A 54,499-nucleotide genomic window follows, 5' to 3' on the forward strand; every position below is an offset into this window, starting at 1 on the left:
CCCGGTGCCCGGGCGCGTGGCGGGTGCCGTCGGGCTCGGCGAGGGGTCGGCGGACGTGCCCGTCCCGGGGCTGGCGCCGGGCGCGGTGGCGCCGGTGCTCGGGACCGGGGCCGTGCCGGTGCCGGCCGTCGGGGTGGGTTCCGGCAGGCCGCCGGGCGTACCGGAGGGCGGCGCCGACTCGGCGGGCAGCGGCGAGGTGTCGACCTTGCCGGCCGGCTGGCCGTCCTGCTGGCCCGGTACGGGCAGCCAGGGCGCGTGGGAGTTGCCGGAGAGCAGCGTGGCGACGATGACGACGGCGTAGACCGCGCAGGCCAGGCCGACGGCGATGCCGATCCGGCGGTACCGGCGGCTGCGGCGGCCCGACTCGTCGACGAACACCGGGCCGTCGGAGCCTTCCGGGCCGGCGGCCGGACCGCCGACGGATCCGCCGCCCTTGGCCTGGCGTACGAGGAGGTCCTCCAACTGCTGGCCTATGCCGTCGAGTTGGACCGTCACCTCGTGCGGGTCGTGCGTGGGGTCGTGCGTGGGGTCGTGGTCGTCCGGCTCGTGGCCGGAACCGGACGTGCCGGTCTCGTCCCACGGGTCACGGACGGCGGCGGTCCGGGCGGCGGCCTCCGGGCGGCCCGGCAGCTCGGCGGCGGGCGGGAGGGCGTCGGTCTCGGCGGTCCGGCCGGTGTCCGGGAACGCCCGGCCGGCTCTGCGGGATATCGCGGTGCCGTCGGCGTCGGCAGGGGCCCGGTCGCCCTCGCCCGAGGTTCCGCTTTGTCTCGGGATTCCGGTTCCGTTGGTCTCCGGGAACGCCTGAGTGCCGCCCCCCATAGCCGAATGAACCCCGGTCGCTGCGACCTCGGGCCATTCCGGTTGGGCGTCTTCCGGCCACTTCTTCACGTGCACGCACATCCCCCCAGGGACAGTTCCGGGTGCGCGCACGACCCAAGCACCCGTCGGCCGAACCGAGCCCCCACCCGGTCCGAGCGCCCCCCTTATCACACTGTGCTCAGACCACGAATGTAGCGCACAAGGAGGTTGTGTGTGTGCAGGGTGCTCAATTGTGGACACTCATCAGGTTCACGTCACTGGCTGGAACCCATCCCTCGGCAGGCCGCCGCAACCACTCCTCCTCGACCGAGAGTTCGAGCGCGGCCCGGCGCAGTGCATCAAATCCCGGGTGCACCAGCCCCTTTCGCCACACCAGCGACACGGGTGACAGCGGCACGGGGTCGACCAAGGGACGCCTGACCGTCGCGGGCATGGCCGGAAAATCCACTACGACGAGGATCGGGTTCCGCGTCTTCGCCATGATCCGCTGGAACTCCTCGTCCCCGACGGCCAGCGGAGCCGGCGACGCGACCTCGATACCGCGCCCCTCGAACAGCCGGCGCGCGAGGTCCGTCCACTCCGGCGTACGCGGGTTGCCCGCGCCCGCGTACACGCACTCCCCGGCGAGCGCGGCGAGCGGCACCGCCTCCAGTGCCGCCAGCGGGTGGTCCTCGGGCAGGACGACCGCCATGGGCTCGTAGCGCACGGGCTGGTGGTCGAGGCCGGACCGCAGCGCCGGGTCGAGGCCGGCGAACCGCCCGAAGGAGGCGTCGAGGCGGCCCGCGAGCAACTCCCCCGCGGCATAGGTCAGCCCGCTCTCGTAGCGGGCCATCAGCTCCAGCTCGGGGGCGAGTTCCCGGGCCCGGTGCAGGACGCGCCGGCCGGTGACCAGGCCGGGCGTGTTCAGGTCCACCAGCAGCGGCCTGGCCTGCCCGAAAGCGGCGAGCAGCTCGTCCTGCGCCTGGAGCGCACGGCGCGCGTACGGCACCAGCCGCTCGCCGTCGGCCGTCAGCGTCACCTGCCGGGTGGACCGTACGAACAGCTCGGCCCCGAGGTCCCGCTCCAGCCGCCGCACGTCCCGGCTGAGCGCCTGCTGGGCGACGTAGAGCCGGGCCGCGGCCCGCGTGAAGTGCAGCTCCTCGGCGACGGCGAGGAAGGCGCGCAGGAGACGGGGGTCGAGGTGGTGGCCGGGGGCGGGCATCCGGGGAACCTACAACGCGGGTGCGCGAATGGGTACGGAGTATTCACAACAGGAGTGCGTGGATCGGTACGGAGAAGGTGTTGGACCCCTTGATCCGATACGGGCCACGGTGGCCGCATGCCGCAACCGACCCCGAGAAGGCCCCCGTTGTACACGGTCACCGCCGACACCCTCGTCGCCGTCGACTTCAACCCCCGTACGGCCGGGGAACCCGGCCCCTACCGCCGTCTCTTCACCGTCCCCGGCACCCGCGCCTTCACCGCCGGCAACCTGCTGGCCCGCCTGCCCATGGGCATGTTCAGCGTGAGCGCGGTCGTCATGATCGCCGGTACCCGGGACTCGTACGCCCTGGCCGGCGCGGTCACCGCGACGGGCCTCGCGGCGACCGCGGTGGTCGCCCCGTGGACCGCGCGGCTCGTCGACCGGTACGGGCAGGCGCGGATCGCCGTACCCGCGACGCTGCTCGCGGCCCTCGGCTCGCTCACGCTGCTGCTGTGCGTACGGTACGACGCCCCCGCCTGGACCCTCTTCGCCTCCTACGCCGCCACCGCCACGACCCCCAACCTCGGCGGCATGTCCCGCGCCCGCTGGGCCCACCTGCTGAAGACCGAACCGGACGCCCTGCACACCGCGAACTCCTTCGAGCAGTCCATGGACGAACTCTGTTTCATGCTGGGCCCGGTGCTCGCGGCCTTCCTGTGCGGGACCTTCTTCCCGGAGGCGGGCACGCTGGTGGGCGTGGTGCTGCTGGTGACGGGCATGCTGCTGTTCGCCGCGCAGCGCTCCACCGAGCCGCCGGTCGCGGAGCGGTCCCCGGCTAGGCCCTGTCGTCACATTCCCGTCGTCCGCCCGAAGGGCGGGCCCCGCGGCGTCAGGTGCGTACGTGGGTCTGCGCCCGGTGCGGCGAGTGGGGGCCCCTCCCACGCCCTTGAGGCAGTGGGGGAGCGTGCATTGCGTCGCGGGGCAGGCGGGAATTTGACGACAGGGCCTAGGACCACGACCCTGTTCCGCGCCGCCGGCATGCCGCCGCTGCTCGCCGTGTGCCTGGCCATGGGCGTGGTGTTCGGGGCGATGGAGGTCGTCACGATCGCCTATGCGGACGCGCGGGGGCATCCCTCGGCGGCGGGCGCGGTGCTCGGTCTCCAGGCGGCCGGTTCGTGCGCGGCGGGCCTGCTGTACGGGGCGGTGCGGCCGGCCGGGTCCGCGGCGAGCCGCTACCCGTGGTGCATCGCCGCCATGACCACCCTGCTGACGCTGCCGCTGCTCGCCGTCACCCTGACCGGCTCGCTCCTCGTCCTGGCGGGCGCGCTGCTGGTCGCCGGGATGGCGACGGCCCCGACGATGGTCACCGGCATGACCCTGGTCCAGGAACGCACCCCTGAGGGCCGTGTCAACGAGGGCATGACCCTCGCGGTGACCGGTCTGCTCGGCGGGATAGCCGCCGGCAGCGCCCTCGGCGGCTGGCTGGCGGAACACGCCTCGGCCACGGCGGGGTTCGGGGTCCCGGTCACGGCGGCCGCGGTGGCACTGCTGATCATGCTCGCCCGCCCCGCCGAAGACGTCTGACGCGGACGGCTGGTCGAATCGCTTCAACGGTTCCCGTGCAACCCATTGACGCCTTCACAGCCGCCACATACGTTCCTCCGTCGAAGCGCTTCGACGTCACGCATCGAACCGTTCGACGGAACTTGCGTGACGCCCGGGACCCATCCGACTCCGACCTCCCTGGAGGCACTGGATGTTGACGGCACGAAGGCGAGTGACGGCCCTGGCCGCGGCGGCCATGGGCGGAGCCCTGCTCCTGACCGCCTGCGGCGGCTCGGACGGCGGCTCCGCCGACGGCAAGACCTTGAAGCTGTGGCACTACGAGGCCCCGAACAGCGCGATGGGCCAGGCCTGGACCGAGGCCATCAAGGAGTTCGAGGCCAAGCACCCGGGCGTGAAGGTGGAGTTCGAGGCCAAGGGCTTCGACCAGATGCAGAAGACCGCCCCGATGATCCTCAACTCCTCCGAGGCGCCCGACCTCATGGAGTACAACAAGGGCAACGCGACGGCCGGCCACCTCTCCCAGCAGGGCCTGCTCACCGATCTCAGCGCCGAGGCCACCGAGCGCGGCTGGGACAAGAAGCTCAGTGCGGGCGTGCGCACCACCAGCCTCTACGACGCCGAGGGCGTCATGGGCGCCGGCAAGTGGTACGGCGTGCCCAACTACGCCGAGTACACGATGGTCTTCTACAACAAGGACCTGTTCGCCAAGTACAGGATCCCCGAGCCGAAGACGTTCGACGAACTGACCGCCGCCATGGACACCTTCGTCGAGAACGCCGATAACAAGGTCACCCCGCTCGCCAACGCGGGCGCCGAATACCCCGCCCACCAGTACCTCTACCAGCTGGCCCTGTCGAAGGCCGACCGCGCCTGGGTCGACGCCTACGAGCTGTACAAGGGCAAGGTCGACTTCCACGACGCCGCTTGGACCTACGGGGCCGAGACCTTCGCCGACTGGGTGAAGAAGGGCTACATCAGCAAGGACTCCACCAGCGCGAAGGCGGAGGACGCCGGGGTCTCCTTCCTCCAGGGCAAGTCGCCGATCCTCTTCTCCGGCAGCTGGTGGTACGGCCGCTTCCAGGACGAGGCGACGTTCGACTGGGGCACCTTCCTGTGGCCCGACTCGAACCTCACCCTCGGCTCCGGCGGCAACCTGTGGGTGGTCCCCAAGGGCGCGAAGAACAAGGAGCTCGCCTACGACTTCATCGACATCACCATGTCGAAGAAGATCCAGAACCTGCTCGGCAACAAGGGCGGCGTCCCGGTCGCGGCGGACGCGAGCGCCATCACCGACCCGAAGTCCAAGACCCTCATCGACAACTTCAACACCCTCTCCGAGCGCGACGGCCTGGCCTTCTACCCCGACTGGCCGGTCTCCGGGTTCTACGACGTCCTCGTCTCCGAGACGCAGAAGCTGATGACGGGCAGCGCGAAACCGGACGACTACCTGGACGCACTGCAGGAGGCGTACGACAAGGACGCGCCGAAGCGATGACGGTCACCGTCGAACGCGGCGGGCGGGTGACCGGCAAGCACGACCCCACCGGGAACCCGCACCGCCGCCCCCGCGACTCGTACGCCCTGTTCCTGCTCCCCGGCGTCCTCGCCTTCCTCACGGTCATCGTCGTCCCGTTCCTGATGAACACGGGCGTGAGCTTCACCGACTGGGAGGGCGTGGGCTCCCCCGACTGGACCGGGCTCGCCAACTACCGCGAACTGCTGGACGACTCCGAGTTCTGGGCGTCCTTCCGGCACAGCCTGTTCATGGTCGTCGCGATGGCCGCCGTACCGACGGCGATCGGGCTGGTCCTGGCCGCCGCGCTGTTCGACTACGTCGGCAAGCACTTCGGCAGCAGGGTCGCGGCCGTCCTCCGCGCCTGCTTCTACCTCCCCCAGGTGCTGCCGATCGCGGTCGCGGGCATCGTCTGGAGCTGGATCCTCGCGCCCGAGAACGGCACCCTCAACGAGCTCCTCGCGGCCGTCGGCCTGTCGTCCTGGCAGCAGGACTGGCTCGGCGATCCCGACCTCGCGCTCTACAGCGTCATGGGCGTGATGGTCTGGGTCCAGATCGGCTTCCCGCTGGTCGTCTTCATGGCGGGCCTGCAACGCGTCGACCCCCAGCTGTACGAGGCGGCCGAACTGGACGGCGCCGGCTGGTGGCGCCGCTTCTGGCACATCACGCTGCCGCAGATCCGCCCGGAGACCTACGTCGTCCTCACCTGGTGCTCGATCGCCGCGCTCAAGGTGTTCGGCGCGGTGTACGTCCTCACGAAGGGCGGCCCGGGCGGCGCGACCAACGTGCCCTCCTACTTCTCCTTCACCACGTTCTTCGAGAAGACGCAGGTCGGCTACGGCGCCGCGATCTCCACCGTGCTCACGGTGATCATCCTCGCCCTCTCCCTGATCGGCCTGAAGCTCCAGACCCGCGCCGAGGACGAAGAGGAAGGGACCCGCGTATGACGACCGCGCTCCGCCGCTATCCGGTCCTCGTGGCCCTGTGCATCGCGGCCCTCTTCATGATCGTCCCGTTCGCGATCGTCGCCGTCAACGCGGTCAAGTCCCCCACCGAGTACGCCCAGAACGGCCCCCTCAGCCTCCCCGAGGGCCTCTACCTCGACGGCATCAAGGACTTCTGGGAGCGCGTGGACTTCGGCCAGAAGCTGGTCAACTCGGTGCTGATCAGCGGGGCGGTGGCCGTGCTGGCCGTGGTCCTCTCGGTGCTGAACGCCTACGCGATCGGCATCGGCCGCATCAAGGGCCGCACCTGGGTCCTCGCCTTCTTCGTCCTCGCGAACATGCTGCCGCAGGAGGCGCTGGTCTACCCGATCTACTACCTGAGCAAGGAGGCCGGCCTCTACGACACCAGGCTGAGCGTGATCATCGTGTTCACGGTGATCCAGGCGGCCTTCGGCACGTACCTGCTGTCCTCGGTGCTGAGCCGGTTCCCCCGCGAGATCATCGAGGCCGCCCGGATCGACGGGGCGAACAAGTGGCAGGTGCTGTGGCGGATCGTCGTCCCCGTCAGCCGGCCGACCATCGGCGTGCTGCTGGTCTTCTTCTTCATCTGGACCTGGAACGAGTTCCTGCTCCCCCTGGTCATGCTGATCTCCAACGACAACCAGACGGTGTCGGTGGCCCTCGGCGTCCTCCAGGGCCAGCGACTGATGGACGCCACGATGACCAACGCGGCCGCCCTCCTCGGCGTGCTGCCCGCCCTTGTCTTCTTCCTCGTCTTCCAGCGAACCCTCACCCGTGGCATCGCCGCGGGTGCCGTGAAGTAAGGAACCCCCCACATGAAGTTCACCGACGGCTACTGGCTGCTGCGCGAGGGCGTCACCGCGGCCTATCCGGTCGAGGTGCTCGACGTCACCGCGCAGGACGGCACGCTGGAGATCCACGCGCCGACCCAGCCCATCCGCCACCGCGGCGACCTGCTGAAGGGACCGGTCGTGACGATCAGCGCCCACGCGCCGATGCCGGACGTCATCGGCGTCACCTTCACCCACTTCAACGGCGAGCAGCCGCGCGGACCGGAGTTCGAGGTGGGGCGCCAGGAGGTCCCGCCGCAGGTGTCGTACGACGACGAGCACGCGACCCTGACCTCCGGCGCGCTGTCGGTCCGGGTGGCCCGCACCGGCCCCTGGCAGGTCGACTTCCTCGCCCACGGCCGCACCCTCACCTCCAGCTCCACCAAGGGCATGGGCATCATGCGGGACGCCTCGGGCGGGCACTACCTGCGCGAGCAGCTCAACCTCGGTGTGGGTACCTCGGTCTACGGCCTCGGCGAACGCTTCGGCCCCCTGGTGAAGAACGGCCAGGTCGTCGACATCTGGAACGCCGACGGCGGCACGGCGACCGAGCAGGCCTACAAGAACGTGCCCTTCTATCTGACGGACGCGGGCTACGGCGTCTTCGTCGACCACCCGGGCAAGGTGGCCTTCGAGGTCGGCTCGGAGATCGTCTCCCGGGTGCAGTTCAGCGCCGAGACCCAGCAGTTGACGTACTACGTCATCCACGGCCCGACCCCGAAGGACATCCTGCGCAAGTACACCGCCCTCACCGGCCGCCCGGCCCTCCCGCCCGCCTGGTCGTTCGGTCTGTGGCTGTCGACGTCCTTCACGACGTCCTACGACGAGGAGACCGTCACCTCCTTCATCGAGGGCATGCGAGAACGCGAACTCCCCCTGTCCGTCTTCCACTTCGACTGCTTCTGGATGCGCGAGTTCAACTGGTGCGACTTCCAGTGGGACCCGCGGGTGTTCCCGGACCCGGAGGGCATGCTGGCGCGGCTGCACGCGCGGGGCCTGCGGGTGTCCGCGTGGATCAACCCGTACATCGCCCAGCGCTCCCCGCTGTTCGCGGAGGGCAAGGCACTGGGGCACCTGTTGAAGCGGCCCGACGGCAGCGTCTGGCAGTGGGACCTGTGGCAGCCCGGCATGGCGCTGGTCGACTTCACCAGCCCGGCGGCCCGCGAGTGGTACGCCTCCAAGTTGGAGGGGCTGCTCGCCCAGGGCGTCGACTGCTTCAAGACCGACTTCGGCGAGCGGGTGCCCCTCGACGTGGCCTGGTCCGACGGCTCCGACCCGGAGCGGATGCACAACTACTACACGTACCTCTACAACCGCACGGTCTTCGACGTCCTGCGCAAGCACCGCGGCGAGGAGGAGGCGGTGGTCTTCGCACGGTCGGCGACAGCGGGCAGCCAGAAGTTCCCGGTCCACTGGGGCGGCGACTGCGAGGCGACGTACGAGTCGATGGCGGAATCGCTGCGCGGAGGCCTGTCCCTGGGGCTGTCCGGCTTCGGCTTCTGGAGCCACGACATCGGCGGCTTCGAGGGCACCCCCACCCCCGCGCTCTTCAAGCGCTGGCTGGCCTTCGGCCTCCTGTCCTCCCACAGCCGCCTGCACGGCAGCTCCTCCTACCGGGTCCCGTGGCTGTTCGACGAGGAATCGGTCGACGTGCTGCGGCACTTCACCCGGCTGAAGCTGCGGCTCATGCCGTACCTGTACGAGGCCGCGCGCACCGCCCACACCGAGGGCCTGCCGGTGATGCGGGCGATGGTCCTGGAGTTCCCGGACGACCCCGGGTGTGCGCATCTGGAACGGCAGTACATGCTCGGCCCGGACCTGCTGGTCGCGCCGGTGTTCAGCGACGAGGGGGAGGTGACGTACTACGTCCCCGAGGGCACCTGGACCCACTTCGTGACCGGCGAGACGGTGACCGGGCCGCGCTGGGTGCGCGAGACCCACGGGTTCTCGAGCGTGCCGCTCCTCGTGCGGCCCGGCGCGGTGATCCCGGTGGGCGCGGTGGCCGACCGGCCCGACTACGACCACGCCGACGGGGTCACGCTGCGGGCGTACGGCCTGGAGCGGGGCGACCAGATGACGGTACGGGTCGGGGACGTGACCTTCACCGTCGTACGCGAAGGGGATCTGCTGCGGGCGTCCTGCGGTGACCCGGTGGCGCCCTGGGGGCTGGCCGTCGGTGAGCGCGAGGTGCGGGCGCAGGCAGGGACCGGCTTCCTGACCGTGGAGTGGGCCTGATGGTGAAGATCACGGACGTGGCGCGGCACGCCGGGGTCTCCCCGAGCACGGTCTCGTACGCGCTCAGCGGCAAGCGCCCCATCTCCGACGACACGAAGCGCAGGGTGGAGGAGGCCATCCGCGAGCTGGGCTACCGGCCGCACGCGGGCGCGCGGGCGCTGGCCAGCAGCAAGTCGAACGTGCTGGCGCTGGTGGTGCCGTTACGGGCCGGCATCCACATACCAGTGGTCATGCAGTTCGCGGTGTCGGTCGTCACCACGGCCCGGCGGTACGACCATGACGTCCTGCTGCTCACCCAGGAGGAGGGCGAGGAGGGCCTGCGCCGGGTCGCCGACACGGCGTTGGTGGACGCGCTGATCCTGATGGACGTCCAGCTCCAGGACCCACGTCTGCCGGTGCTGCGGGTGCTGGAGCGGCCCTCGGTGATGATCGGCTTCCCGGCCTCCTCCGAGGGCCTGACCTGCATCGACCTCGACTTCAAGGCGGCCGGCGAGGTGTGCGTGGAGCATCTGGCCGGGCTCGGGCACCGGGCGGTGGCCCTGGTCGGGTCGCCGCCGGAGGTGTACGTCCGGCAGACCGCGTTCGCCCAGCGCGTGGTCCAGGGTTTCACGGCCGCCGCCGACCGGCACGGGCTCGCCTCCTCCGTCCACCCCTGCGAGGCCGCGTCCGGCGCCGCCCGCAAGGTCGCCGAGCAACTGCTGCGCGAACAGCCCGCGCTGACGGGGGTCGTCGTCCACAACGAGCCCTTGCTGGAGCCCCTGATCGACGCCTTCGAGCAGCTCGGGCTGCGCGTGCCCGGCGACCTGTCCGTCACCGCCATCTGCCCGGACGAACTCGCCGAGTCCGTCCGGGTCCCGGTGACCTCCGTCGCCCTGCCGTCCGCCGACATCGGCACCCGGGCGGTGGAGCTGCTGATGCGCAAGCTGGACGGCACGGACGTACCGGAGGCGACGCTGCTGGCGCCGCGGCTGACGGAACGGGCGAGCACGGCGCCGCGCAACGCCTGACGCGCGGCGCCCGCGCCTGGTTCAGCCGAGCCCCCAGGCCCGTCCGAGCCGGTGGGCGGCACACAGGTTCACGTCGAGGACGTACGCCCCGGCGGTCCCGCACTGCTCGCTCCCGCTGCCGGGATCGACGGGCTGCCCGTGCCCCATGCCGGTGACGCTGTAGGTCTCCACGACGGCCTTCCCGCCCGCGTCCCGGAAGACCTGGTGGGGATATCCGGCCACGGCGTCACTGACATCGGCGGTCTGGTCCGCCCCGTGGACGTTGGTCCACTGCTTCATCAGGTCCGTCATGTTGACGGGCTTCACGGTGTAGTCGGCCGCGCCCTGGAAGGCGATCAGCGTGGGCCAGGGCCCGGTGTACCCGGGCCGCGCGGCCCGCACCCGGTCGCCCCACTGCTGCGGGGTCTGGGTGGCTCCGACGTACATGCAGACGTACGGCGACCCGGCGGCCTGCGCGCACCCGTACGGCAGCCCGGCGACGATCCCGCCGCCGGCGAACTTCTCCGGGTACGCCGCCATCATCACGGCGGTCATGCCGCCCCCGGCGGACAGCCCGGTGACGTAGACGCGCGAGGCGTCGCCGGTGACGTCGGCGAGCTGCCGGTCGACCATCTGGGCGATCGACGCGGCCTCGCCCTGCCCGCGCTGCATGTCCCCGCTCTGGAACCAGTCGAAGCAGCTCGACGCGTTGTTGGCGGCCTGCTGCTGCGGCAGTACGACGGAGAAGCCCCAGCGGTCGGCGAGCTGGAGCCATCCGCTGCCGGTGCCGTAGCCGGAGGCGTTCTGCGTGCATCCGTGCAGCGCGACGACGACGGGCCGGCCGGCCGGCAGCCCGTCGGGAACGTACCGGAACATGCGCAGGGCACCGGGGTTGGTCCCGAACCCGGTGACCTCCTGGAGGGAGGCGGCCTCGGCCCGGCCCGGGGTGAGGAAGGCGGCGAGGAGGGCGACCAGGAGGGTGGCGAGGAGTAGGGGGCGGCGTGCGGCTCTGGTGTGTGGCCTGGTGGGTTTCATGCAGACGGACCGTAGAAGGGTGAACGACCCCTCGATATGGGGCGGCACACCACAACGGGCGGGGCACGCATGGGGGCCGTACTCGGTGAGTGCGGGCCCCTTCTGTGCGTTGCTTCGTGCGTTCCGTGGCCGGAGCCGCTAGGGAGCAGTGTCGTCGATCCCGTCCGGCTGCCCGGCGACGGTGGTCAGCACGGCGAGCGCGAGTACCGACGGAACAAGTCGCGAGAGGTGTCGTGTTTTTCGCTTGGTGTCCGAAGACGTGGAGGCGCCGCGAGGCGGTCAGGAATCCGTACGGCAGGAGCAGTCCGTACGTTGCGAAGGCGTCAGGCGGGCCACAGAGCGTACGAGCTCGGTCGGGCGTGCCCGGGCGGCCGAACTTGCGGCATGACGATGAACCCTCCCCGTAGCGACGGTGTCCCCCCGGTCGCTGTTGACGTGCGCGGCCAGTGGAGTGGTCAGCTCCGCCTACGCGCGACCGAACGGTAACCAATCTGTGCGTCTCATGTGAAGGGAGTTTCAAGCGTTTCGGAAACGTACTGAAGTTGACCGCCTGCCCGGACCACTGGCCAGGCCAGGCCGGCCTCGTGGTCACCCCTCCGAGACCGCCTCTTGAGGCGCGGCCTGCCGCTCCAACCGCCAGCGTCGCCACGCGAGCACAAAGCCAACTCCCGCCATCAGCGCGGGAACGGCCAACTCCACCGCCAGTGAGGCCACCCAGTCAGGGTTCATCCGCCGCGTCAGGCCGCTGGCGTACTGACAGGTCGCCTGAGGTGGAAAGAAGCTGCGATCCAGCGTCTTCGGCGCATAGGCTCCCCAGTCCGCTCCCGCGGAGCAGACCGACGACGGTCCCCTGAACAGCCTCCACCCGGCCAGCGCGTAGAACATGAGGAACACCGACCCGGTCACGAAGAACGCCGCCCCCGTGCGGCACAGCTTCGCGGTCCTGGACATCGGCACCACCAGATCGCTGCCGAGTCGCGGTTCGAACCATTCCGCGATCAGCGCCACGAACAGGCAGATGATCAGGACCAGAAGACTGAGCCAGAGCAGCGCGCCGAGCACTCCCCGCCCCCCGATCGAGGCGACCTCTCCATTCTGGAACTCGCAGACGGTGGCCGGCGGAAAGGCCTGGTCGCGCACCTTCACCAGTCGGCCCGGCCCCCGAATCAGCCCATGCATGCACCGCTCGTCAAACTCCATCATCCCGAACGAAGCCAGCGCCGAGCCCACCATCACAGCACCGAACGAGATCCCCACCGCGGCCCATAAGCCGCCCGTCCGGTAGCCGCCATACATACTCGCGTTCGACATTCGCGCACAGTAACCGACCGAAAGGCAGTGCCTTACGGCCGTGCCTTACACGATCGGCAAACAGGCGAGTACGGCACCATGAGCTCCGCACGGCGGTCAGTGCTGTGCAGGGACCACCGGAAGCAAGGGAACTCCAAGTCCTCGGTAGGCGGCAGCCTCCGTCGTGGCCACCTCCCAGCCGGTCGTCATACTGACGGCTGCGGCATGCAGGACCGGCCACCCCTGCTCGGGAAAGAACGAGGCGGCGATCCGCCCCATGGCATCGGCGACGATACGGTCGGCCGACGCGACCTCGACCGCGGGGAGCTGTGCCAGGTGGGTCGCGATGCCAGGTCGCCTTCTCGTCGCCTCGGCCAGACAGAGGGCGGGGACGATCACCGCGTAGAGGGGGTCCTCGTGTGCCGCCACGACGTACCCGGACAGGATGCGGTGCCCCTTCCCCAGGGCGAGCAGCGCGTGATGGTCCAGGATGACGCCATCGCTCACGCCGCCGCGCCCTTGCGGCGGGCGTCGGTACGGGCCTTGTTCGCGGCCAGCATGCCGCGCGCCTCGACCATCTCTTCGTCCGTCAGGGCCTGCCCGTGCAGCAGGTTCTCCTCGATGTACTGGCGTGCCTGCTCAGCACGACGCTGCCGCTCGACACGGCTGCGCATGGTCTCGTTGATCAGCGCGGAGAGGGAGGTGGCCTCGCCCGCCTCGACGAGCCGCTGGAGTTCTTCGAGTACGTCGGGGTCGATGGTGACCGAAATCGGCTTCTTGGCTGCCACGATATGAGGGTATCGCATGACCATGTGAGGTAGTCCTATGCTGCTGCGGACGATAGATGGGTATCCGAATCAGACGCGCTGGGGCGACCGCATCGAGGCGCGTACCTCGGCGACCCGGGCGTGCACCGTGGCGAGCCGCATCCGACCGGGCTCCGGGGGTAGGCATCCGCCCCCTTCGCGGCAGCCACGGCAGAGACCATCGGGCAGGGCTTCCGGGCGGCCGGGTACGCCGCAGTCCGTGCACTCCATGAGGGTGCGGGGTTCGCGCGGCTCTGCCGTGGACCGCTGCTCGGGAGGCAACTTGTCGACGAGTCTGCGCCGGACGAAGGCGCCGGGTGAGTACACGTGATCGGGCAGGGCGGCGACGAGGACCCGCGTCAGGTGATCGGGGGTCGTCCCGCGGGTCAGCCACTCCGCGGCCAACTGCTCCAAGGCTGCGCAGTCGGCGGAGGACAGGGCCAGACGCGGTTCGTGAAGGCCGAGTCGGGCGAGGGTGGTGTAGGCGGCAGAAGGGCGGGGGCAGTCATGTGACTGCGGAGGCTCACCCTGGGCGGATACGTCTTCACCGTCGGCGGTCCCGGGCAACTCAGCGGCCGGCCGGGCCATCACCGCACTCGCGTCACCTTCGACGAACCGGGCCCACCATTCGCTGTCCCGTGCGGTACGCGACCAGTACGTGTGGAAGACCCACCGCGTGCCGGTGCCGGTGCCGGGCTGCTCGGTCGGCTCGACGCGACGGCGTACGCGACGCAGATGCCCGAACCTGCCGAGCTCGCTGAACGCGGTGCGGCACTCGCAGCCGCCATCTCGGACGGCAAGATCGGCCATCTCCAGCACTGGCTCACGTACTGGCACGCGCAGGTCGAGATCGAACGCCGCCCCGATCTGTCTGCCCCTACCGCACCGCGCTCGCTGCCGTACACGGCACGGACAGCAAGGATGCCCCCGCCTTCCGCTCCGGCATGCACGAACTGACCGCGGTCGAAGCGGAGGCCCGGCGGGCGGTGACCGCGTGACCTTCCTGTGACCCGCACACCTCGGCCTCGCAGCCCGCATGACAAAGGCCCCGCCGCTCGGAAGCGACGGGGCCTGTGCCCACATGGGGTACCCGCTCAGGCGCGGGCGAGTGGAGATGGCGGGAATCGAACCCGCGTCCAACGGTGCAGAATCAGGGCTTCTCCGTGTGCAGTTCGCTGCGATTTTCTCGGCCCCGGCGATCACGCGAACAAGTCGCCGACGGGCCCAGTCACTGTTTGATTTCCCATCGAACCCCGTGACCGGGCTCGATGGTTTAGTTCCCTAGATTATGCCAGGGTCCGGGTCGGGAACATCCCCGGTCTGACACCCGTAAGGGCCTTCACTCACTGCTTATTAGGCAGCGAGGGCGAAGGCGCGGGAATCGCTCTTGGAATTGGCGATTATTGGTTGCGACATATGGTTAACGAGATCATTGCCGCTTCCTCGACACGCTTCCCCTGCTTCGACAGCCGCTGTCGAAACCGATCATCCCCATGTTGTTTTTTCAATCCCCTCCGGAGAACCGGAGAGGGACGCGCACCCGCTGTGGGGTGCAGTTGCCATCGTACGTGACCAACGCACGCCGATGCCACCGTATTCCCGGCGGCCGAGCTCCTACTCGCCCCGCTGCTTCCGCTTCGCCGCCGCGATCGCGCGGTCCGACTCCCGCCGGTCCTGCTTCTCCCGCAGCGTCTGGCGCTTGTCGTACTCCTTCTTGCCTCGCGCGAGGGCGATCTCGGCCTTCGCCCGGCCGTCCTTGAAGTACAGGGCGAGGGGCACGATCGTGTGACCCGTCTCCTGGGCCTTGGACTCCAGCTTGTCGATCTCCTCGCGGTGCAGGAGCAGCTTGCGCTTGCGGCGCACGGAGTGGTTGGTCCAGGTGCCCTGGCTGTACTCCGGGATGTGGGCGTTGTGCAGCCACGCCTCGTTCCCGTCGATCTGGACGAAGCCGTCGGTCAGCGAGGCCCGGCCCTGGCGCAGCGACTTCACCTCGGTGCCGCTGAGCACCAGCCCGGCCTCGTAGACGTCGACGATCGCGTAGTCGTGCCGTGCCTTCTTGTTCTGGGCGACGATCTTGCGCTTGCCGTCCTTGGCCTTCGCGGGCCCTGAGCCCTGCTTGGGCTGGGACTCCTTCGGTACGTACATTCCCTTGCTCATAGTGCTGCCCATTTTCGCACTACGGAGGGGGTCTGCGGGAAGCCGATTAACGGCTACCGCCCCAGGCCGCTCAGGACGGTCTCCGCGCGCTCCAGCACCTGCCGGTCCGCTTCCAGGTCCGGCGTGATGCCGGCGCCGTCCACGCCGCGGCCGGACGGGGTGCGGTAGTGCCCGACGGTCAGCTCGGCGACGGACCCGTCGGGCAGCCGGCTCGGCATCTGGACCGAGCCCTTGCCGAAGGTGCGGGAGCCCACGACGACCGCGCGGCCGCGGTCCTGCAGGGCCCCGGTGAGCAGTTCGGCCGCGCTCATCGTGCCGCCGTCGACCAGCGCGACCAGGGGTCTGGTGGTGTCGCCGCCGGCCTCGGCGTGCAGGGCGCGCTGCTCGCCGTCGACGTCGTAGGTGGCGACGAGGCCGCCGTCGAGGAAGGCGGAGGCGGCGGTGACGGCCTCGGCGACCAGGCCGCCGGAGTTGCCGCGCAGGTCGAGGACGATGCCGGCGCCCGCCGGGGCCTGCCGTACGGCGCTGCGGACCCGCTCGCCGACGCCCTTGGTGAAGGCGGCGATCCTGATGACGGTGATGCCGCCGGCCAGTGTGCGTTCGGTCACGTCGTCCGTCGAGAGGCGGGCCCGGCGCAGAGTGACGTTCCACGCGCGCGTGCCGCGTTCCAGGCCGAGGCGGACGGTCGTACCGGCGGCCGCGTCCGTGGCGTCGCCGCGCAGTAAGGAGACGACCTCGGTGACGGGCCGCCCGTCGACCTTCGCGCCGTCGACGCTGCGCAGCCGGTCGCCCTTGTGGATCCCTGCGGCGGCCGCGGGCGACCCGGAGGCCACCCGGGTCACCTCGACACGGCCGTCCCGGTCGCTCCGCGCCCACAGGCCGACGCCGGTGTACCGGCCGTCGAGGGCCTCCTCGAACTCCTCGTACTCGCCCTCGGAGTAGACGGCGCCCCAGCGGTCCCCGCTGCGGCTGACCGCACGTTCCGCGGCCTCCACGGGGGACTGGCCGTCGGCCATGGCCTCCTCGGCGGCCTTGGCCACGTCCTCGTGGCGGCTCGCCGAGGCGGCCGAGATCGTCGGGTCGGAGGGGGATTTCCGGTCGCGGCCGTCGGCCTCCGGGAAGGATCCGGTCGCGGCGCCGGCGACGAGGACGCTCGTGAAGACCAATGTCAGGGCGGCCCCGCGGCGGATGCGGCGGGGCTGGCAGAACAGGTCTCGGCCTGACATGCGGGTGAGTCTAGGACAACGCGAAGGGCCGCACGGCCGGTTGACCGTACGGCCCTCTTGGCATGCGTCACACCTTCAGGTACTTGCGCAACGCGAAGAACGCGGCAAGCGCGGGCATCAGCAGACTCGTCGCCAGGATGAGCGGCAGCTTCGTCAGGACGGCGTCCCAGCCGATGAAGTTGATCAGGTTCAGCTTCTCGGAGAGGGCGAGGCCGTGGTCGATGAGGAAGTACCTCGCGATCACCAGGAACCCGCACGCGACCGTGCCGCCGATGAGTCCGGCGACCGCGGCCTCCATGATGAACGGCGCCTGGATGTAGAAGCCCGAGGCGCCGACCAGGCGCATGATCCCGGTCTCGCGCCGCCGGCTGAAGGCCGAGACGCGCACCGTGTTGACGATCAGCATCAGCGCGACGACCAGCATCAGGGCCATCACCGCGCGCGCGGCCCAGTTCATGCCGTTCAGCAGCCCGAAGAGGTTGTCGAGGATCCCCTTCTGGTCCTGCACCGACTGCACGCCGTCCCGGCCGTCGAAGGCGGTGGCGATGACCTGGTACTTCTCCGGGTCCTTCAGCTTGATCCGGTACGACTCCTGCATCTGGTCCGGCGTGAGGGAGCTGGCCAGCGGGGAGTCGCCGAACTGCTCCTTGTAGTGCTTGTAGGCCGCGTCCTGCGACTCGTAGGTCACCTTCTGCACGACGGACGTCATCTTGTCCAGGTCGGCGAGGATGGCCTTCTTCTGGTCCTCGGTGACCGCGCCCTTGGCGCAGTTCGGGTCGGACTCGGCGTCGCTCTTGTTGCAGAGGAAGACCGAGACGTTGACCTTGTCGTACCAGTAGCCCTTCATGGTGTTGACCTGGTCGCTCATCAGGAGCGACCCGCCGAACAGGGCGAGTGACAGGGCGACGGAGACGATCACCGCGAAGGTCATCGTCAGGTTGCGGCGGAGACCGACACCGATCTCGGACAGTACGAACTGGGCGCGCATGGCGTCTGGTTATGCCTTTCCGTGGACGTGGCGGTCAGTGCTGGTAGCCGTAGACGCCGCGTGCCTGGTCACGGACGAGGCGGCCCTTCTCCAGCTCGATGACGCGCTTGCGCATCTGGTCCACGATGTTCTGGTCGTGCGTCGCCATCACCACGGTCGTCCCCGTCCGGTTGATCCGGTCGAGCAGCTTCATGATGCCGACGGAGGTCTGCGGGTCGAGGTTGCCGGTGGGCTCGTCGGCGATGAGCAGCTTGGGGCGGTTGACGAAGGCTCTCGCGATGGCCACGCGCTGCTGCTCACCACCGGACAGCTCGCCGGGCATCCGGTCCTCCTTGCCGCCGAGCCCGACGAGGTCGAGCACCTGCGGCACGGACTTGCGGATCTCGCCCTTCGACTTGCCGATGACCTCCTGTGCGAAGGCCACGTTCTCGGCGACCGTCTTGTTGGGCAGCAGCCGGAAGTCCTGGAACACGGTCCCCAACTGGCGCCGCATCTGCGGCACCTTCCAGTTGGAGAGGCGCGCGAGGTCCTTGCCCAGAACGTGCACCTGACCGTGGCTGCACCGCTCCTCGCGGAGGACCAGCCGCAGGAAGGTGGACTTTCCGGAGCCGGAGGACCCCACGAGGAACACGAACTCGCCCTTCTCCACTTCCAGGGAGACATCCCTGAGTGCGGGGCGGGTCTGCTTGGGGTAGACCTTGGATACGTTGTCGAATCGGATCACGGATGCACCACGGGTCGCCGGGGGTAGATGAGCGTGACCATACGCGAACCGGGTAGGCGAGCGCAGGCACCGGTTGCGGTTGCGTGACAGATGTGTGTTTTGTGCCTGCCCCGGCCTCATGGGACCCCGCGCTGAATTCCGGGGAACCTGGCACAGTGGAGGGGGGAACGTTCGCGTCCCCTCAGGCGTTGTGTACATGGAACCGGTGCAAGGAGGGCGAGCGCATGACGTACGACCGGCTGGTGTGCGCGAACTGCGCGGCGCCCGTGAGCGAGGGCCGGTGCCATGTGTGCCGCGCGAGCCGCGAGCGGCTGCAGCAGGAGAACCTGTTCGCGGGTCTCAACCCCATGGCACTGATCACATTGCTCGCTGTACTGATCGCGGCGGTCGCGCTCCTGGCGCACCAGACCGCGTAGGACGCGATCCGAGAGCGTACGTCCCGTACGGGAGTCCGGGACGGACGTACGGACATACGAAGGGCCCGGAGCGGTTACCCGCTCCGGGCCCTTCACCGTACGGCCTGCGTACGGTCCGTAAGTAGACGGCTACCGTCAGGCGGCCGCGCCACCCCGGCCGCCCATGAGGCGCGGCAGGATGCGGAAGCCGACGCCGCCGGCGATCATCGTGGCGGCACCGATCACCAGGAAGGTGGTCTGCGCGGCACCGGTGTCGGCGAGCTCCTCACCGCTGCCCTGGGCCGACGTGTCGGCCGGGGTGTCCGTGCCGGTGTCGGTGAGGGACGAGGAGCCCTCCTCCTGGGCGGAGTCGCCGGAACCGCCGTCGGGGTCGGTGTTGCTGTTGCCCCCGCCGTTTCCGTTGCCGTTGCCGTTCCCATTGCCGTTGCCGTTCCCGTTGCCGTTGCCGTTTCCGTTGCCGTTTCCGTTCCCGTTGCCCGGGTCGGTCGGGTCCTCGGTGGGCTCGGTGGGCTCGTCCGTGGGCTCGGTCGGCTCGTCGGTGGGGTCGGCCGTCGGGACGTCCGTGGGAGGAACGTCCGTCGGCAGGTCCGTCGGGATGTCGGTCGGGACCGGCGGCGTCGGAGTCGGCGACTCGTCGGCGCACAGGACACCCAGGATGCAGTCGTCCGTCTCCGCGGCGGATGCGGCACCGGCTGCGGTCAGCGAGGCGCCGGCGGCGATCACGGCACCGGCGGCGACCCGCGCGATCCGGATGCGCGTCTTCTTGGTCATCTGGTTGCTACCCCCAGTAGCTCATCGTCAGTGAGGCGGCGCCCGGGGCCGTGATCAACGGAGGAGGTAGCTGCACGTAGGCCCCCCGGTTCACATGCGCCCCAGAGATACGCATGCCGCGCGTTACCCTTCCCATTTTTCAAAGCAACGTCAAGGCCGTTGCGCGCGCAATGTCCAACTAAGCGATCTTTGCCGGACAATGAAGCGTGTGAGTGTGATGTAAAACCTAGACATCAGGCACACATTCGGTCACGCAAAAGGCAACTGCCGCCAGCGAGGCGACAGTTGCCTTGTCGACAAACTTACTTCTCCTGCTGCTTGCGCCAGCGAATTCCGGCCTCCAGGAACCCGTCGATCTCGCCGTTGAACACGGCCTCCGGGTTGCCGACCTCGTAATCGGTGCGCAGGTCCTTGACCATCTGGTACGGGTGCAGCACGTACGAACGCATCTGGTTGCCCCAGGAGTTGCCGCCGTCGCCCTTGAGGGCGTTCATCTTGGCCTGCTCCTCCTGGCGGCGCCGCTCGAGGAGCTTGGCCTGGAGCACGTTCATCGCGGTCGCCTTGTTCTGGATCTGCGACCGCTCGTTCTGACAGGAGACGACGATGCCGGTGGGGAGGTGGGTGAGCCGCACCGCGGAGTCGGTGGTGTTGACGCCCTGGCCGCCCGGCCCGGACGACCGGTACACGTCCACCCGCAGTTCGGACTCGTCGATCTCGATGTGGTCGGTCTGCTCGACCACGGGCAGGATCTCGACGCCCGCGAAGGAGGTCTGGCGGCGCCCCTGGTTGTCGAAGGGCGAGATCCGCACGAGCCGGTGGGTGCCCTGCTCGACGGAGAGGGTGCCGTAGGCGTACGGAATCTGCACGGCGAAGGTGGTCGACTTGATGCCGGCCTCTTCGGCGTACGACGTCTCGTAGACCTCGGTCTTGTAGCCGTGCTGCTCAGCCCAGCGCAGGTACATCCGCTGGAGCTTCTCGGCGAAGTCGGCGGCGTCGACGCCACCGGCCTCGGCGCGGATGTTGACGAGCGCCTCGCGCACGTCGTACTCACCGCTGAGGAGCGTGCGGACCTCCATCTCGTCCAGCGCCTTCTTGACGGCGACGAGCTCGGCCTCGGCCTCGGCCTTGGTGTCCGGGTCGTCCTCCTCCTCGGCCATCTCGAACAGCACGGAGAGATCGTCGATCCGCCCGCGCAGCGTCTCCGCCTTCCTGACCTCGGCCTGGAGGTGGGAGAGCTTGCTGGTGACCTTCTGCGCCTCGTCCGGGTTGTCCCACAGGGACGGCGCGGCCGCCTGCTCCTCGAGCACGGCGATTTCTGCCCTCAGCCTGTCGAGGTCCAGAACGGCCTCGATCGACTCCATGGTCGAGGAGAGGGACTTGAGCTCTTCGGATACATCGACGACTGCCACGCCTCCAGCCTAACGGCTCCGCCAAGCGGGGAGAGCCGGTGCGTGCGCGGGCACAGGCCGGGGGTTCAGGGGGCGGAGCCCCCTGGTGGGGTTGAAGGGGCGAAGCCCCTGGCGGTCACGGTGTCGCCGGTGACGAGTTCTTCGTGTCCTGGGGGGTGCCGGGGTCGTCGCCCGAGGTGGCCGCCCAGGTGCCGACGCCGGCCGCGGCGACCAGGAGCACCGCGGCCGCGCCCAGTACGACACGCCGGCGGCGCGTGGCCGCACGGTGCCGGGCGGAACCGGGGCGGGGAGCGCCGGCGGCCCGGGGCGCACGGGCGGTGCCCCTCGCACCCCCGGCCAGCTCGTCCGGCGCCGGCACCCTCATCGACGTATGTGTGTCCCGGTTGGAGTCGGCCGGCTTCGCGCCCGGTACCAGCGGCACCGCACCCCGCCGCCGTACCGGCGCCGAGGACACCGGCTCGTCCTGAGGCGGGCCCTCGTCCGCGTCCTCCTCGGACTCGGTGTCCGGCTCGTCCACGTCCAGCGGCGGCATGCCCGCCAGCATCGGCAGCAGCTCCCGCAGCCGCGCGCCCAGCTCGGAGGCGCGCAGCCGGGAGGCCGGTGCCTTGGCCAGGCACTGCACCATCAGCTGCCAGAGCTCGTCCGGGATGCCGGGGAGGGGGACGACCGTCTCCGTGACGTGGCGGCGCAGCACCGCACCGGGATGTCCCCCGCCGAACGGCGTGAAGCCCGCCAGGAGCTCGTACAGGACCGTCGCCAGCGCGTAGATGTCCACCGAAGCCCGGGGCGGCAGGCCCTCCACGATCTCCGGTGCCAGGTAGTCCGGGGTGCCGATGATCTTCGTGGCCCGGGTCCGCCGCGGTGAGTCGATCAGCTTGGCCACGCCGAAGTCGGTCAGCAGCGCCGGATGCGACCCACCGGGGCCCAGCGGGCCCTGCATGTCCAGGAGCACGTTCTCCGGCTTGACGTCACGGTGGACGACCCCGGCCGCGTGCGCCGCCGCCAGCCCGTCGGCGATGTCCGCGACGATCGCGACGGCCGCCTCGGGCGCGAGCCGCTTCTCCCGGTCGAGCCGGGTGCGCAGGTCGGTCCCCCGGACGAGGTCCATGACCAGCGCGAGGTCGTTGCCGTCGACGACCAGGTCGCGCACGGAGACCACGTTCGGGTGATCCAGGCCGAGCAGGGCCGTGCGCTCCTGCACGAAGCGTCCGACGAGCTCCTGGTCGGACGCGAGGTCCTCGCGCAGCAGCTTGACGGCGACGGGTCCCTCGGGCCCCTCGCCCAGCCACACCGTGCCGGCGCTGCCCCGCCCCAGGATCTGGTGGGCGGTGTACCGGCTGCCGATCTTCCGTGCCAAGGCTGCTCCTACTGACGCGTGTTGCCGACAAAGCTACGCGCCGCAAGAGCCAACCTTCACCGCGGAGACGGAAATCACCCGCTGGGTGTCGACAAATCCCCAGAGTCGCCCGGATCTCGGGGATCTCAGGGGAGCTCAGGGAATCTCAGGGCTTTCGGGGCCGCTACTGGCCGGAGGAGTTCCCGCTCAGGTCGCCGATCCACCCGGACACCGTGTCGAACATGTCGCCGAGCTGCTGCCAGTAGCTCTTGCCCGTGCCGATCCACTCCTGCAACGGGCTCAGCTCCCAGACCAGCCAGCCCGCGACGAACAGGATGACGATCGTGAACAGGCAGCCCTTGAGGCAGCCGAGCCCGGGGATCTTCATCGGGTTGGCGCTGCGCTGCCGCGGCTCGCGGGGCTCGCGGGCGGGCCGCCGGGGCTCCGGCTGCGGGGGCGGCGCGTACCGCTGCGGCTGCGGCTGCTGACGGGGCTGGGGCTGCTGCTGCGGGGCGTACTGCTGCGGCTGTTGCTGCTGCGGATGGCCGTAACCACCGGGCTGCGGCCGCTGTGCGGGCCGCTGCTGCTGGGGTCGCGGCTGCTGGTCCGGCCGGGCGACCTGCCGCTGGGGGCGGCGGCGCAGCGGGTCCTGGCTGGGGTCGAGGTACTGGACCTGCGTCTGTTCGTTCCGGTCGCGGGCGGCCCGCAACTGGTTCTGCCAGGGGTGCGGGTCCTCGGGCTGACCGGGCTGACCGGGCTGACCCGGCTGCTGCCCCTGCTGCCCGCCCGGCTGGTGCTGCGGCACCGGCGGCATGACGGCGGTCGGGTCGGCGGCACCGAAAGAGCCCCCGCCGGGGCTGCCGGGGCCGCCGGTGTGGGGCATGACGCTGGTCGCGGCGTTCGGGTCGTACGCGCCCGCGCCGTGCGGCAGCACCTGGGTCGGGTCGGCGGCGCCGGGCATGCCCGGGACGGCCGCCGGGGCCGGGTCGGGTGCCAGCAGCGCGCCGACCGATTCCGCGGCGGCGATCTGCGCGGAGTTCGCGTGCACGCCGACGCCCTCGGCGACGGTGCGCAGGGCGCGCGCGAGGTTCTCGGCGCTGGGGCGCTCGTCGGGGTTCTTGCGCAGGCAGCGCTCTATGACCGTCCAGAGCGGGTCGGGGACCGTGGACGGGCGGCGCGGTTCGGCGCTGAGATGCTGGTGGAGGACTTCGAGGGCCGAGCCGCCGCCGAACGGGGGGCGGCCGGTGACCAGCTCGTACATCAGGATGCCGGCGCCGTAGATGTCGACGGCGGAGGTCTGCGGGCGGCCCTCGGCGGACTCGGGCGCGACGTACGCGGGCGTGCCGACGAACTCGTGCGTGCGGGTCAGGCCGGGCGAGTCGGCGAGGCGCGCGATGCCGAAGTCGGTCAGCATCGGGTGCATCTGGCCGCCGTACTGCTTGAGCAGGACGTTCGCCGGCTTCAGGTCGCGGTGGACGACGCCGTCGGCATGGCTGGCGGCGAGCGCGTCGGCGATCTGCGCGGTGAGCAGGGCGGCGCCGACGGGCGAGAAGGGGCCGTTCTCGCGCAGGTAGCGGTGCAGGTCGGGGCCCTCGACGAGGTCCATGACCAGGGCGAGCAGATCGCCCTCGACCACCAGGTCGCGCACCCGCACGATGTTCGGGTGGGTCAGACGGAGCAGGACGGAGCGCTCCCGCAGGAACCGCATCACGATGTCGGGGTCGCTCGCGAGCTCCTCCTTGAGGACCTTGATCGCGACGGTCTCGCCGGGCTGGCCCTGCACGGCCGCCTCGGCGCCCGCGGTCTCGCGCTGGCGGGCTCGCCAGACGGTCCCCGTGGCGCCGCGTCCGAGCGGCTCCTCGAGGAAGTACTTGCTGCCTACCGGCCGCACGTCATGCGCTCCCTGTTGCTGGCTTGCCTGCTTGCTTACCTGACCCGTCCACCGGGGTCCGGCGTGCTATGGGTGTTCCGACCCACTGTAGTGCCGCTGTCCGCGGCGCCGGGGTGTCGTTGTCCCGTCGTCGTTCTGTGCGTCTTACGTACCGGTTCCCGTGCACGTTCGAAGGAAAGACGCTCGACTCGATCCCGTTGGTTGCCACAGCCGCGCGTGAGCGATCTCAAGTGGTCACGAGTCGGGCACTGGTCAGGCACTTTTGCGGGCAGAGCCGACCAATCAAGATCATTTGATGATGGGCGGCGGGCGCGTTGTCAGTGGCAGGTGCGAGGATGCCTCCTGTACTGGCCGACGTGCTCGTGGTGGGGGAAGTCCGTGGCGTGGGACCGCCGTTCCGGCTTCGTCCTCGTCCCCGGGTGCCCGCGCAGAAGGGACGGCTGACGGCGATGCAGATCCGGCTGACCGTCGTAGACCCGCTGGGGCCGCCCGAGCGGACCCAGGGCCGCGCCGCGAGCTGTGACGTGCTGGTCACCGCGCCCGCGGGCACCGCCCTGGCCGCGGTGGCGTCGGCGCTCGCCTCGGCGGTCCCCGCGGACGCGGGCGTCCCACCGGAGCGGAGCCGGGAGGCCGGCGGCGGCCCGGTCGTGCTGTACGCCGGTGCGGAGCGGCTCGACGCCCAGCGCTGCACCCTGGGCGAGCCCCCGCTGTTCGACGGCGCCGTGCTGTCCCTGGGCACCCCCGGCGAGCCGGAGCCCCACCCCGAGCTGGACGACGCGCCGACCCAGCTCCACGTGATCGCCGGCCCGGACGCGGGCGGGGTCCATCTGCTGCACGGCGGCCAGATCCACATCGGCCGCTCCGCCGACGCCGACGTCCCGCTGGACGACCCCGACGTCTCCCGCCTGCACTGCGCGGTGACGGTCGGCCCCGACGGCCGCGTCTCGGTCGCCGACCTCGACTCCACGAACGGCACCTCGCTGGACGGCGCGCGCGTGGGCACCCACCCGGTCCGCTTCACGCCGGGCGCGCTGCTCAGGATCGGCGAGTCGGCCCTGCGGCTGGCCCCGGCGGGCGGCCCGGGTGCGCGCGTGCGGACGACTCCCGACGGGGAGGGGCAGGTGCGGGTGCCCACCGGGGACGCGGCGCCGACCCAGGCTCCCGCGCCCGGCGGTGGGCCCGGCCCGTCCGGCCCCTCCGGTCCCTCCGACAGGACGCATCATGCGTACGGCTCGGCGGGCTGGGGCGCCTCGACCGGCACCCCGGACGCGCAGGGCCACGCCCCCGTCGAACCACCCCTCGTCGTACCGGGCCAGGGCGGGGCGCCGCACATCGAGACCAACGGGGCTCGGCCGTACGGCCGGACGAGCGCCGCACCCCGGGACGGCTCGGGTTCCGGCTCGGGATCAGGTTCCGGCTCCCGCTCCCGCTCCCGCTCCGGCGACAGCGGGGCGACCCACGCCGGGCGGTTCGGCGTCGCCGCGGCGGGCGGCGCCTCGGTCCCCGGGCCCGGAGACCTAGGGCAGACACGCGAAGGCCCGTCCGACGCAAACAGGCCCGGCGCCGCGGACGACGACACCGATCCCGCCACCGCCCCCGACACCGACACCGGCCGCCGCAAAGGAACCCCCCTCCGCGGCACCGACGTACCCCCCGGCCTGCGCAAACGCGGCGGACTCTCGGCGTGGGCGCGTCGCCTGACCGGCGGGCGCGGCGAGCAGGAGACGGCCGGGGACCCCACCTACGACGAGACCGGCGGCACCGCCTCCCCCGCATCGCAGCCGGCACCTCTGCCCCCGCCGTCCCAGGCCCCCGAGGCCTGGCCGGACCCGGCGGCGCTGCTGCTGACGGCGCTGGGCCCCGGACCCCGGCTGTGGGAGCGCGGCCCGGGCCACCCGGAGGCGCTCACGGTGCGGCTCGGCACGGCGGACCGTGCGGCGCCCGACGGCTCGGGGCTCCTGCCCGTCGTTCCGGTGACCGCCGATCTGCGCGAGGCCGGGGCACTGGGGCTGGCCGGACCGCGCGAGCGGCTCGCCGGGCTGGCCCGCGCGGTCGTCGCCCAGCTCGCCGCGCTGCACTCCCCCGATGCCCTGGAAATCGTCCTGATCAGCGCGGACCGCTCCCGGCCCGTGGCGGAGCGCACCGCCGAGTGGTCCTGGCTGGGCTGGCTCCCGCATCTGCGACCCGGACACGGCCAGGACTGCCGCCTCCTGCTCGCCTACGACCGCGAACAGGCCACGGCCCGCACCGACGAACTCCTCCGCCGCCTGGAGGACCACCTCACCGATGCCTCGGTCCCCGCCTCTGCCCGGCGGACGGCCCCTTCGTACGGCACGGACGCGAGTGCCCCCGGCGACCGCCCGCCCCGTGGTGCGAACCACCGCCCCGCCTGGGCCCGGGACGACGTCGCGGTGGACGACGAGGGCAGGAGCGGTTTCCCCGGCCCGTACACGGTGGTCGTCGTGGACGGCGATCCCGGGGGCGCCGCCGTGCGCGAGGCGGTGGCGCGGCTGGCGCTGGACGGCCCGCGGGCCGGCATCCATGTGGTGTGCCTCGCCGAGACGGCCCCCGCGTCGCCCGCGTCGCCGGTGACAGAGACGTACGAGGCGGCCTGCGCGGCGGCACCGGCGTTCCGTGAGTGCGGTGCCGTGGCGCTGCTCAGCGGCGACGTGGCGACGGCACTGCGGCTGATGCGGGTGGCACGGGCGGGTGCGGGTACGGACGGTTCCGCGACGCCCGCCACGCGCGCCACGCCCACCTCCCCGAGCACCCCCACCACCCCCGTCGGCCCGGTGGGCCACGGCACCGTCGCCGCCGTGGACGCCGTCTCGCTCGCCTGGGCCGAGCGGTTCGCGCGGGCGCTGGCGCCGTTGCGGGCGGAGGGCATCGCCGGTGAGCGGCACTCGCGCGTGTCCGCGCCGTTGCCCCAGGCGGCCAGGCTGCTGGACGAGGTGGGGCTGGCCCGGGCCACCCCGGCGTCGCTGATGGCCCGCTGGGCGGACGCGGCCGACGACACGGAGTCGCTCGGCGGGCGGGCCTGGGCCGTGCTCGGCGCCGGACCGCGCGGCCCGGTCTGCGCGGACCTCGCGCTGGACGGCCCGCACCTGCTGATCGAGGGACCGGCGGGCAGCGGCCGTACGGAACTGCTGCGGGCGATCGTCGCCTCGCTGGCCGCCGCCGAGCGGCCCGACCGGCTGAGCGTGGTGCTGATCGACGGCCGGGACAGCGTGGGCACGGACGGCGGCGGACACGGCGAGGGCCTGCGCGTCTGTACGGACGTACCGCATGTCACCACCCACCTCACCGCCAACGACCCCGTGCGGATGCGGGAGTTCGCCCAGTCCCTGAGCGCCGAGCTGAAGCGGCGCGCGGAGCTGCTCGGGCGGTCCGACTTCGCCGAGTGGCACACCGGGCGCGAGGTGTCGGGCCGCATAGTCGCCCAGCGCACGCCCCCGGCCCGCGGCGTGTCCGCCACCGCGGAACACACCGGAGACCTGGACACCCCGTCCAGCTCCACCATCCGGCTGCGCCCGGCTGCCGCCCGACGGCAGGCGGAGGCGGCGCCGCCGCTGCCCCGCCTCGTCGTGATCGTGGACGACCTGGACGCTCTGGTCCGCCCCGCGCTGGGCTCGCCGGGCAGACCCGCGGCGGGCTCGGTGATACGCGCCCTGGAGGCCGTGGCCCGCGAGGGCGAGCGCCTCGGCGTTCACCTGGTGGCCGCGTCCGGCGTCGGCGGCCGTACGGCCCAGTCGGACCTGGCACGGCTGGCCACCCTCCGCGTCACGCTGGACACCCCGGCCGCCGGCCCCGACGAACCGGCCCCCGGCCGCGGCCGCCTGGCCTGGGCGGACGGGCGGGTCACGCCGTTCCAGGGGGGCCGGGTGACGGGACGGATCCCGCGTACGGCGACCTTGCGGCCGACGGTCCTGCCCCTGGAGTGGGAGCGGATGGGGGACCCGCCGACCCGACGCCCGGTGCGCGAGCTGGGCAACGGCCCGACGGACCTGGCTCTGCTGGCCAGCGCGCTGGAGCGGGCGGCGCGCGAGGTCGCGGCGACCGAGGTGCCGTCACTCCTGTAGCGCCGGTTCGGACCGTCGGCCGGCACCGGTCCGGCACAGAATGAGCCCGTCCGGCGCTTGAGGACGAGGCCATTCACGCCGATAGCGGTGGTCTGGGGGCGCCGGCCCCCAGCGGACGCGAGCCACCAACCGCCCGTACCTGGTCACGAGGGGGTCACGATCCCCGGCTTGACACGCGACGCGCTCTTGCCGCCCCCAACCCCCCGGGCGTAGACCAGACCGCACGGGACAGCGCTCGAACGTTCGACGAGGCACGAAGAACGGGGCAGTGATGCGCAGCACGAGCAGTACGAACCGCAACAACAGGGCCGCGAAATCCGCAGCCGCACTCCTGGCGGGAGCCCTCGCGCTCGCGCTGACGGCGTGCGGCGGCGACGACGACAAGAGCAGCAACAGCGACACGACCGCCAAGGAGACAGGCACCACCGTCACCCTCCCCAAGCTGGACGGCAAGAGCCTGGAGGTCGCCGCGGTCTGGACCGGCGCCGAGCAGGCCAACTTCAAGAAGGTTCTCGCGGAGTTCGAGAAGCGGACGGGCGCGAAGGTGACCTTCGTGCCCGCGCAGGACCCGATCGTCAACTTCCTCGGCTCGAAGATCGCGGGCGGCCAGCCGCCGGACATCGCGATGCTCCCGCAGCCGGGCGCCATCAAGCAGGCCGTGGACAAGAAGTGGGCCAAGCCCCTCGGCGCCGAGGCCCTCAAGGAACTGCAGGAGAACTACTCCCAGGGCTGGCAGGACATCGGCAAGGTCGACGGCAAGCAGTACGGCGTCTACTACAAGGCCGCCAACAAGTCGCTGATCTGGTACAACGCCCAGGTCTTCGAGAACGCGGGGGCCACCGAGCCCAAGACCTGGGACGAACTCCTCACCACCGCGCAGACGGTCTACGACTCCGGCGTCACCCCGTTCTCCGTCGGCGGCGCCGAGGGCTGGACCCTGACCGACTGGTTCGAGAACGTCTATCTCTCCCAGGCGGGTCCGGAGAAGTACGACCAGCTGGCGAAGCACGAGATCAAGTGGACGGACCCGTCCGTGAAGGACGCCCTGACCACGCTGGCCCAGGTCTGGGGCAAGAAGGACTACGTGGCGGGCGGCGCGGCCGGCGCGCTGCAGACGGACTTCCCGGCCTCGGTGACGCAGACCTTCACCGGCGGCGACCAGCCCAAGGCGGGCATGGTCTACGAGGGCGACTTCGCGCAGGTCAACATCGTCCAGGCCGGTGCCAAGGTCGGCACGGACGCGAAGGTGTTCCCGTTCCCGGCCGTGGGCGACACCGCGCCGGTGGTCTCCGGCGGCGACGCGGCGGTGATCCTGAAGGACTCCGAGGCGGCGCAGGCGCTGGCCACCTTCCTCGCCTCCCCGGACGCGGCGACCGTCCAGGCGAAGCTCGGCGGCTACCTCTCGCCGAACAAGAACGTGGCGGACTCGGCGTACCCGAACGCGGTGCAGCAGAGGATGGCCAAGGCGCTGATCGCGGCCGGTGACGACTTCCGCTTCGACATGTCCGACCAGGCCCCGCAGGCCTTCGGCGGCACGCCCGGCAAGGGCGAGTGGAAGGCGCTGCAGGACTTCCTGAAGAACCCGAAGGACATCGCCGGCACCCAGCAGAAACTGGAGGCCGACGCGGCGGCGGCCTACGGCGGCTGACGCGATGGCATCTGCCAATGCGGCAGGGGGCACTCCGCCCCCTGCCGCTCCCAAGTCGCGCAAGAGCGTGACCGGCACCCGCAAGAGCGTGGCTGCGCTGTTCCTGCTGCCCGCTCTCGTGCTGCTGGGCGCGCTCGTGGTCTACCCGATCGGGTACTCGGTCGTCCGCAGCTTCTACGACCAGTCCGGCGACGGCTTCGCCGGATTCGACAACTACGAGGCGCTGTTCACCGACGAAGGCATCCGCACCGCGCTGAAGAACAACGTCATCTGGGTGGTGTTCGCCCCGACGGTCGCCACCGCGCTCGGTCTGATCTTCGCGGTGCTGACCGAACGGGTGCGCTGGGGCACGGCGTTCAAGCTCGTCGTCTTCATGCCGATGGCGATCTCGATGCTGGCGGCGGGCATCATCTTCCGGCTGGTCTACGACCAGGACCCGGACAAGGGCGTGGCGAACGCGGTGTGGGTGGGTGTCCACGACACCTTCGCGGAGGCGTCCGCGTTCCCGAAGGCGCACCCGGGCCGCGATTCGCCGCTGGTGGTGCAAGGGGGGAGCTTCGTCACCAAGGCGACGGTCAGCACCGGCGACACCGTCACCCTGCCCCTCGTGGGCGTCGCCCCCGAGCAGATGCCCGGCGACGCGAAGCGGGCCGTACCGCCGCAGGCCGAGCCGGGGAAGATCACCGGGACGACCTGGCAGGACTTCACCCGTGGCAAGGGCGTGGGCACGCTCGGCGCGCCGGACGCGTCCGAGGTCGGCTACCCCGGCATGAAGATCGAGGCGGTCAAGGACGGCAAGGTGGTGGAATCCACGAAGGCCGCCGACGACGGCACGTTCACCTTGTCCGAGAAGGCCGACGGGGCCCAACTCCGGTTGCCCGCAAGCAACTTCAAGGAGCCCTACAACGGCCTGGACTGGCTCGGCCCGTCCCTGGTCACACCCGCGATCATCGGGTCGTACATCTGGATGTGGGCGGGTTTCGCGATGGTGCTGATCGCGGCCGGGCTGGCCGGGATGCCCCGTGAGCTCCTGGAGGCGGCCCGGGTGGACGGGGCGAACGAGTGGCAGGTGTTCCGCAGGGTCACGGTGCCGCTGCTGGCTCCCGTCCTCGCGGTCGTCGCCGTCACTCTGATGATCAACGTCCTGAAGGTCTTCGACCTGGTCTTCATCATCGCGCCGGGCTCCTCGCAGGACGACGCGAACGTGCTGGCCCTGGAGCTGTATCGCAAGGGCTTCTCCGAGGACCAGCCGGGCATCGCGAGCGCCATCTCGGTGTTCCTGCTCCTGCTGGTCATCCCGGTGATGTGGTTCAACGTCCGCAGGCTCAAGCGGGAGGTGCGGCGATGACGACACATGCCGACCGGCTCACCAAGGAGGCGCCGGTCGAGGGCGTGAAGGCCAGGCGGTCCCTCGGCGGGCGCCTCGCCGAAGGGGTCAGCGGCGGTCTGCTGCGCGTGTTCCTCATCGTCGTCGGCCTGTTCTGGCTGGTGCCGACGATCGGTCTGCTGCTGTCCTCGCTGCGCCCGCCGCGGGAGATGGCCGCGAGCGGCTGGTGGGAGGTCTTCTCCAAGCCGTCCCAACTCACCTTCGAGAGCTACGACAAGCTCCTGCAGAACAGCGACATCACCAACTCGCTCGTCAACACGGTGCTGATCACGGTCCCGGCGACGGCCCTGGTCGTCGTCATCGGCGCGCTCGCGGGCTACGCGTTCGCGTGGATGGAGTTCCCGGGCCGCGACTGGTGGTTCCTGGGCGTGGTCGGCCTGTTGGTCGTGCCCGTGCAGGTGGCGCTGATCCCGATCGCCGAACTCTTCGGCAAGCTCGGCCTGTTCGGCTCGATCTTCGGCGTGGTCCTCTTCCACACGGGCTTCGGTCTGCCCTTCGCGGTGTTCCTGCTGCGGAACTTCTTCGCGGAGATCCCGAAGGAGCTGCTGGAGGCGGCCCGGCTGGACGGGGCGGGTGAACTGCGCCTGTTCGTCCGGGTCGTGATGCCGCTCGGCGGGCCGGCGATCGCGAGCCTGGGCATCTTCCAGTTCCTGTGGGTGTGGAACGACATGCTGATCGCGCTGGTGTTCTCCGACTCCGGCAGCCAGCCGATCACGGTCGCGCTGCAGACGCAGGTACGCCAGTTCGGCAACAACATCGACGTCCTGGCACCCGGCGCGTTCATCTCCATGGTGATCCCACTCGCCGTGTTCTTCCTGTTCCAGCGACAGTTCGTGTCCGGCGTGATGGCGGGCGCGGTCAAGTAGCCCCCAGGAACACCCACTTGAGGGGGCGGACCACACCGGTCCGTCCCCTTTGTCCGTCCACGATCCCCCGAATGCCGTAACGCTTCGTAACCAGAACACGCCCTCGGCCGTTCCCGGGCAGAACGCCCGCGACGACCCTTGGATGTCCCCCTTGCCCAGGTTCAGTGTCATCGTCCCCGCGTACAAGGTTCAGGCGTACCTCAACGAATGCCTGGATTCGGTGCTCTCCCAGTCGTATCCGGATCTGGAACTGATCGTGGTCGACGACGGCTCGCCGGACGCCTGCGGCGCGATCATCGACGAAGCCGCGGCCCGCGACCCACGCGTACGCCCCGTACACCTGCCCCGCAACGAGGGCCTCGGGCCCGCCCGCAACGCCGGTCTGCGCACGGCGACCGGCGACTACCTGCTCTTCCTGGACGGCGACGACACCCTCACCCCGCACGCGCTGCGCGCGATCGCCGACCGCCTGAAGGAGACCGGCGAGCCGGACATCCTGGTCCACGACTACGCGCGCACCGACTGGTCGGGCCGGACCGTCCGCAACCAGGCGGCGATCCACCTCACGGAACGCGGCCCGGCGTCCTTCGCCCTGGAGGACCGCCCGGGCCTGCTCAAACTGCTGACGGTCGTGTGGAACAAGACGTACCGCCGGGAGTTCGTCGAGCGCGAAGGGCTCACCTTCCCGCCCGGCTACTACGAGGACGTCCCGTGGACGTACCCGGCGCTCATGGCCGCCGAGTCGATCGCCACGCTCGACCGGGTCTGCGTCCACTACCGGCAGCGCCGCCGGGGCAGCATCACCCGCACCACCAGCCGCCGCCACTTCGACCTCTTCGAGCAGTACGACCGGGTCTTCGCGTACGTCGAGCAGCGCCCCGAACTGGCGCGCTGGCGGCCGGTGTTGTTCCGCCGCATGGTCAACCACCTGACGACGGTCTTCGCCCACCGCGAGCGGCTGCCCCGCGAGGCGCGGGCCGACTTCCTGCGCCAGGCGCGCGCCCTCTGCCGCCGTCACCACGCCCCGGGCCACCCGGTCCCGCTGCGCTCCCGGCTGCGGCACACCCTCGTCCGGCTGGGCCTGCGCCGCACGTTCCACACCCTGCAACGGGCGTCGGCCCTGCGCCGCCGCACGGTCAAGTCCCTGACCCGCCTGCTGAAGTCCATGGGCGCCGCGGCCCTCCGGCTCCACTACCGCGTCCAGCGCCGTCTCCCCCTGTGCGCCGACCGGGCCCTCTTCGCCGCGTACGGCGGCCGCGGCCACGGCTGCAACCCGGGCGCCCTGGAGACCGCGTTCCGCACCCACGCCCCGCACTTCCGCACGACCTGGGTCGCGCGCCGCGAGCACCACCACACGATCCCGGCCGCCACCCGCCGCGTCAGGCCCGGCACGGTCGCCTACTGGACGGCGCTGGCCCGCTCCAAGTACCTGGTCAGCAACGTCGACTTCGACCGCCGCCTGGTCAAGCGCCCCGGCCAGATCCTCCTCCAGACACAGCACGGCACCCCGCTCAAGCACATGGGCCTGGACCTCCAGGAGCGCCCGGCGGCCGCCCGCGACACGGACTTCGCCGAGCTCCTGCGCGGGGTCGACACCTGGGACCACGTCCTGTCCGCCAACCGCCACTCCACCCTGACCTGGGAGCGCGTTCTCCCCGGCCGCTACCGCACGCTCGAGTACGGCCAGCCCCGCAACGACGTCTTCCAGCAGGCGACCTCCGCGGACGTGTCCCGGCTGCGCGAGACCCTCGGCATCCCCGAGGGCACAGTCGCGATCCTGTACGCGCCCACCCACCGCGACCACCGCCGCAGCCAACACCAGCCCCTCGACCTGGAACGGCTCCTGCGCAGCCTCGGCCCCCGCTACGTCGTCCTCGCCCGCGCCCACCACGTCTACGGCGAACCCCTCACCGCCGGATCGGACCGGGTCATCGACGTCACCGACCACCCGAGCGTCGAGCAGCTGTGCCTCGCCTCGGACGCCCTGGTCACCGACTACTCCTCGATCATGTTCGACTACGCCAACCTCGACCGCCCGATCGTGCTCCTCGCCGACGACCGGGAGGCGTACGAGGCGGCCCGCGGCACCTACTTCGACCTGCGCTCCTTCCCGCCGGGCGCGGTCGCGCGCAGTGAGGACGAGCTGATCGACATCTTCGCCACCGGCCACTGGCGCGGCTCGCGCTCCGCCCAGCTGCGCTCCGCGTTCCGCGAGCGGTTCTGCCCGTACGACGACGGGCGCGCCGCCGAGCGGGTCGTACGCCATGTGGTGCTGGGGGAGACGGACCTCCCGCCGGTCGTGCCGCTCGCCGAGCGCCACCCGGTGCCGTCCGCGGCGGCGGCCCTCGGCCGCTTTCCACTGGCGGGCGTGCCGCAGCCGGCCGGTCCGCGGGACGTCGGGTCGCTGGACGGCGGGTCGCCGGCCGTTGATTCGCCGGCCGTCGGTTCGCCGGCCGTCGGTTCCCCGGCCGTTGATTCGCCGGCCGTCGGTTCACAGCCCGTCGGTCCGCCGGTCGTCGGTTCACAGCCCGTCGGTTCCCCGGTCATCGGTTCGCCGGTCGTCGGTTCACAGCCCGTCGGTTCGCCGGTCATCGGTTCGCCGGTCGTCGGTTCACAGCCCGTCGGTTCCCCGGTCATCGGTTCGCCGGTCGTCGGTTCACAGCCCGTCGGTTCGCCGGCCGGCGGTCCGCAGCCCGTCGGTTCGTCGGCCGTCGCCGACCGCGGCTGAATCCGGTGCCACTCCAGGGAGTTCGCATGCCGTCCAGCCCCTCCCGGCCGACCCCGACCCGGCCCTCCACCTGGCGGCCGGCGAGCCGGCCCGGCCGGAGATAGTCGCTCATGAGGCCGCGCACCTGGGTGCTGGTGCTCGCCGCGGTGTTCGCCGTGCTCCAGCTCGCGAACGTCACCGGCCGGGACACCCCCGACACCAAGAACTACCTGTCGTACGCCCTGAGCCTCGGCGGCGACAGCAAGCGGGAGGCGGCGGCCGCCACCATCGACTACGCCTGCGCGGGCCGGGCGTCGACGGCGTACCGCAGACAGAAGGTCGACGTGGTGCGCTTCCACGCGCCGGACCCCCGTCGGCAGGTCATGACGGAGTGCCGGGCCACGGCCTGGCGGGAGGTGGACGCGCGGCTGCGGGCGGGGCAGACGGGCGGGCATGCCGTGCCGTTCAGTTCGGCGCGGTTCATGCGGATCTTCGAGGCGCGGCCCGGATATCCGGTGTTCCTGGTGCCGTTCGTCACCGTGCTCGGCGTGACGTGGGGGGTGTGGGCGGCGAGTGTCGTCATCGCGGTCGCGGGCGGAATCCTGGCGTTCCTCATCCTGCGCACCCTGTCCGTGCCGGTGCCGCTCGCGCTGACCGGTCAGGCGCTGTACTACGTCCTGCCGTGCGGCACGACCGCCATGCGGCCCATGACGGAGGGCCTGCTGCTGGCGCTGACGCTGGCGGCAGTGTGGGGGTGCGCGCTGGTGCTGCACGGGCATCGGGCCCGGGCCGGTCTGGTGCTGGTGGGCGGGTCGCTGGCCGGGCTGTTCACGGTGAAGCACCCACAGGCGCTGCTTCTGGGGCTGTGCCTGGCGGGGGCGGGAGCGGTGATCGCCGTACGGCGGCGGGGGCGGGGGCAGGGGCAGGGGCAGGCTGTGGGGCGTGGCGTGGTGGCTCTGGCGGCCGTGGGGGGTTCCGCCGTGATCGGGACCTTGCTGCTGGCGAAGGTGCTGCACTACCCGTCCGCATCCGAGAGCGTCCAGGATCTGCTCGCCGACCACTTCACCCGGCCCGACCGGACCCGTCCGTGGCCGGAGTTCCTGCACCTCCAGGCCAACTTCTGGACGGAGTGGCTGCGTCGGCAGCTGTGGCAGCCGCTGTTCGCGGCGGCCCTGGCGGCGGGTGCGTGGGGGGCGCTGCGCGGGCGACGGCGGGCGTTCGGCGGGTTCCTGGTGGCGGCGGGCTGCACGGGGATCCTCACGCAGGCCGCGCACCCGGACATCAACATCTGGGGCGATCGGCTGATCGTGCTGGCGTGGCTGCTGCCGGTGGTCGGGGTGCCGCTGCTGCTGGAGCGTGTCGCACGGGAGCGGGTGACACTGCCCGCGCAGGAGCACGCCGAACGGGCTCACACGATGGGGTGAGGTACGGACGGGCCGTCGACCTCGGCGTGGCTGCGGGGAACATACGGCCAATGCCTCAGCCCCTCCCCCCGCTTCCCGTCCCCCTTGACGTGCGATGAGCGGCGTCGGTGTTCTTGCCCGGCGGTCCGTGCGCGGTGCGACGGCACTGCGCGGCGGCCGAGTCCGGCGTCCCACTCCGTACCAGGTCGTCGGGTTCCTGTTCTGGCTGGTGATGTCGCTGGCCTACTGGCGGGTGCCGCTGTGCTGCGACGCCGGGCAGCACGCGGCGGTCGTCGAACGCCTGAAGGCGAGTCTGCTCCAGCCGCGCCACCCGATGGCCGACCTGCCGGGTGCGGGCAGCCCGTACTACTCGCCGTACGCGCTGGCGCAGGGCGCCTTCGCACGGCTGACGGGACTGAGCGGGTGGCAGGTCCTGCAACTCGCCGGGCCGCTGAACCTGCTGGTGCTGCTGACCGGCCTCGGCCGTTTCGTGCGGGTGCTGACGCCGAGGCAGTGGGCGCCGGTGCTGGCGCTGGCCGCGATGACACTGCTGTGGGGGACCGAGCGGGCCTGGTGGAGCGGGTACCTCGGGCTGATGTCGATGACGGGGAACCTCGGGTATCCGTCGGCGTTCGCGATCGGGCTGGCCTTCTGGGCATGGGGGCTGACGGGGGCTCGGGCCCGGGAGGCGGGCCGGGCGGTGCGGTACGTCGGGCCGAGCGGGCTGCCGGGTCTCAGCGGGTACGCGGGGCTCGGCGCGCTGTACGGGCTGATCCTGCTGGTGCACCCGGTCACGGCGGTGGCGGCGGTGCTGGGGGCCGTGGCCCTGCTCGGCGGGTGGCAGCGCGGATGGCGGCCGGCGGTCGTGCGGCCGTGGGCGCTGACGGGCGGGACCGCGTTGCTGGTCGCGGTCTGCTGGCCGTACTTCGACGTGTTCGCTCCGGCCGGGGACGGCGGCGCGGACGGAACGCACCGGACGCTGTACCAGGACCTCGGCGGACACTTCTGGCTGGCGCTGCTCGGGGTGCCGGCGCTATGGCGGCGAGGGCGGAGGTCGGTGCGCGATCCCCTCGTGCTGATGTTCGTCCTCGACTGCCTGGTCGTGGCGTACGGCTGGTTCAGCGGGCACCACACCTACGGCGGAATCCTCGGGCTGACCTTGGTGCCGCCGCAGTTCGCGCTCGCGGTGGAGCTGGCGGCGCCGCGGCCCTGGCCGGTGTGGCGGCGGGTGCTGGGCGGGGCCGCGGCGGCCGGGGCCTGCGTGGGTTTCCTCACCGTGCAGGCGGGCGCGGTCGTCCCGCGCTCGCTGGACCCGGTCGGCTTCGCACAGCCGCCGCGCTGGCCGACGTACGCATGGGCCTCGCGGCATATCGGCCCCGGCGAGGTCGTGATCACCGACGGCTACCACGCCGGCCACGCGATCGCGGGCTACGGCGCGAACCTCGCCGCGCCCGCCCGGCCGGACGCGGCCCTCGACGAACGGGAAAGGGCGAGGCGGCTCGCGGACGTCCGCGCCTACCTCGCCCCGACGTCGACCCGCGCCGAGCGCACCGCCGTCGCCCGCCGCTACCACGTGCGGTGGCTGCTGCTCACACGCCGGCACCTGGTGCCCGAGGAGGCGGTGGTGGTGACGTGGAGCGGGCGGACGGGGGAGGTGCTGGCGCGGGTCGGGTGACGCTTTCCGGTGTGTGACCGGGGTTACTCGTTGACGAGCCTTGGGATTACTCGATGACGAGGTCGACCTCGATGTTGCCGCGGGTGGCGTTGGAGTAGGGGCAGACCTGGTGGGCCTGCTCGACCAGCTTGCGGCCGGTCGCCTCGTCCACGGTGTCGGGCAGCTCCACGCGGAGGGTGACCTTGAGGGCGAAGCCCTCGCCCTGCTTGCCTATGCCGACCTCGGAGGTGACGGCGGCGTCGCTCACGTCGACCTTGGCCTGACGGCCGACGAGACCGAGGGCGCTGCCGAAACAGGCGGCGTAACCGGCGGCGAACAGCTGCTCCGGGTTGGTGCCCTGTCCGTTGCCGCCCATCTCCACCGGAATGCCCAGCGCGAGGTCCAGGGTGCCGTCGGAGGAGACGGCACGGCCTTCCCGGCCGTGGGTGGCGGTGGCGACAGCGGTGTAGAGCGCGTCCATGGAAGAACCATCCCTCTTTGAGTCACGTCTCGGCGGCCTGTCCGGCCGCCTTGCGAGCACAAGTAGAGCACACAATTCAGTTGTGCACAATTGAATAGCTCGCAAGAGCTATCCTGGATGCATGACCCGGACACCGACCCCCGCCCACGCATCAGCCGCCCCATCGCCCTCGGAAGAGAACTGGCTGCGCCTCGACGGCCAGATCTGCTTCTCCCTGCACGCTGCCTCGCGTGCGTTCAACGGCGTCTACCGGGTGATCCTCAAGGACCTCGGACTGACCTACCCGCAGTACCTGGTGATGCTGGTGCTGTGGGAGCGGGGCGAGATGCCCGTGAAGCAGCTCGGCGAACACCTGCGCCTCGACTCCGGCACGCTGTCACCGCTGCTCAAGCGCCTGGAGGCGGCCGGTCTCGTCCGACGGGAGCGCAGCACCCGCGACGAACGCTCGGTGGAGGTACGGCTGACCGAGGAGGGCGTGGCCCTGCGCGAGCCCGCGCTCCGGGTGCCGCGCCGGATCTTCCAGGCCACCGGCTTCAACCTCGACGAACTCCGCGACCTGCGCGAACGCCTCGACCGGCTCACCTCGACGCTGGACTCGGCGGCGCTGGAGGAGATGCCGGGCGGCCAGTAGCCGCGCCGATCAGCCCCACCCCCACGCGGGCACTGCGTGTCGCCTCAGGTTCACGTGGAGTCATCACAGTGACTCGCACGGGACTCGGCCGCCTGCTTCACTGACGACGGGAGCCGACAGCACACCCACAGCTCTTACCGCAGACCACCACCACAGGCCAATTCACGAGGGGACGGCCGCACATGACCTGGCTGATCACCGGCGGCGCCGGCTACATCGGGGCGCACGTCGTACGGGCGATGACCGAGGCGGGCGAAAGGACGGTGGTGTACGACGACCTCTCGACCGGCATCACCGAGCGCGTCCCCGAAGACGTACCGCTGGTGGTGGGCTCGACCCTGGACGGCGAGCGCCTGGCCCGGACCCTCGCCGACCACGAGGTCACCGGTGTGGTCCATCTGGCGGCGAAGAAGCAGGTGGGCGAGTCGGTGGACCTGCCGCTGCACTACTACCGGGAGAACGTCGAGGGCCTGCGCGTCCTCCTGGAGGCCGTGTCGGAGGCGGGCGTGCCGTCCTTCGTGTTCTCGTCCTCCGCGGCGGTGTACGGCATGCCGGACGCCGCGCTTCACGGCGAACTGGTGACGGAGGAGACGCCGTGCGTGCCCATGTCGCCGTACGGCGAGACGAAGCTGGCCGGCGAGTGGCTGGTCAGGGCGACGGGCCGGGCGACGGGCCTGTCCACGGCCTCGCTGCGCTACTTCAACGTGGCGGGCGCGGCGCGTCCCGAACTCGCGGACGTGGGCGTCTTCAACCTCATCCCGATGGTATTCGAGAAGCTCACGGAGAACGCGCCCCCGCGCATCTTCGGCGACGACTACGAGACACCGGACGGGACGTGCGTACGTGACTACATCCACGTCGTCGACCTGGCCGATGCCCATGTCGCGGCGGCACGCGCCCTCCAGGCGGCCCCCGGCCGTGACCTCACCCTCAACATCGGCCGCGGGGAAGGGGTGTCGGTGCGCGAGATGATCGACCGCATCAACGCCCTCACCGGCTACGACCGCCCCCCGACGGTCACCCCGCGCCGCCCCGGCGACCCGGCCCGCGTCGTCGCCTCCGCCGACCGCGCCGCCACCGAACTGGGCTGGAAGGCCAAGCACGACGTCCAGGACATGATCACGTCGGCATGGGAGGGGTGGGTACGACTACACCCGGAGGCGGCCCGCGGCTAGCGGACGCTCGTCGGGTGCGGGTGCGGGTGCGGGTGCCGGGCCGGCGCGGGAGCCGGGCCTGGGCGGGAGCCGGAGTTGGGACCGGGGCCGGAGCCGGGATCGGGGCCGGGGCCCGAAGCCGGGGCCCGAAGCCGGGGCCCGAGCCGGGGCCCGAGCCGAAGCCGGGGCCGAGGCCGGGGCCGGGGCCGAGGCCGAGGCCGGGGCCGAGGCCGAGGCCGGGACCGAGGCCGGGACCGGGGCCGGGACCGGGGCCGGGACCGAAGCCGGGACCGAAGCCGGGACCGAAGCCGGGACCGAAGCCGAGGCAGGTGCGGGGCAAGTAACCTGCGCCGATGACCGACTCGCCGACCGCCTCCGCGCCCGACTCCCCCCGTTTGCACCGCGCCCTCGGCGCCGTCGTCGGTTCCGCCGTCGGCGACGCCCTGGGCGCGCCCTTCGAGTTCGGCCCCGAGGGTGCCTTCTCCGCCCGTTTCCCGGAGCCGGGGCAGGGTGGCGAGATGTGCGGGGGCGGCGGCTGGGACCCGGGCGAGGCGACCGACGACACACAGATGGCGGTCCTGGTCGGCGAGTCGTTGCTGGAGTGCGGCGGGCTCGAACTCCCGGACGTCTTCCGGCGGTTCCGGCGGTGGGCGGCGTCGGACCCGAAGGACATCGGCCTGCAGACCGAGGCGGTGCTGGGCAGCGGCGACCCCTGGGACCTGGCAGCGGCACTGCACTTCCAGGTCAGTCAACGCGCCGCCGGAAACGGGGCGTTGATGCGCGCGGCCACCTCCGCCGTGTACTTCGCCCGGCACGGCCGCGACGCCACGATGGACGCCGCCCGCTGCCTCTCCGCCCTCACCCACGGGGACCGGGCGGCCTGGGAGGGCACCGCCGTCCTCCACGAGTTGATCCGCACCGCCCTGACCGGAGCCGACCCCCTCACCGCCCTCCCCGACACCCTCGCGGCACTCCACCCCGACCACCGCCCGCGCTACGCCACCGTCCTCGCCCCCGACTGGCACCCCGACCTGGCGACGGAGTTCAACGGAGCCGTGTGGCCCTGCCTCGGCTCGGCCGTCTGGGCGCTGCGGACGACCACCTCGTACGAGGACGCCGTACGCGCCGCGATCGACCTCGGCGGCGACACGGACACCGTCGCCGCGGTGACCGGCGCCCTCGCCGGCGCCGTGTACGGCATCACCGCGATCCCCGACCGCTGGACCACGCCCCTGCACGTACCACTGCCGGGATTCGGCGAACGCGTTCTGCGCACTCCGGAACTGACCGAACTGGCCGCCCGGTTGAGCACCTAGTGCCGCACTATCCCTCCTGCACTCCGCCCACGATCGGAGCCCATTCGCGGATCGACCGCACCTCGACCCCGGGTGTGTGGCGGTAGTACGGGTCGTCCCGCAGCACCTCCTCCAACCGCGGCCGGTCCACCGCGAACACCAGCAGCGCGCCCTGGTCGTCGGCCCACGGGCCCGCCGCGACCAACTCCCCCTCGGCATGAAGACGGGCAAGGACCGCGCGGTGCGCCGGGCGGGCGGCGAGGCGTTCGGGGGCGGGGGCGGGGGTGAAGGCGAGTTCGACGACGAGCATGGGTTCCCTTCCTCAGTTGCCGCGAACGGTTGCCGCGAACGGTTGCCGCGAGGCTAGGCTCCGCGCAGCGCTCCGGGCTGTATCGGCCGATACAGCCCGGCCGGGAAGGAGAAGGGACGTCAGACGTCATGAACGCACCCGGCCGTCGGCTCAGCGACGTACCCCTGCTCGCGACGCTCCCGGACGCCACCCTGAACGCCCTGTGGGACGCGTCGGTACCCCGCCGCTACGACACCGGCGACATCCTCCGGGCCCAGGGCACCCCCGCCGACCATCTGCTGATCCTGCTGGAGGGCCGTGCGGCCGCGACCGCCACCACGGCGGCAGGGCGCGTGGTGGGGTTCGGCACCTGGACCGGGCCCTGCGCGCTGGACAAGGTGGCGCTGCTCGACGGGGCGGGCCACACGGCGACGTTCACCGCGCTGACGCCGTGCGCCGTGCGGGCCGTACCGCGGGCACGGTTCACCGCGCTGCTCGACGACTCGGCGACGGTCCGCGCCCATGTGTTCCGTCTCCTGGCTACCCAGGCACGCGCCCAGCAGGACCGGCTGACGGCCACGGTCACGCTGCCGTGCGAGGCCAGACTCGCGGCCTGGCTCCTGGAGCGGACGGCGGCGGGCCGGCCCGTCACCGCCACCGTCTCCCTGCCAGGCGGCCAGCGCGAACTGGCCGACCTGCTGGGCGTCACCCGCGTCACCGTGAACCGGGCGTTGTCCCGGCTGCGTCGCGACGGCCTGGTCCGGTGGGCCGGGGACGGCCGGCTCGAGATCCTCGCCCCGGAACTCCTCGCCCTGCGCGCGGCCGCTCCCGAGTGACCAGATCCTCGGCTACATGGTGTTCAGATACTGCGGCTACACGTTGTTCAGATACGTCAGCACCGCCAGCACCCGGCGATGCCCGCTGTCGGACGGCGGCAGCCCCAGCTTCAGGAACACGTTCCCGATGTGCTTGTGAACCGCCCGTTCCGTCACCACCAGAGTCTTCGCGATCGTCGCGTTGTCGTGCCCCTCCGCCATCAGCTTCAGCACCTCACGCTCACGCGGAGTCAGCGAGTCGACCGGCGTGTCCCGGCGCCGCGTCAGCAACTCCGTCACCACCTCCGGATCCAGCGCCGTACCCCCGGCCGCCACCCGCTCCAGCGCATCGAGAAACTCATCCACCCGCCCGACCCGGTCCTTGAGCAGATAACCCACCCCACTGCTCCCACCACCCAACAACTCGGCGGCATACGACTCCTCGACATACTGCGACAACACCAGCACCGGCAACCCCGGCAACTCCTTCCGCGCAGCCAACGCCGCACGCAGACCCTCGTCACGGAACCCCGGCGGCATCCGCACATCCAGCACCGCCACGTCCGGCCGGTGCTCCAGCAGCGCGGGCAGGACCTCCGGCCCGGTGCCGACGACGGCCGCCACCTCGTGCCCGGCAGAGGTCAGCAACAGCACAAGGCCCTCGCGCAACAGGGCGTTGTCCTCGGCGATCACGAGTTTCATGGGGCCCATGGTCCTACGGGTCGGACGGGGCACACCCACCGACCCCGGGACTGACGACGCCGGGACCCGTAGCGAAGCGCCATCGACCCCACAGGTCACAACGCCTTGAGCGCCTCCGCGGTGGCCCGCGCCAGTGCGCCCAGGTACCCCTTCGGGAGCTTCGGACTGCGGATCACCACCGAGCGCCAGTACAGCGGCCCCGAGATCAGGTCCAGTGCCAGGTCCTCGTTCACGCCCTCCCGGACCTCCCCACGCTGCCGCGCCGCCGCCACGATCTTGCTCGCGACGCCCTCCTGCCCCTCCCGCAGGGCCTTCTGCATGGCCTCGGCGATCTCGGGGTTGCGGGCCGCCTCGGCCTGGAGGTCGGGGATGATCTGCGAGGCCACGGGGTGGCGCAGGGCGCGCGAGGTCACCTCGTACAGCAGCCGCAGGTCGCCCTCCAGGGAGCCGGTGTCCGGCACCGGCAGGCCCATCACGGCGATCGCCGAGACGACGTCGAGGACGAGGTGCAGCTTGGAGCGCCAGCGGCGGTACACCGCGGTCTTGCCGACGCCCGCCCGGCGCGCGATCCCCTCGATGGACATTCGCGCGTAGCCCACGGCCGCGAGCTCCTCGAAGACCGCGGCCCGGATGGCCTCCGTCACGTCCTCGCGGAGCACGGCCGCTCCGGCGGGGGCCCGGCGGCGCGGACGGGTCTTCGGCTCGTCGGCGTTCGTCGTCATGCGGACCAGCATAGGGCGTTACGACGAAACGGTTGCGTTCCGACGCCGATTCGGCCTACGCTCACGTTGCGACGATACGGTCCCGTCCCGACGTAAGAGAACGTGAAGAGAAGCGTAAGGAAACGCCGGGTGACGGACCCGCCGACCGCACGAGCACCACGCGTCACCCCACCCCCCGAGTGAAAGCAGCGGATGTGAGCCAGGTCCTCCACACACCGCCCCCGCCGACGGCGACCGCAGCCGCCGTCGTCGACGACGACCTCGCGGCGCTCGCCGCCCGCCACGGCCTCTCGGTCAGCGGTGCCCGCCCCTCCCTGCCGGAGTACGTCCGCCAGCTGTGGGCGCGGCGCCACTTCATCGCCGCCTTCTCGACCGCCAAGCTCACCGCGCAGTACAGCCAGGCGAAGCTGGGCCAGGTCTGGCAGGTGATGAACCCGCTACTGAACGCGGCGGTGTACTTCTTCATCTTCGGTGTGCTGCTGGGCACCAAGAAGGGCGTGCCGGACTACATCCCGTTCCTGGTGACGGGCGTGTTCATCTGGACGTTCACGCAGAGCTCGATCATGGCGGGCACCCGCGCCATCTCCGGCAACCTCGGCCTGGTCCGGGCGCTGTACTTCCCGCGGGCCGCGCTGCCGATCTCCTTCTGTCTGCAACAGCTCCAGCAACTGCTGTTCTCGATGGGCGCCCTGGTCGTGATCCTGCTCGTCTTCGGCGTGCCGGTCTCCGCGTCCTGGCTGCTGGCGGTCCCGGCGCTGGTACTGCAGTTCACCTTCAACGCCGGCGTCTCGATGATCATGGCCCGGCTCGGCGCCAAGACCCCGGACATCGCACAGCTGATGCCGTTCGTCCTGCGCACGTGGATGTACATCTCGGGCGTGATGTGGAGCATCGACCACCTGCTCAGCAAGCACAACGACCTGCCGTCCTGGGTCGCGCCCACCCTCCAGGCCAACCCCGCGGCCGTCTACATCGACCTGATGCGCTTCGCCCTGATCGACACCTTCCACTCCAGCCAGCTGCCGCACCACGTGTGGCTGATCGCGACCGGCTGGGCCCTGCTCGCCGGAGTCGGCGGCTTCATCTACTTCTGGAAGGCTGAGGAGACCTACGGCCGTGGCTGAGAACCCCGAGAACCCCGAGAACGCCGAGAACATCTACGCCGGCGACAAGATCCCCACCGTTGTCGTCGACGGCGTCGACATCGTCTACCGGGTCAACGGCACCGGCGCGGGCCGCGGCTCCGCGACCGCCGCCCTCAACCGCATGCTGCGCCGCAAGAAGGCGGAGAAGGCGGCCGGTGTACGCACGGTGCACGCCGTCAAGAACGTGTCCTTCGTCGCGTACCGGGGCGAGGCCATCGGCCTGATCGGCACCAACGGCTCCGGCAAGTCGACGCTGCTCAAGGCGGTCGCCGGCCTGCTCCCCGTGGAGAACGGCCGGATCCACACCGACGGCCAGCCCTCCCTGCTCGGCGTGAACGCGGCCCTGATGAACGACCTGACCGGCGAGCGCAACGTCTACCTCGGCGGCCTCGCCATGGGCATGTCCCGCGAGCAGGTCAAGGAGCGCTACGAGGAGATCGTCGACTTCTCCGGCATCAACGAGAAGGGCGACTTCATCACCCTCCCGATGCGGACGTACTCCTCCGGCATGGCCGCCCGCCTGCGCTTCTCCATCGCCGCCGCCAAGGACCACGACGTCCTGCTCATCGACGAGGCGCTGGCGACCGGCGACCGCTCCTTCCAGAAGCGCTCCGAGGCCCGCATCCGTGAGCTGCGCAAGCACGCGGGCACGGTGTTCCTGGTCAGCCACAGCAACAAGTCGATCCGCGACACCTGTGACCGCGTGCTCTGGCTGGAGCGCGGCGAGCTGCGCATGGACGGACCGACGGAGGAGGTGCTGGAGGCGTACGAGGCGTTCACCGGCGGTCCCGACAAGGCGAAGGCCAAGCCGAAGCCGCAGCCGCAGCCGCAGCCGCAGGTCGCGGTTCCCTCCTGAACTCCGGGCATGAGGGCGCCCCGAGCCATTCCGGCCCGGGGCGCCCTCATCCCCGTATGCCTTACGTATGCGTCATGCCTTACGTATGCGTCATGCCTTACGTATGCGTCATGCCTTACGCATGCGTCCGCAGCAGCGTCCGCATCGTCCGCATCGCCACGGACAGGTTGGCCAGGTCGAACGTCTCCGAGCCCTGGATCTCGTCCAGGGTCGTGCGCGCCCGGCTCAGGATCGGCGCGTTCTTCTCCTCCCAGGCCTTGAAGCGCTGCTCGGGAGTCGAGGTGCCGTTGCCCACCGCGAGGACGTCGGCGGTCAGCGCCGCGTGGGCCGCGTAGAGGTCCTCGCGGATGGAGGCGCGGGCCATGGACTGCCAGCGGTCGGCACGGGGCAGCTCGATGATGCGGTCCATGAGCTGGGTGATGTGGAGGCGGTCGGCGAGGTCGTAGTAGACCTCGGCGACGTCCATCGGGTCCCGGCCCATCCGGTCGCCCACCGACACGATGTCGAGCGTCGGGAAGGCGGAGGAGAAACCGGCCACGCGCGTGGCGACCTCGTCCGGCACGCCGGCGCCCGTCAGCTCGTCGTAGATCTTCTGGTACCACTCCGAGTCCGCACCCCGCAGCAGCTTCGGCAGCTGCGACCACACCTGCTCGACCCGGTCGCCGAAGAAGTCGACGGTCTCGGCGAGCTGCAGCGGCTGCGGCCGGTTGTTGAGCAGCCAGCGCGTACCGCGCTCGACCAGGCGCCGCGAGTGCAACCGGATCCGGGTCTGGACGACGGCCTCGACCTTGTTGTCGAGCGCCTCCACCGCGTCCCACACGACACCGGAGCGGAAGATCGCGCGGGCCGCGGTCTGCGCCCGCACGATCTCCTCCAGCGAGGCGCCGGTCTCCTCGCGCAGCCGGTGCAGATAGGTCGTACCACCGGTGTTGACCGTGTCGTTGACCAGCACGGTCGTGGTGATCTCGCGGTGCAGCGGGTGGCCGTCGATGCGGTCCCCGAACTGCTCGCGCAGCGCGGCCGGGAAGTACGTGTGCAGCAGACCGCGCAGGTACGGGTCGTCCGGCAGCGAGGTGTGCAGCAGCTCCTCGGCGACCGTGATCTTCGTGTACGCCAGCAGGACGGCCGTCTCCGGGCCGGTCAACCCCTGTGCAGCGCCGAGGCGTTCGCGGATCTGGCGGTCGGTGGGCAGGAACTCCAGGGCCCGGTCCAGCAGGCCCTCGCGCACCAGGTGGCGCAGGTACCGCTGCTGGGCGTGGAGCATGTCCTTGGACTGGGCGAGCGCGTTGGCGATGGCCGTGTTCTGCGCGTAGTTGTTGCGCAGCACCAGGTGGCCGACCTCGTCGGTCATCTCGGCGAGCAGCTTGTTGCGCTGCTTGACGGTCATGTCGCCGTCCGCGACCAGGCCGTTGAGCAGGATCTTGATGTTCACCTCGTGGTCGGAGGTGTCCACGCCCGCGCTGTTGTCGATGGCATCAGTGTTGATCTTGCCGCCGTGCAGCGCGAACTCGATCCGGCCCAGCTGGGTCAGGCCCAGGTTGCCGCCCTCGCCGACGACCCTGACGCGCAGGTCGGCGCCGTCGACGCGGATCTGGTCGTTGGCCTTGTCGCCGACGTCCGCGTGCGTCTCGGTGCTCGCCTTCACGTACGTCCCGATGCCGCCGTTCCACAGCAGGTCCACCGGCGCCTTGAGGATCGCCTTCATCAGGTCGGCCGGGGTCATCTTGGCGACCTTGCCCTCGATGCCCAGGGCCTCACGGATGTGCGCGTTGACCGGGATCGCCTTGGCGGTACGGGGGAACACGCCGCCACCGGCGGAGATGAGCGCGGTGTCGTAGTCGGCCCAGCTGGAGCGGGACAGCTCGAAGACGCGGCGGCGCTCGGCGTACGAGGTGGCCGCGTCGGGATTCGGGTCGATGAAGATGTGCCGGTGGTCGAAGGCGGCGACCAGGCGGATGTGCTCACTGAGCAGCATGCCGTTGCCGAACACGTCACCGGACATGTCGCCGATGCCGACGACCGTGAAGTCCTCGGCCTGCGTGTTCACGCCCAGCTCGCGGAAGTGCCGCTTGACGGACTCCCAGGCGCCGCGCGCGGTGATGCCCATGCCCTTGTGGTCGTACCCGGCGGAGCCGCCGGAGGCGAAGGCGTCGCCGAGCCAGAAGTTGTAGTTCTCGGCGACCCCGTTGGCGATGTCCGAGAAGGTCGCGGTGCCCTTGTCGGCGGCGACGACGAGATAGGTGTCGTCCTCGTCGTGCCGGACGACGTCGGCGGGCGGGACCACTTCGCCGGCGACCATGTTGTCGGTGATGTCGAGCAGCGCCGAGATGAAGGTCTTGTAGCTGCGGATGCCCTCCGCCAGCCACGCGTCCCGGTCGACGGACGGGTCGGGCAGCTGCTTGGCGACGAAGCCGCCCTTGGCGCCGACCGGCACGATGACGGTGTTCTTCACCATCTGCGCCTTCACCAGGCCGAGGATCTCGGTGCGGAAGTCCTCACGCCGGTCGGACCAGCGCAGCCCGCCTCGCGCGACCTTCCCGAACCGCAGGTGCACGCCCTCCACCCGAGGCGAGTACACCCAGATCTCGAACGCCGGGCGCGGCGCCGGCAGATCGGGGATCATCTGCGGGTCGAACTTCATGGAGATGTAGTCGTGCGGCTTGCCGCCCGCCGCCTCCTGGAAGAAGTTCGTCCTGAGGGTCGCCTTGATGACGGTCAGGAAGGACCGCAGGATCCGGTCCTCGTCGAGAGAGGCGACCTGGTCGAGCGCCGCGTCGAGTTCTTCGAGGAGCGCGTCGACGAGCTCGTGCCCGGCACGCTGCCGGTCCGGCGACATCCGCGCCTCGAACAGCGACACCAGCAGCCGGGTGGTGTGAACGTTGTGGCGGAGGGTGTCCTCCATGTAGTCCTGGCTGAACGTCGAGCCCGCCTGCCGCAGGTACTTCGCGTACGCCCGCAGCACCATCGCCTGCCGCCAGTGCAGCCCGGCACTCAGCACGAGGGCGTTGAACCCGTCGTTCTCCGCCTGGCCGGTCCAGGTCGCGGCGAAGGCGTCCTGGAACCGCTCGCGCCCGTCGTCGCCGAGGTAGTCGCCGCTCCCGCCCTTCGGCTGGGGCATGCGCAGCCCGAAGTCGTAGATCCAGGCCACACTCCGGTCCGAGCAGCGCAGTTCGTACGGCCGCTCGTCCATCACCTCGACACCGAGCCGGTTGAGCACCGGCAGCACGGCCGACAGGGTGATGGACTCGCCCTTGCGGTAGATCTTGAACCTGCGCTCCTCGGGGGCGGCGCCCACGGGCTCGTACAGGCTGAGCTCGAAGCTCTTCTCCTCGGTGAGCTCTTCGATGTGCGCGAGGTCGGCGACCGCGGAGCGCGGGGTGTGGTCGGCCTTGTAGCCCTCGGGGATGGCGTTGCCGTAGCGGCGCAGCAGCTCGGCGGCGCGCTCCTCGCCGAACTCGGCGTTCAGCGCCTCGCCGAAACCGTCGGCCCACGACCGCGCGGCCTCCACCAGCCGCGCCTCGATGCGCTCCTTGTCGGCGTCGGACAGCTGCGGCAGCTCGGTGCCCTGCGGGACCCGGACGACGAAGTGCAGCCGGGAGAGGATCGACTCGGTGTTCCAGGCGGTGAAGTCGACGCTGGTACCGCCGAGTTCCTCCTTGAGGATGTCGATGATCCGCAGCCGTACGCCGGTGGTGTACCGGTCGCGGGGCAGGTAGACGAGGGCGGAGTAGTAGCGCCCGTACTCGTCCTGGCGCAGGTAGAGCCTGAGCCGGCGCCGCTCCTGGAGGTAGAGCACGGACGTGACGATGGCCTGCAACTCGTCCGGCGGGGTCTGGAAGAGCTCGTCCCGCGGATAGGTCTCCAGGATCTGCAGCAGATCCCGCCCGTCATGACTGTTGGGCGAGAACCCAGCCCGCTCCAGCACCTCTTCGACCTTGCGCCGGATGACGGGCACCCGCCGCACGGACTCGGTGTAGGCGGCGGACGAGAACAGCCCGAGGAACCGCCGCTCCCCCACCACGTTCCCGTCGGCGTCGAACTTCTTGACGCCGATGTAGTCGAGATACGACGGCCGGTGCACGGTCGACCGGCTGTTCGCCTTGGTCAGCACGAGGAGCTTGTGCTCGCGCGCCTTGGCCCGGGCGTCGGCGGGCAGCCGCTCGAAGGAGGGACTGACGGGGTGGCTGTCCCCTTCGGCGTGATGAGGATCGGACCGCAGAATCCCCAGCCCGGTGCCGGGGACGGCCGCGAGGGAGTCGTCCTCCCGCAGCTGGTACTCCCGGTACCCGAGGAAGGTGAAGTGATCGGCGGCGAGCCAGCGCAGCAGCTCCCGCGCCTCCTCGATCTCCTGCTCGCGCAGGTCGGACGCGACGGGCTCCTTGGGCAGTTCGTCGGCCATGCGCAGCGCCGCGTCCCGCATCTTCTCCCAGTCCTCGACGGCCTCACGGGCGTCGGACAGGACACGCAGCAGGTCGGCGGTGATCTGCTTCAGGTCGCCGCGGTCGGTCTCGCGGTCGATCTCGACATGGATCCAGGACTCGGTGTGCCCGTCGTGCGGCAGTTCGCCGGTGACCGGGGTGGTGATCACCTCGATGAGCTTGCCGGTGACGTCACGCCGCACGATGACCTGCGGATGAATGACGACGTGGATCCCACGCCCCTGCCGGGTCAGCTCATTGGTGACGGAGTCGACAAGGAAGGGCATGTCATCGGTGACCACCTCGACAACCGAATGACTGCACGTCCACCCGTTCTCCTCCACGGTGGGCGTGTGGACCCGCACGTTGGCCGTGCCCTGCGGGCGGTTCTCGGCCAGCCGGTAGTGCGAGAGTGCGGCGCCGAAGACGTCGACCGGGTCGCGGTCGGCGAGGTCCTCCGGGGCGGTGTGCAGGTAGTAGCGCTGGAGGAACGCGAGCAGGGTGTCCCGGTCGGGTGTGCTCTGGTCCGTCGTCCCAGTCGGTAGGTGCCCCCCGACCGGGCTGTTCTCAGCTACCCGGGCGGCCCTCTCGAGCAGCTCGGCCTTGGCTTCGTCCAGCTTGGTCTGCATTGTCCTCTGGCTCCTGTCGCGCGCCGTTGCGTGACGTAGGTGGAAGTACGGTCTCTTCCCCTGTGACGTAACGCCGCGACGCGGGGTCTCCGGTCTGATCCGACGCTATGCCGCAAGGTGAGATGAGCGGGGGGTTATCAGCCATTCTCGACACGCCGGAAGGGTGTGACGCTGCTCTCTGCGGCGGCACATGTTTCCGGCGTGTGTACGGCGTCCCGGAGGCCCCTGGGCCCCCGTCCCACCCGCGAAGACCAGCGACCGCCGCCCGGTCACGGAGGTACTCCGTGCTCCCCGGGCGCAAGGCAGGGGCGACGATGCCCCCGCGAACTATCGCGCTGATCACGCCACCAGGCTATCGCTCCTTCCAGGGGGCCCGTCATGAGCCGTATGTGTACAAAACCAGGGTCAGAACTTTGACGTTCTGCACAGGACCACGAACAGCCGTCTCATGCGGGGTACGGCATCCCGCCGGGCGGGAGGGCGATGGTCGCCGCCCGGGGCGCGGGGTTGGGGCGCTGCGGAGGTGCAGGGGCCGCAGTCTCCCGCCGGGGTGCAGGGGCCGCAGTCTCCCGCCGGGGTGCAGGGCCGCAGTCCCCCGCCGGAGTCCAGGAGCGCGAAACCCCGCGGGGGTGCAGGGGCCGCATTCCCCGCCAGGGTCCAGGGACGAAACCCCGCGGGGGACGCAGGGCACACAGTCCTCGCCGGGGCGCCGGAACGCAGTCCCCGCCAGGGTCCAGGGGCGGAGCCCCGCCGGGGCGCAGGGGCGGAGCCCCGCAAGGAACGCAGGCCACACGGTCCTCGCCGGGGCGCCGGGGCGCCGGGACGCAGTCCCCGCCAAGGTCCAGGAGCGCGCAGCCCCGCGTGGGGTGCAGGGGACGCAGTCCCCGCCGAGGTCCAGGGGCGGAGCCCCTGGCGGGGTCGAAGGGGCGGAGCCCCTGGGGATGGGACGGGTAGGGGCGGCGGGGGCGAGAACACCCCGGCGACACCCCCAGGCGGCAACCACAACCCAGGGCCGACCACCCCCGGACCCCAGCTCACCGCAGCGTCACGCAGCCAACCGCTCCGCCTCCACCACAGCCTCCTCCAACGAATCCACCACCGGCACCCCCACCACCTCAAGGCTCGCCCGCCCATGCGACCCCCCGGTGTACAGCACGGCCCGCGCCCCCACATGCAGCGCCGCCACCGCATCATCGGCAGCATCCCCGATCACCACCGTACGACCCGGATTCACCCCCACCAGCGCCCCAAGATGCCGCACCATGTGCTCCGCCTTGCTCCCCCCGGACGGCCCGACCCGCCCGTCGACCCGCAAGAAGTGCGCCTCGATACCGAACCCCCGCACCAACGGCACCAGCTCGTCATGCACATACATGCTGAGAATCGACTGACTCCGCCCCGCCGATCCCCAGCCGGCAAGCAAGTCCACCGCCCCCGCAGTCAACCCGCACCTCACCCGATGCTCGGCGTAGTACCGATGAAAGGTCTCATCCATGACCTCCCACTCCGCATCGGTCGGCAACCGCCCCATCAACCGCTCATAGAACTTCGGCACCGGCACGCAGTACAACGCCCGGTACTGCTCCATCGTGATCGGCGCCAGCCCCAACTCCGCGAACGCCGCGTTCGTCGCCCCGATGATCGCGTCGTTGTCATGGAACAGCGTCCCGTTCCAGTCCCAGACAATGTGCGCGCCCGTCTGCTTCCCCATGCCCAAAACGTACCCGCCCCCACTGACAATCAAGAGACGAGCAGGTCACCACAGCGCCAGTCCCCGGCTCCCCCGCCGCGGAGCCATCCTCAGCTCCCCTCAGCCCCCAGCCCCACCAGGTTCGGAATCTCCTGCGTGGCGAACCACAGCAGCTCATGATCCTCGGCCCCGTCCACAACGAACTGCGCGTCGTCGTCCCCACCGTCCGCCGCCGCCAGCGCCCCGGCCGCCGCGGCCACATCCGCCTCCGCGTCAGGCGCATCGACATGCACGGACGCCGCCTTGGCCAACGACACGCCCCCGGCAACCCGCACCTCACCGAGCGCCGCAGGATCAAGCGCCCGGTCGGGATCAGAGGTCGCCGTACCGTCGGGCACATCCACCGCGACCACAACCCGCCACCGCACCGCCCCCGCATCCGCCGCCAGCAACCGCAGTGACCCCAGCGCGGCCCGGTTCAGCGCGGCGTACTCCAGTTCCTCGATGTCGTCGGACAGGTACCACTCACGCAACGCCGGCGTGACCGCGTAGGCGACGAACGGCCCGCTCCCCAACTCCCCCGTCTTGTACGCCTCGGCGAGCCCGGGAAGAGTCAGGGGGACGTAGACACGCATGGCTCGCCGCTTTCGTGGTCGGAGGCTCCTCGGGTCCTCTCGGAGGGGCGTTCGCACCTCCCGGAGGGCCTCCAGGATACGTGCGTGGGGTCCCCTTTCGAGTCCCTGCCCACCCCCCTGAAGTCGTCCACCCGGCGCCCCGGAACTCACCCGGTACACCCCCGCCAAGTCGGGCTTTCCGCACCCCCCGACCACTCTGATAGGTGAACATTCCGGCCGCCCCGGCGAGGACCCCCGCCGCCTTGCCGCCGCGGCCCACCACCCCGTACAAGATCCTCAACCACGAAGTTACTGCCCGGTACCACCCGGGCCGATCGAGCGGGGACACCGATGAACAAGGTCATGACGAGGGCGAACCACCACCCCGGCGCCCGCCCGCCGGGCCGCCGCGACCCGCGCCGCCCCGGCGGCACACCACCCCGCACGCCCGGCGGCGGCACGCCCCGCACGACCACACCCGAAGGCCGCCCGCCAGGCTCACCGGCCACCACCGCACCCCCCACCCGCACCAGCCCGCCCGACAACCGCCCCCCGGCCCCTGGCAGGACCGCAGGAAGGCCCACCACGGCCCCACACACCCAAGCGACCTCCCCTACCTCCCCCAGTGCCCTCAGCACCCGCACAGGCACCCCCACAAGGCCCTCCGCCCCCAGGCCCGGCACAACCACGACCACCAGCCCCACCACACCGCCACGCCCAGCCACAGCCGCCCGACCGACCCCGGCCGCCCTCATCCCCCAGCCTCGCCCCACCGACCTCTTCGCCGACCGCCTCCTCGCCGTCCTCAGCGGCCGCCGCCCCGTCCACTGGATGCTCCGGTACACCGCGGGCCGCGCCTACGACGAACTCGCCTGGCTCGCCGAACGCGGCCCCCTGCGCACCACGCGCGGCACCCTCCCCGTCGTCCGCGACATCGGCTACTTCGAACCCCGCCCCGGCGCCATCGAGGCCTTCGCCCGCATCGGGGCCGGCGACCGGCTGCGCGCGATGGCTTTCCGCCTGGAACAGGGCCGGGACCTGCGCTGGCGCTGCACGGCCGTGGAAGTGGGCGGCCCACGCAGGCCGAGCACGGACGATTCCTAATCGGGATGTCAAGCCGTGAGGGTGACGGGCGGTGTGGGCTGGTAGCACCGTCCGTCACGCAGGA

43 protein-coding genes and 1 other RNA gene (1 of these 44 running past the window's edge) are annotated in these 54,499 nt (G+C 71.2%); 21 read left to right on the plus strand and 23 right to left on the minus strand.

Annotated elements, in window-relative coordinates:
* Together AC5P09_RS11960 and AC5P09_RS11965 are read right to left on the minus strand one after the other, a co-directional pair.
* On the minus strand, positions 1–819 hold the 5' portion of the coding sequence (locus AC5P09_RS11960) for a hypothetical protein (protein ID WP_493873829.1). The gene continues 228 nt to the left of window position 1, outside the view; the window shows 819 of its 1,047 coding nt (coding positions 1–819); it begins with the start codon at positions 817–819; its stop codon lies beyond the left edge, outside the window.
* Positions 820–1,045: 226 nt separating this feature from the next.
* Positions 1,046–2,020 (minus strand): LysR family transcriptional regulator, encoded by a 975-nt coding sequence (locus AC5P09_RS11965; RefSeq protein WP_493873830.1) that lies wholly within the window; start codon positions 2,018–2,020, stop codon positions 1,046–1,048.
* 117 nt (positions 2,021–2,137) lie between these two features.
* Here AC5P09_RS11965 and AC5P09_RS11970 point away from each other — a divergent pair, with 117 nt between their 5' ends.
* The 6 genes from AC5P09_RS11970 to AC5P09_RS11995 all read left to right on the plus strand — a co-directional run bounded on the left by AC5P09_RS11970 (position 2,138) and on the right by AC5P09_RS11995 (position 10,118).
* Positions 2,138–3,586 (plus strand): MFS transporter, encoded by a 1,449-nt coding sequence (locus AC5P09_RS11970; RefSeq protein WP_493873831.1) that lies wholly within the window; start codon positions 2,138–2,140, stop codon positions 3,584–3,586.
* Between the two features lie 172 nt (positions 3,587–3,758).
* Positions 3,759–5,063, plus strand: a complete 1,305-nt coding sequence (locus AC5P09_RS11975) for an ABC transporter substrate-binding protein (protein ID WP_493873832.1) — start codon at positions 3,759–3,761, stop codon at positions 5,061–5,063.
* Positions 5,060–6,028 carry a carbohydrate ABC transporter permease gene (locus AC5P09_RS11980; RefSeq protein WP_493873833.1) on the plus strand — a complete coding sequence of 323 codons (969 nt, stop codon included), beginning with the start codon at positions 5,060–5,062 and terminating at the stop codon, positions 6,026–6,028. Before AC5P09_RS11975 ends, AC5P09_RS11980 begins: the two co-directional genes overlap by 4 nt.
* The gene (locus AC5P09_RS11985; RefSeq protein WP_307675196.1) at positions 6,025–6,849 is read left to right on the plus strand and encodes a carbohydrate ABC transporter permease; all 825 of its coding nucleotides are present in this window, start codon (positions 6,025–6,027) and stop codon (positions 6,847–6,849) included. The genes AC5P09_RS11980 and AC5P09_RS11985 overlap by 4 nt, the downstream gene beginning before the upstream one ends.
* A 12-nt stretch (positions 6,850–6,861) precedes the next feature.
* Complete coding sequence (gene yicI / locus AC5P09_RS11990; protein WP_493873834.1) at positions 6,862–9,111, plus strand: alpha-xylosidase; 2,250 nt, start codon at positions 6,862–6,864, stop codon at positions 9,109–9,111.
* Positions 9,111–10,118, plus strand: coding sequence for a LacI family DNA-binding transcriptional regulator (locus tag AC5P09_RS11995; protein ID WP_493873835.1), 1,008 nt, complete (start codon positions 9,111–9,113; stop codon positions 10,116–10,118). Before yicI ends, AC5P09_RS11995 begins: the two co-directional genes overlap by 1 nt.
* A gap of 21 nt (positions 10,119–10,139) precedes the next feature.
* On the opposite strand, the gene AC5P09_RS12000 is transcribed toward AC5P09_RS11995, so the two are convergent.
* The 10 genes from AC5P09_RS12000 to ftsE all read right to left on the minus strand — a co-directional run bounded on the left by AC5P09_RS12000 (position 10,140) and on the right by ftsE (position 18,323).
* A complete protein-coding gene (locus AC5P09_RS12000; protein WP_493873836.1) occupies positions 10,140–11,132 on the minus strand; it encodes an extracellular catalytic domain type 1 short-chain-length polyhydroxyalkanoate depolymerase in 993 nt (330 codons plus the stop codon).
* 588 nt (positions 11,133–11,720) lie between these two features.
* The gene (locus tag AC5P09_RS12005) at positions 11,721–12,443 is read right to left on the minus strand and encodes a hypothetical protein (protein WP_493873837.1); all 723 of its coding nucleotides are present in this window, start codon (positions 12,441–12,443) and stop codon (positions 11,721–11,723) included.
* 96 nt (positions 12,444–12,539) lie between these two features.
* Complete coding sequence (locus AC5P09_RS12010; protein ID WP_493873838.1) at positions 12,540–12,929, minus strand: PIN domain-containing protein; 390 nt, start codon at positions 12,927–12,929, stop codon at positions 12,540–12,542.
* On the minus strand, positions 12,926–13,210 hold the full coding sequence (locus AC5P09_RS12015; RefSeq protein WP_493873839.1) for a ribbon-helix-helix protein, CopG family: 285 nt from the start codon (positions 13,208–13,210) through the stop codon (positions 12,926–12,928). The genes AC5P09_RS12010 and AC5P09_RS12015 overlap by 4 nt, the downstream gene beginning before the upstream one ends.
* Positions 13,211–13,279: 69 nt before the next feature.
* A complete protein-coding gene (locus AC5P09_RS12020) occupies positions 13,280–14,038 on the minus strand; it encodes a hypothetical protein (RefSeq protein ID WP_493873840.1) in 759 nt (252 codons plus the stop codon).
* Between the two features lie 296 nt (positions 14,039–14,334).
* Positions 14,335–14,721, minus strand: a transfer-messenger RNA (tmRNA) gene (ssrA, locus tag AC5P09_RS12025).
* Between the two features lie 121 nt (positions 14,722–14,842).
* Positions 14,843–15,385: an SsrA-binding protein SmpB gene (gene smpB, locus AC5P09_RS12030; RefSeq protein WP_493873841.1), complete on the minus strand. Its 543-nt coding sequence runs from the start codon at positions 15,383–15,385 to the stop codon at positions 14,843–14,845.
* 53 nt (positions 15,386–15,438) lie between these two features.
* The gene (locus AC5P09_RS12035) at positions 15,439–16,611 is read right to left on the minus strand and encodes a S41 family peptidase (RefSeq protein WP_493873842.1); all 1,173 of its coding nucleotides are present in this window, start codon (positions 16,609–16,611) and stop codon (positions 15,439–15,441) included.
* A gap of 67 nt (positions 16,612–16,678) precedes the next feature.
* Positions 16,679–17,599 carry a permease-like cell division protein FtsX gene (gene ftsX, locus AC5P09_RS12040; RefSeq protein ID WP_307675201.1) on the minus strand — a complete coding sequence of 307 codons (921 nt, stop codon included), beginning with the start codon at positions 17,597–17,599 and terminating at the stop codon, positions 16,679–16,681.
* A gap of 34 nt (positions 17,600–17,633) precedes the next feature.
* Entirely contained in the window at positions 17,634–18,323 is a 690-nt protein-coding gene (ftsE, locus tag AC5P09_RS12045) for a cell division ATP-binding protein FtsE (RefSeq protein WP_266438802.1), read from the minus strand.
* Positions 18,324–18,547: 224 nt separating this feature from the next.
* On the opposite strand from ftsE, the gene AC5P09_RS12050 reads away from it, so the two are divergent.
* Positions 18,548–18,739 (plus strand): hypothetical protein, encoded by a 192-nt coding sequence (locus AC5P09_RS12050; protein ID WP_266438800.1) that lies wholly within the window; start codon positions 18,548–18,550, stop codon positions 18,737–18,739.
* Positions 18,740–18,874: 135 nt separating this feature from the next.
* On the opposite strand, the gene AC5P09_RS12055 is transcribed toward AC5P09_RS12050, so the two are convergent.
* The 4 genes from AC5P09_RS12055 to AC5P09_RS12070 all read right to left on the minus strand — a co-directional run bounded on the left by AC5P09_RS12055 (position 18,875) and on the right by AC5P09_RS12070 (position 24,146).
* Positions 18,875–19,510, minus strand: a complete 636-nt coding sequence (locus AC5P09_RS12055) for an LPXTG cell wall anchor domain-containing protein (protein ID WP_493873843.1) — start codon at positions 19,508–19,510, stop codon at positions 18,875–18,877.
* A gap of 302 nt (positions 19,511–19,812) precedes the next feature.
* Positions 19,813–20,919, minus strand: coding sequence for a peptide chain release factor 2 (gene prfB, locus AC5P09_RS12060; protein WP_493873844.1), 1,107 nt, complete (start codon positions 20,917–20,919; stop codon positions 19,813–19,815).
* 115 nt (positions 20,920–21,034) lie between these two features.
* A complete protein-coding gene (locus AC5P09_RS12065; protein ID WP_493873845.1) occupies positions 21,035–22,276 on the minus strand; it encodes a serine/threonine-protein kinase in 1,242 nt (413 codons plus the stop codon).
* Positions 22,277–22,439: 163 nt separating this feature from the next.
* Positions 22,440–24,146 carry a serine/threonine-protein kinase gene (locus AC5P09_RS12070; RefSeq protein ID WP_493873846.1) on the minus strand — a complete coding sequence of 569 codons (1,707 nt, stop codon included), beginning with the start codon at positions 24,144–24,146 and terminating at the stop codon, positions 22,440–22,442.
* A gap of 449 nt (positions 24,147–24,595) precedes the next feature.
* Between AC5P09_RS12070 and AC5P09_RS12075 the strand changes: the two genes are divergently transcribed.
* The 7 genes from AC5P09_RS12075 (at position 24,596) to AC5P09_RS12105 (ending at position 37,911) form a co-directional block, all read left to right on the plus strand.
* A complete protein-coding gene (locus AC5P09_RS12075) occupies positions 24,596–28,225 on the plus strand; it encodes an FHA domain-containing protein (protein ID WP_493873874.1) in 3,630 nt (1,209 codons plus the stop codon).
* A gap of 271 nt (positions 28,226–28,496) precedes the next feature.
* Entirely contained in the window at positions 28,497–29,873 is a 1,377-nt protein-coding gene (locus AC5P09_RS12080) for an ABC transporter substrate-binding protein (protein ID WP_493873847.1), read from the plus strand.
* Positions 29,874–29,877: 4 nt separating this feature from the next.
* Positions 29,878–31,221, plus strand: a complete 1,344-nt coding sequence (locus tag AC5P09_RS12085; protein ID WP_493873848.1) for a carbohydrate ABC transporter permease — start codon at positions 29,878–29,880, stop codon at positions 31,219–31,221.
* The gene (locus tag AC5P09_RS12090; protein ID WP_493873849.1) at positions 31,218–32,126 is read left to right on the plus strand and encodes a carbohydrate ABC transporter permease; all 909 of its coding nucleotides are present in this window, start codon (positions 31,218–31,220) and stop codon (positions 32,124–32,126) included. Before AC5P09_RS12085 ends, AC5P09_RS12090 begins: the two co-directional genes overlap by 4 nt.
* 151 nt (positions 32,127–32,277) lie before the next feature.
* Complete coding sequence (locus AC5P09_RS12095; protein ID WP_493873850.1) at positions 32,278–34,854, plus strand: bifunctional glycosyltransferase/CDP-glycerol:glycerophosphate glycerophosphotransferase; 2,577 nt, start codon at positions 32,278–32,280, stop codon at positions 34,852–34,854.
* A gap of 110 nt (positions 34,855–34,964) precedes the next feature.
* Positions 34,965–36,257 carry a hypothetical protein gene (locus AC5P09_RS12100; RefSeq protein ID WP_493873851.1) on the plus strand — a complete coding sequence of 431 codons (1,293 nt, stop codon included), beginning with the start codon at positions 34,965–34,967 and terminating at the stop codon, positions 36,255–36,257.
* 94 nt (positions 36,258–36,351) lie between these two features.
* Complete coding sequence (locus tag AC5P09_RS12105; protein ID WP_493873852.1) at positions 36,352–37,911, plus strand: hypothetical protein; 1,560 nt, start codon at positions 36,352–36,354, stop codon at positions 37,909–37,911.
* Between the two features lie 46 nt (positions 37,912–37,957).
* Here AC5P09_RS12105 and AC5P09_RS12110 read toward each other — a convergent pair whose 3' ends face one another.
* Positions 37,958–38,371 (minus strand): organic hydroperoxide resistance protein, encoded by a 414-nt coding sequence (locus AC5P09_RS12110; RefSeq protein ID WP_493873853.1) that lies wholly within the window; start codon positions 38,369–38,371, stop codon positions 37,958–37,960.
* A gap of 121 nt (positions 38,372–38,492) precedes the next feature.
* On the opposite strand from AC5P09_RS12110, the gene AC5P09_RS12115 reads away from it, so the two are divergent.
* From AC5P09_RS12115 to AC5P09_RS12125, 3 genes are all read left to right on the plus strand, one after another.
* Positions 38,493–39,002, plus strand: a complete 510-nt coding sequence (locus tag AC5P09_RS12115) for a MarR family winged helix-turn-helix transcriptional regulator (RefSeq protein WP_493873854.1) — start codon at positions 38,493–38,495, stop codon at positions 39,000–39,002.
* Between the two features lie 182 nt (positions 39,003–39,184).
* Positions 39,185–40,177 (plus strand): UDP-glucose 4-epimerase GalE, encoded by a 993-nt coding sequence (galE, locus tag AC5P09_RS12120; protein ID WP_493873855.1) that lies wholly within the window; start codon positions 39,185–39,187, stop codon positions 40,175–40,177.
* 332 nt (positions 40,178–40,509) lie between these two features.
* Complete coding sequence (locus AC5P09_RS12125) at positions 40,510–41,472, plus strand: ADP-ribosylglycohydrolase family protein (RefSeq protein WP_493873856.1); 963 nt, start codon at positions 40,510–40,512, stop codon at positions 41,470–41,472.
* A 7-nt stretch (positions 41,473–41,479) separates the two neighbouring features.
* Here the strand turns inward: AC5P09_RS12125 and AC5P09_RS12130 are convergent, their stop codons facing one another.
* Positions 41,480–41,761: a YciI family protein gene (locus AC5P09_RS12130; RefSeq protein ID WP_493873857.1), complete on the minus strand. Its 282-nt coding sequence runs from the start codon at positions 41,759–41,761 to the stop codon at positions 41,480–41,482.
* A gap of 128 nt (positions 41,762–41,889) precedes the next feature.
* Here AC5P09_RS12130 and AC5P09_RS12135 point away from each other — a divergent pair, with 128 nt between their 5' ends.
* Positions 41,890–42,576 (plus strand): Crp/Fnr family transcriptional regulator, encoded by a 687-nt coding sequence (locus AC5P09_RS12135; RefSeq protein WP_493873858.1) that lies wholly within the window; start codon positions 41,890–41,892, stop codon positions 42,574–42,576.
* 36 nt (positions 42,577–42,612) lie between these two features.
* On the opposite strand, the gene AC5P09_RS12140 is transcribed toward AC5P09_RS12135, so the two are convergent.
* Both AC5P09_RS12140 and AC5P09_RS12145 read right to left on the minus strand, forming a co-directional pair.
* A complete protein-coding gene (locus AC5P09_RS12140) occupies positions 42,613–43,257 on the minus strand; it encodes a LuxR C-terminal-related transcriptional regulator (RefSeq protein ID WP_493873859.1) in 645 nt (214 codons plus the stop codon).
* Between the two features lie 95 nt (positions 43,258–43,352).
* Positions 43,353–43,979, minus strand: a complete 627-nt coding sequence (locus AC5P09_RS12145) for a TetR/AcrR family transcriptional regulator (RefSeq protein ID WP_493873860.1) — start codon at positions 43,977–43,979, stop codon at positions 43,353–43,355.
* A gap of 194 nt (positions 43,980–44,173) precedes the next feature.
* Between AC5P09_RS12145 and AC5P09_RS12150 the strand changes: the two genes are divergently transcribed.
* Positions 44,174–45,103, plus strand: a complete 930-nt coding sequence (locus AC5P09_RS12150) for an ABC transporter permease (protein ID WP_493873861.1) — start codon at positions 44,174–44,176, stop codon at positions 45,101–45,103.
* A complete protein-coding gene (locus AC5P09_RS12155; protein ID WP_493873862.1) occupies positions 45,096–45,980 on the plus strand; it encodes an ABC transporter ATP-binding protein in 885 nt (294 codons plus the stop codon). Before AC5P09_RS12150 ends, AC5P09_RS12155 begins: the two co-directional genes overlap by 8 nt.
* A gap of 115 nt (positions 45,981–46,095) precedes the next feature.
* Here AC5P09_RS12155 and AC5P09_RS12160 read toward each other — a convergent pair whose 3' ends face one another.
* From AC5P09_RS12160 to AC5P09_RS12170, 3 genes are all read right to left on the minus strand, one after another.
* Entirely contained in the window at positions 46,096–51,027 is a 4,932-nt protein-coding gene (locus AC5P09_RS12160; protein WP_493873863.1) for an NAD-glutamate dehydrogenase, read from the minus strand.
* 1,045 nt (positions 51,028–52,072) lie between these two features.
* A complete protein-coding gene (locus AC5P09_RS12165) occupies positions 52,073–52,738 on the minus strand; it encodes an HAD family hydrolase (RefSeq protein ID WP_493873864.1) in 666 nt (221 codons plus the stop codon).
* A gap of 89 nt (positions 52,739–52,827) precedes the next feature.
* Positions 52,828–53,352, minus strand: a complete 525-nt coding sequence (locus tag AC5P09_RS12170) for a DUF6912 family protein (protein WP_493873865.1) — start codon at positions 53,350–53,352, stop codon at positions 52,828–52,830.
* A 330-nt stretch (positions 53,353–53,682) separates the two neighbouring features.
* Here AC5P09_RS12170 and AC5P09_RS12175 point away from each other — a divergent pair, with 330 nt between their 5' ends.
* A complete protein-coding gene (locus tag AC5P09_RS12175) occupies positions 53,683–54,435 on the plus strand; it encodes an Rv3235 family protein (RefSeq protein ID WP_493873866.1) in 753 nt (250 codons plus the stop codon).
* Positions 54,436–54,499: the final 64 nt, after the last annotated feature.

The organism is Streptomyces sp. a15, from assembly GCF_059026085.1.

Bases quoted from the DNA above. Each gene is read 5' to 3' on its own strand.
- AC5P09_RS12175 (WP_493873866.1), top strand. From the start codon at position 53,683: ATGAACAAGGTCATGACGAGGGCGAACCACCACCCCGGCGCCCGCCCG.
- AC5P09_RS12140 (WP_493873859.1), bottom strand. From the start codon at position 43,257: ATGAAACTCGTGATCGCCGAGGACAACGCCCTGTTGCGCGAGGGCCTT.
- galE (WP_493873855.1), top strand. From the start codon at position 39,185: ATGACCTGGCTGATCACCGGCGGCGCCGGCTACATCGGGGCGCACGTC.
- AC5P09_RS12055 (WP_493873843.1), bottom strand. From the start codon at position 19,510: ATGACCAAGAAGACGCGCATCCGGATCGCGCGGGTCGCCGCCGGTGCC.
- AC5P09_RS11995 (WP_493873835.1), top strand. From the start codon at position 9,111: ATGGTGAAGATCACGGACGTGGCGCGGCACGCCGGGGTCTCCCCGAGC.
- AC5P09_RS12090 (WP_493873849.1), top strand. From the start codon at position 31,218: ATGACGACACATGCCGACCGGCTCACCAAGGAGGCGCCGGTCGAGGGC.
- AC5P09_RS12170 (WP_493873865.1), bottom strand. From the start codon at position 53,352: ATGCGTGTCTACGTCCCCCTGACTCTTCCCGGGCTCGCCGAGGCGTAC.
- AC5P09_RS12050 (WP_266438800.1), top strand. From the start codon at position 18,548: ATGACGTACGACCGGCTGGTGTGCGCGAACTGCGCGGCGCCCGTGAGC.
- AC5P09_RS12085 (WP_493873848.1), top strand. From the start codon at position 29,878: ATGGCATCTGCCAATGCGGCAGGGGGCACTCCGCCCCCTGCCGCTCCC.
- AC5P09_RS12115 (WP_493873854.1), top strand. From the start codon at position 38,493: ATGACCCGGACACCGACCCCCGCCCACGCATCAGCCGCCCCATCGCCC.
- AC5P09_RS11975 (WP_493873832.1), top strand. From the start codon at position 3,759: ATGTTGACGGCACGAAGGCGAGTGACGGCCCTGGCCGCGGCGGCCATG.
- ftsX (WP_307675201.1), bottom strand. From the start codon at position 17,599: ATGCGCGCCCAGTTCGTACTGTCCGAGATCGGTGTCGGTCTCCGCCGC.
- AC5P09_RS12125 (WP_493873856.1), top strand. From the start codon at position 40,510: ATGACCGACTCGCCGACCGCCTCCGCGCCCGACTCCCCCCGTTTGCAC.
- AC5P09_RS12000 (WP_493873836.1), bottom strand. From the start codon at position 11,132: ATGAAACCCACCAGGCCACACACCAGAGCCGCACGCCGCCCCCTACTC.
- AC5P09_RS11985 (WP_307675196.1), top strand. From the start codon at position 6,025: ATGACGACCGCGCTCCGCCGCTATCCGGTCCTCGTGGCCCTGTGCATC.
- AC5P09_RS12135 (WP_493873858.1), top strand. From the start codon at position 41,890: ATGAACGCACCCGGCCGTCGGCTCAGCGACGTACCCCTGCTCGCGACG.
- AC5P09_RS12165 (WP_493873864.1), bottom strand. From the start codon at position 52,738: ATGGGGAAGCAGACGGGCGCGCACATTGTCTGGGACTGGAACGGGACG.
- AC5P09_RS12035 (WP_493873842.1), bottom strand. From the start codon at position 16,611: ATGTCAGGCCGAGACCTGTTCTGCCAGCCCCGCCGCATCCGCCGCGGG.
- smpB (WP_493873841.1), bottom strand. From the start codon at position 15,385: ATGAGCAAGGGAATGTACGTACCGAAGGAGTCCCAGCCCAAGCAGGGC.
- AC5P09_RS11965 (WP_493873830.1), bottom strand. From the start codon at position 2,020: ATGCCCGCCCCCGGCCACCACCTCGACCCCCGTCTCCTGCGCGCCTTC.
- AC5P09_RS12080 (WP_493873847.1), top strand. From the start codon at position 28,497: ATGCGCAGCACGAGCAGTACGAACCGCAACAACAGGGCCGCGAAATCC.
- AC5P09_RS12005 (WP_493873837.1), bottom strand. From the start codon at position 12,443: ATGTCGAACGCGAGTATGTATGGCGGCTACCGGACGGGCGGCTTATGG.
- AC5P09_RS12145 (WP_493873860.1), bottom strand. From the start codon at position 43,979: ATGACGACGAACGCCGACGAGCCGAAGACCCGTCCGCGCCGCCGGGCC.
- AC5P09_RS11970 (WP_493873831.1), top strand. From the start codon at position 2,138: ATGCCGCAACCGACCCCGAGAAGGCCCCCGTTGTACACGGTCACCGCC.
- AC5P09_RS12020 (WP_493873840.1), bottom strand. From the start codon at position 14,038: ATGGCCGATCTTGCCGTCCGAGATGGCGGCTGCGAGTGCCGCACCGCG.
- AC5P09_RS12075 (WP_493873874.1), top strand. From the start codon at position 24,596: ATGCAGATCCGGCTGACCGTCGTAGACCCGCTGGGGCCGCCCGAGCGG.
- AC5P09_RS12105 (WP_493873852.1), top strand. From the start codon at position 36,352: ATGAGCGGCGTCGGTGTTCTTGCCCGGCGGTCCGTGCGCGGTGCGACG.
- AC5P09_RS12130 (WP_493873857.1), bottom strand. From the start codon at position 41,761: ATGCTCGTCGTCGAACTCGCCTTCACCCCCGCCCCCGCCCCCGAACGC.
- AC5P09_RS12160 (WP_493873863.1), bottom strand. From the start codon at position 51,027: ATGCAGACCAAGCTGGACGAAGCCAAGGCCGAGCTGCTCGAGAGGGCC.
- AC5P09_RS12100 (WP_493873851.1), top strand. From the start codon at position 34,965: ATGAGGCCGCGCACCTGGGTGCTGGTGCTCGCCGCGGTGTTCGCCGTG.
- yicI (WP_493873834.1), top strand. From the start codon at position 6,862: ATGAAGTTCACCGACGGCTACTGGCTGCTGCGCGAGGGCGTCACCGCG.
- AC5P09_RS11980 (WP_493873833.1), top strand. From the start codon at position 5,060: ATGACGGTCACCGTCGAACGCGGCGGGCGGGTGACCGGCAAGCACGAC.
- AC5P09_RS12110 (WP_493873853.1), bottom strand. From the start codon at position 38,371: ATGGACGCGCTCTACACCGCTGTCGCCACCGCCACCCACGGCCGGGAA.